Below are 54,388 nucleotides of genomic sequence, written 5' to 3'. Positions count from 1 at the left end.
AAGGGCGATTTCCGGCCACAACACAACACCCCTTACCCTGCGGTACATCGGCCACCTCATGGCCGGCAGGGACAGAAGGGCGCCAACATGACCTCAGAGACCAGCACACTGGTCACCATCGATGCCACAACTGCCTTGCTGGAGGCGGAACTTCCGCGCCTCGAACAGCATCAGCAGACCCTGGAGAAGGAGCTCGCGGCTGTCACCGGGCGTCTGGGTTCGGTACGGACCGCGCTGACCGCGCTGCGTGCGCTGGCGGGCTCGCCCGCTTCCGTCGCCGAGGCGACGTCCGAGGTGACGTCCGGGGCGGCGTCCGCGGCGAAGACGGAAGCCGGGGCCGACACGGCCGTAGCCACGGCCAGGATTCCGCGGCAGGCGCAGGAGTCCGTCGACACCACCGAGTCCGTCGCGTCCCCCGCGCAGACGCCGGACGCGCAGGAGCCCCAGGAGCCGGCCGCCGCACCCGCGGCGCGCCGCACCACCGCCCGTAAGGCCTCCGCCTCCAAGAGCCGCAAGCAGACCGCTGCCGCGCCGAAGGCCCAGCAGCGCGGCCGGAGCAAGGACGCCAAGGGGGCCGACGCGGCCAAGGACGGCAAGGACGCCGGGGCCACGGCCACGGCGGCCCGGACGTCGAAGACCACCGGAGCCACCAAGGCCGCCAAGCCCGCCAAGCCCGCGAAGGCCGCCGCCAAGGCCAAGGCGACGAAGCCCCGGGCGGCGAAGAAGGCGGAGGCCGCCGACGAGAGCGGCAGCCTCACCGAACTGACGCTGAAGGTGCTCGCGGCGGCCGGCGGCAAGCCCGTCCGCGCCCGCGACGTGACGGAGGCGCTCGGGCGCGAACTCACGCCCAACGGCATCAACACCGTACGCAGCACCCTCGACCGGCTCGTCGCCACCTCCCGGGCCCACCGCGCCGGCCGGGGCCTCTACCAGGCGCCCGCCAACTGACGTCACGACCATGACAGTTCGCCGGTACGGGATGCCCGGTTCCGCTCCTTGCGGAGCCGGGCGTCTTCGCGGGTGAGGCCCTGCGGGCGGCGAGGCACGCCGCGAAATCGTCCGATGCGGCGCGACGCCGGTCGGTAGGTTGCGGCCATGTCTTCATCACTGCGTCTGGAAGAGGTCACGGCGGACAACGTCGAGGCCGCCTGCGGGCTGCGCGTACGGCCCGACCAGGAAGGGCTCGTGAAGCCGGTCTCCTGGTCACTGGCCCAGGCCTACGCGACCCCCGGCACCGCCTGGCCCCGGCTGGTCTTCGACGGGGACCGGCTCGTCGGCTTCGTCATGGCCTTCTTCGACATCCGGTTCCGCCCGGACGACGCCGGTCCGCGCTCCGGGCTCTGGCGGCTGAACATCGCCGCCGACCAGCAGGGCCACGGATACGGGCGTTTCGCCGTGCGCGCGGTGTGCGAGGAGATCCGGCGCCGGGGCGGCACCCGGGCCACCGTGAGCTGGGTACCGGGTGAGCACGGGCCCGAAGGGTTCTACCTCGGGCTGGGGTTCCGGCTGACCGGGGAGACGAGCGGCGACCAGGTCGTCGGCGAGCTGGAGCTCGGCGGCGACGCCTGAGGGCTGTCCCGTACGCACGGGGCGCGGCACACCACCGCCCGCACCGCACGCGCCCACCCACTCGCGTGCGTGCGTGCGTGGGTGTGTCGTGCTGTGGCCAGAAATGGCGGTGGGACCTGGCGGCGGCAGGCGCGGCGACGTTCCGCGTGGGTCATCGCCGCACACCGTGCCCTCACCCACTCGGCCGTCGGCAGAACCGATTCAGCAGTTGCCGTCCGGGTGACGGTGCCCGGCACTTGGCGGACGGGCGCGCGGCGAGGGCACAGACTTGGGCCGTTTCTCCCCTCGTATCAGGAGTTCCCATGCGTCTTCGTACCGCTGTCGCCGCCGCCGTCGGCGCGCTCGCGCTCATCGTCACCGTGCCCGCCTCGGCGAGCGCGGCGACCGGAGACTTCACGTACGTCTACTCCGGCCTCGACGGTTCGCTGCGGCCCGGCTATCTGGTCGACCCGCCGAGCCGGATGTGCATCACGCTGCCCGAGGTGGCCGATCCCGCTTCGTCGCTGCCCGCGCACACCCCGCTGAACCTCACCGGCTCCACCGCGACGGTCTTCACCGGCCCCGACTGCGAGGGCGACCGCTTCTCCCTCCGGCCGCACGGCGGCAACGCCTCCAGCCGGCTGAAGCTCCGCTCGGTCGTCTTCAGCCGATCCGGCGTCGTCCGGGCGGGCGCCTCAGATCGCCACCCCGGTGCCGCCGACCTCGATGCCCGTGGCCGCCCCTTCGGGCACCCGCACCCTGATCGTGCTCGGGCGCCCCATGTCATACCCCTGGTACACCGTCAGCTTCGTGGGGGCGTCGACAAGGCCCTCGGTGCGCAGGTAGCCGCCGAGCGCCGCGGCCGCGGCCCCCGTGGCGGGGTCCTCGACGACCCCGCCGGGCGGGAACGGGTTGCGGGAGTGGAAGACCGAGGGCGACTCCCGCCAGACCAGGTTGACCGTGGTCCAGCCGTGGCGTGCCATGAGGGCGGACAGGGCCGGTCCGTCGTAGTCCAGACGGGCGAGCCTGGCGCGGTCCGCCGCGGCGATCACCGGATGCCAGGCCCCCGCGTACGCGGCCCGCACGGGCAGCGCGGGGTCCAGGTCGTCCGCCGACCAGCGCAGCGCGTCCAGCAGCTCCGCCGTCACGTCCGGCGGGACCGGCTCCGAGCGCGGGGCCACACTGACCAGGGTGGCCATGACCGCGGCGTCCGGGCCGATCTCCGTGGACACCCGGATCTCACCGGCTTTGGTGCGGAAGGTGAGCTCTCCCGCCCCGTGCCGTTGCGCGTGGGCGACGGCGGTGGCGATGGTCGCGTGGCCGCAGAACGGGACCTCGATGAGCGGGCTGAAGTACCGGACCTCGAAACAGGCGCCCTCACCCGCCTCCGCCTCCTGCGCCGGTCCGGCCTCCTGGCCGGGGAAGACGAACGCGGTCTCGGAGTATCCGAGGTCGGCCGCGATGCGGGCCATGGCCGCCTCGTCCAGCCCGGACGCGTCGAGAACCACTCCCGCCGGGTTACCGCCGGCCGGGTCCGCACTGAACGCCACGTATCTGAGGACTTCGTTCTTCATGCCTCCACGCTAACGGGACGGCGCCCCGCACCGGGGGACGGCCGGTCGGTCAGGAACCGTCGATCAAGGTCTGCAGCGCGGGCGCGTAGAGGTCAGCGAGGTGTTCGGGGGTGGCGTCCGCACCCGCCCCGGAGCGGTGGAGGCTGAGGGTGGCGCCGAGGCCGAGGAGGTGTCCGGCGATCAGCTCGGCGCGCAGGGCCCGTTCGCGGCCGGTGAGGCGGGCGGTGAGGGCGTCGGTGACCTGTTCCTGGAAGCGGTCGCGCAGCAGGGAGCGTTCGTCCCGGTTGCCGAGCGAGAAGACGACGCGCAGCAGCGGGTCGGACTGGCGGGCGCGGCGCTGGCGCACCAGCGTCACGACCATGTGGCGGCCCAGCGCGCCGAGCGGCGCGCCGAAGAGTTCCGCGGCGGCGGGGCCGAAGTCCGCGACCGTGTTGAAGAGCTCCTCCTTGCGGCCGAAGTGCTTGACCACCAGCGACGGGCTGACCCCGGCGTCGGCCGCGATGCCCCTGATGGTGACGTCGGCGTACGGGCGCTGTGTGAACGCCCGGCGGGCCGCGCGCAGGATCGCGTCGCGGCCCGTGCCCGGGTCGGCGGCGGACCGGACCGGGACCGGTACGGCGGCCTGGCCGCTGGTCATGTGCTCTCCTGGATCGGCGTCGTCCGCACACCGTCCTTCCGGTCGCCCGGGACGTCGCGGTTGCCTTCGACCGTACCTGCCGCGCGGGTGCGGCCGCCCGGCAGGAACAGGGTGACCAGCAGCGCGAGGAACGCCGCGCCGCCCGCGACCAGGAAGACCAGCTGGTACGCGTGGAGCGTCGGGGCGGTCCGGCCGCCCACCCGGAAGGTGAGGCCGGCGAGGACCGCGGCCACCGTCGCACTGCAGAACGCCTGCCCGATCGACCGCATGAGGGTGTTGAGGCCGTTGGCCGAGCCGGTCTCGCTCACCGGTACGCCGCGCATGACCAGTGCGGGCAGGGCCGAGTACGCGATGGCCGTGCCGGAGGCGACGACGGTCGCACCGGCGATGATCAGCCAGAGGTTGTGGCTGGTGAAGTAGCGGACCACGTATCCGGCGGCGATCACCCCGGCGGCCAGGGCCAGGCTGACCTTCGGGCCGTACTTCCCGGAGATCCGTGCCGAGACCGGGGAGAGCGCCACCATCATCACGCCGCCGGGCAGCAGACAGAGGCCACTGACGACGAGCGAGGCGCCGAGCCCGTAGCCGGTCTCCTTGGGTTCCTGGACCATCTGCGCGGTGACCAGCGAATTCGCGTAGAAGGCGAAGCCGATGAGCAGGGCGGCGACGTTGGTGAGCAGGACCGCCGGGCGGGCCGAGATCCGCAGGTCGACCATGGGTGAGGCCACCCGGAGCTCGTACCGGCCCCAGCACAGCGCCACGACGACGGCCGCCACCAGCAGTCCGAGCGTGCGGGCCGAGGTCCAGCCCCAGCCGGCGCCCTGGGTGACCGCGAGCAGCAGGCAGACCAGGGCCCCGGACAGGCCGAGCGCGCCGAGCACGTCGAACCGTCCGCGGGTGCGCAGCGGCGACTCCGGTACGCACCACAGCACGAGCACGATGTCGACGACGCCGATCACGCCGGAGACCCAGAACATCGTGTGCCAGTCGAAGTTCTCGACGACCAGGGCGGCGACCGGCAGGCCGACCGCGGCGCCGATGCCGAGCGTCGAGCTCATCAGCGCCACCGCGGACAGCACCCGCTCGGGCGGGAGTTCGTCGCGCAGGATGCTGATGCCCAGCGGCAGCACGGCGAGCGCCGCGCCCTGGAGGGCTCGCCCGGTGATCAGGACGCCGATGTGGGAGCTGACCGCGCACAGCACCGAGCCCGCCACCAGCACCCCGAGCGAGGCGACGAGCACCCGCCGCTTGCCGTACATGTCGCCGACCCGGCCCAGGACGGGGGTGAAGACGGCGCCGGTCAGGAGGGTGACCGTGACCAGCCAGCTCGCGGCGGCCGGACTCGCGCCGGTGAGGGCCGGGATGTGCGGGAGCAGCGGGACCACGATCGTCTGCATCACCGCGACGACGACGCCGCAGAACGCCAGCACGCCGACGGCGAATCGGGGGTGCGCGGGCTTCTTCGCGGCGGGGGTCGGGGCGGCGGGTATGTCCGCTGGCATGGCTCTCCGTACGGGGTGCGGGGCGGCTGTGGCTTCACCCGGCGCCCGGACTCCCGCCCGGGGCCCGGGTATTCACTCGTGGTTCGGGCTTCCGCCCGGCGCCCGGGTTTCCGCCCGGCGTCCGGGCTTCGCGCGGGAGCTGGGGTGCACACGCGTTCACCCCAGAGTAAACGCGTGTGCACCCCCTCGGCGACCGGTATCCCGCGGATCGCGTTAGCCTCGAAACCCCGGGCCCCGGCCCGGACTACCGAAACGAGAAGGCAAGGGTGGCGGCGATGGCGAAGGTTCCGGCAGCGGCGGTGGCGGCGAGCGGGCTGGTCGGCGGGTACGCCGTGGCGCGGTGGACCAGGAAGCGGCCGCTGGGCGGGGTCGCCCTCGCCGCCGCGGGCAGCGTGGCCGCCTACGAGTGGAACCGGCAGGCAGGCCCCCGTGCGGCGGCCGGGCTGACGACGGCGTACGTCGCCGCGTTCGCCGGATCACACCCGCTGGCCAAGAAGATCGGCGCCTGGCCCTCCGTCCTCACCGTGGCGGGCACCATGGCCGTCGCGTCGTGGGCGGTCACCCGCCGGGCCGCCTGACCCGCACGGCACACCCGTCCGCCGCCGGAAAAAGGGGCGGGGCCCCGGATTCCTCCGGAGCCCCGCCCCGCCCTCCGGCGGCAAACGGCGTCACGCGCCCAGCGCCCAGGACACCGTGTAGATCAGCAGGCCCGCCAGCGCGCCCACCACCGTGCCGTTGATCCGGATGAACTGGAGGTCGCGGCCGATGTGCGCCTCGATCTTCTTCGATGTCTGATCCGCGTCCCAGCTCGCGACGGTGTCGCTGATCAGCGAGGTGATCTCGGCGCGGTACGTCGTGACGACGTAGACCGCCGCGTCCTCCAGCCAGCCGTCCAGCTTCGCCTGGAGACGCTCGTCCATGGCGAGCCGGGCGCCCAGCGCCATCAGGGAGGCCCGCGCCCGCAGCCGCAGCTCGCTCTGCTCGTCCTCCGCCGCCGCGATGATCATCGTACGGACCGACGCCCAGGCCGAGGCGATGACGTCCTGGACCTCGCCGCGCCCCAGGATCTCCGACTTCAGCCGCTCGACCCGGGCCCGGGTCTCCGAGTCGGTCTGGAGGTCGGCCGCGAAGTCCGTCAGGAAGGTGTCGATCGAGGCGCGTGCCGGATGGCCCGGCATGTCCCGCATCTCCGTGACGAACCGCAGCAGTTCCTTGTAGACCCGCTCCCCGATCCGCTTGTCGACGAACCGCGGCGTCCAGCCCGGCGCCCCGCCCTGCACCGCGTCCATCACCGAATCGCCGTGCTGCACCAGCCAGTCGTGGGCCTTGACGCAGATCAGGTCCACCACCTTGCGGTGGCCCCCGTCGGCGACGATCTTCTCCAGCATCGTGCCGAGCCCGGGGCCGATCTCCACCGCGTTGGCCCGCCGGGTGATCGCCTCGCCCACCACCGCCTGCACATCGGAGTCCCGCAGCACCCGCAACGCCCCGCGCAGCGCGGTCGACAGCTCGGCGGTGACCCGGTCGGCGTGCTCCGGCTCGGCCAGCCAGGCGCCGAGCCGCCGCCCGCCCCCCAGGGCGTGGATACGGCCCCGTACGACGTCACCGGAGAGAAAATTCTCCCCGACGAAGGAACCCAGCGAGGCCCCGAGCTGGTCCTTCTTGGTGGGGATGATGGCGGTGTGCGGGATCGGCAGGCCGAGCGGGCGCTTGAACAGCGCCGTGACGGCGAACCAGTCGGCCAGCGCGCCCACCATGCCAGCCTCCGCGGCAGCGGCGACGAAGCCCGGCCAGCCACCCACCCCCGCGCTCTTCGCCCAGGTGGCGAGCACGTACACCAGCGCGACCAGCAGGAGGAGGCCCGTGGCGGTGGTCTTCATCCGGCGCACCCCGCGCCGCTTCTCCTCGTCGGCCTCCGTGTACGCGAACGAACCGAGGGAGACGGGCCGCTCCTCAGGCTCCTCGCCGGCCCGCTCACCCGACCGCTTCCCGGGCCGCTCCCCGGCCCGTTCCCCGGGCCCGGAACCGGCCGCCTCCGCCCGCCGTTCCCCGGCGCGCTCCAGCCGTCGCGCCTCCGGCTCCCCGGGGCCGGTCCGATCGTTCCGTTCCATCCGCTCCACCCGTCCGCGTACGCCTCGCCCCCGGCCGTCCGTACGCATTGTCCCTGCCTGACCTACTCCCGGGCCGCACGCCGAGTTCCCGACGCCCTGCCCCATCATGGAACCAGTCCGTTTGATCACGAGGAGAGACGCCGCCCATGCCCAGGCGCCAGGGGTACCCCCTGCTCATCGCCCCCGTGGCGGGCACCGCCGCACTCGCCGCCACCGTGGCGTTCGCCGGCTCCCTGCTGTTCTCCGGTCCAGGCGGCCTGCCGGGGCCGGCAGCCGTTCCCGGGCCGCGGTCCGGGGTCCGGACACCCGCCGCCCCCGCACACACCACCGGCCTCTGGGCCGCCACCTGGACGGCCTCCCCCGTCACCGGGATGGCCGACTCCACCGCCGGAGGCACCCTGCACCGCCGCACCATTCGTAACGTCGTCCATACGAGCATCGGCGGCGACGCGGCCCGGATCACCCTTTCGAACCTATTCGGCACCCACCCGCTGGCCGTGGACCGGGCCGGGGTGGGCGGCCGGCCCGCCACCTTCGGGGGCCTGCGCGGCGTGACCGTCCCGGCCGGCGGGCAGGTCGTCAGCGATCCCGTGCCCGGCCCGGTCGCCCCCGACGCCGATCTCGTGGTCACCCTGGGCATCCGCGGCCCCCAGGGCCCCGTCACCGTCCACGGGCACAGCCACCAGACCTCGTACCTGGACACCGCGTGGGGCACCCGGCGGACCGACGACTGGCGCTATCTGACCGCCGTCGACGTCCACACCCTGGCCGCCGCCGGGACGATCGCCGTGATCGGCGACTCGCTCACCGCGGGCACCGGCTCCAGCCCCGACACCAACAGCCGCTGGCCCGACATCCTCGCCGACCGGCTGCACGGCCGGTACGGGGTGGCCAACGCGGGCATCGCGGGCAACCGCGTCCTGCGCGACGGCAGCGGCGTACGGGCCGTCGACCGCTTCGAACGCGACGCGCTGGACATCGCCGGAGTACGTACCGTCGTCATCGCGCTCGGCGTCAACGACGTACAGCGGTCCCCGCAGGAGACCGACCCGCAACGCCTCGCGGACGCCCTGCGCCTCATGGCCGAGCGCGCCCACGCCCGCGGGCTGCGGGTCGTCGGGGCGACCCTGATGCCGTTCGAGGGCTTCCACACCTGGACCCCCGCCCTCGACGCCGTACGGCAACGGGTCAACGAACTGATCCGGGCGGGCGGGATCTACGACGACGTCATCGACTTCGACGCCGCGGCCCGCGACCCGCGCCACCCGACCCGGCTCCGGCCGGAGTACGACAGCGGCGACCATCTCCATCTGAACGACGGCGGCTACCGCCGCCTGGGCTCGCTGGTGGACCTGACGTCACTGGAGCGCGAGGAACCGGTGTCCGGCCAGCTCTGACGAGAACCCCGCGCCGACAAGAACAGGGAAGGAAGAAGAGGGGCACCGGGGTCAGGACGCGTCCGGACCCTTCTCCAGGCGCCCGCGCCCGCGCTCGTCGCCCAACGCCCCCGAACCCGGCCGCCCCAGCTCCGCGTCCCGCAGCCGCTGCCGCTCCGCCTTGCTCCGCTTGTGCTCCACACCGACCCCGCCCATCAGCGCGAACCCGGTGATCCGCACCCGCGGGGCATCCGGCGACGGAATGCCCTCGTCCTTCGCGCGCTCCCCGAAACCTCCCATGACACCGATGCCCCGGACCTCGACGTTCAGCTCCGGCGGGACCGTCACCTGTATGCCGCCCATGATCGTGATGCAGCGGATGACCACCTCGCGGTCCTCGAAGTTCGCCTCCCGCAGGTCGATCTCGCCGCCGCCCCACATCGCGAACGCGGTGAACTTCCGGCCCACCGTCCAGTTGCCCCGACGGCCGAATCCGCCCCAGAAGGCGAAGGCACCACTCGACGTGGCGGGCCTGCCGATCCGCTCCGTCCACCGCTTCTGCGACCCGGTCCGGGCCACAGGCGCACCCACCGGGGCCACCGCCGCGCCCGGCGCGGGCAGGTCCCGTACCAGCGGCTCCAACTCCCCGTGCGTACGCGCCGTATAGGTCGCCTCCAGCCGCTGCTCGAACTCCGCCATCTCCAGCCTGCCCTCGGCGACCGCCTCGCGCAGGGTTTCGGCGACACGCTCGCGCTCGGCATCGGAGGCCCGCATTTCCGGACTGTCACTTGTCATACCGCGAAGCCTATTGAACGCCCGCTTCCCGTCACAGCCGGCAGGGCTCAGGGAGCGCTCGACGCGTACATCTTCGCGATCACCGTCTCGATGTCCGGCTCCCGCACCGACAGGTCGACCAGCGGATAGTCCGCGGCGATCCGGGCGACCAGTGCCGCCGCCGACTCCGCGGCCGGGAAGGCCAGCCACTGCCGCGGCCCCTCCACCTTCACGGTGCGCACCGAGGGCGCCGACTCCAGGCGGATCGGGGGCAGTTCATGCTCCAGGTCCACCACCAGCATCCGCTCGCTCTCCCCCACCTCGTGCAGGCCGCCGAGAGCCCCGTCGTACATCAGCCGGCCGTGGTCGATCACCATCACCCGGGAGCAGAGCTGCTCGATGTCCGTCAGATCGTGGGTCGTCAGCAGGACGGTCGTGGCGCGCTCGGCGTTCAAGTCCCGCAGGAAACCACGGACCTTCGCCTTGGAGACGACGTCCAGGCCGATCGTCGGCTCGTCCAGGTACAGCACCTCCGGATCGTGCAGCAGCGCCGCGGCGATGTCCCCGCGCATCCGCTGCCCCAGCGACAACTGCCGTACCGGCACCTCCAACAAGTCGCCCAGATCGAGGAGTTCGACACACCGGGCCATGTTCTCCCGGAACCGGGCGTCGGGAATCCGGTACATCCGGTGCATGAGCCGGTACGAGTCGCGCAGCGGCAGGTCCCACCAGAGCGTGGTGCGCTGGCCGAACACCACACCGATCCGGTGCGCCAGCCGCGTACGCTCCCTGGACGGATCGATGCCCGCCACCCGCAGCCGCCCGCCGCTCGGGGTGAGGATGCCGGTCAGCATCTTGATCGTGGTCGACTTCCCGGCACCGTTCGGACCGATGTAGCCGACCATCTCGCCGCGCGCGACACGGAAGCTGATCGAGTCGACCGCCCGCACCTGACGGCGTTCACTGCGCAGGAATCCGGTTCTGCGGCGTACGTCGAAGACCTTCTCGACCCTGTCGAGCTCGATGAACCCGGGCTCGGCCGCGGCGCCCGGCTCCGTATCCGCGTCCGTATCCGCGCCCGTGCCCGTGCCCGTACTCGTGCCCGTACTCGTCACCGTGCTTGCGTCCCTGTCCATGACGGCTGCTCCGCCTCCCTCGCTAGAAGTTCGATGTTCCGGTCGCCCCGGTCGCCCCGGTCAGCTTCCGGTGCTGCGGTACGCGCGCAGGCCCGCGCGCCAGGCCAGGCCCGCCAGCAGACAGCACCCCGCCGCCACCACCGGGGACAGGAACGCCACCCAGTCCGCCAGCCCCAGCGGCAACGGGCGGCCCAGCACGTACAGCGCGGGCAGCCAGTTCACGAAGGCCAGCGGCACCACGAAGGTCACCCCGCGCACCAGCTCCCTCGCGAAGATCGACGGCGGGTACTGGAGCAGGGTGTTCCCGCCGTACGTGAACGAGTTCTGCACCTGGGACGCGTCGTTGGCGACGAACTGGAACGCCGCCCCCGCCACGAAGAGCGCACCGAAGATCCCCGCTCCGCCCAGCAGCATCAGCGGCACCACCGCCACCTTCAGCACCGTCCACTCGACATCCACCGTCGCCAGCCCGTACCCCAGCACCAGCGCCCCCTGCATCACCCGCCCCAGCCTGCGCAACGCGAACCGGTCCGCCGCCACCTGGGCGAGCACCGGCACCGGCCGCACCAGCAGCGTGTCCAGCGTGCCGTCGCGCACCCGCCGCCCCAGCCGGTCCATCGAGCCCATCAGCAGGTCGGCGAGGCCGAAGGCGGTGCCCGAGACCCCGTACAGCAGGGCGATCTCGGACAGGCCGTAGCCACCGAGCCGGTCCACGTGCGAGAACATCAGCAGGATCGTGACGAAGTCGAAGACGGTGGCCACGAAATTGCCGAACGTCGCCATCACGAACGACGCCCGGTAGGCCATCGTCGAGCGCAGCCACATCACCACGATCAGCCCGTACGCCCGCACCCCCTCGCCGAACCGCCGCGGCCAGCGCCGCCGCGCGAACGCCTCCCGCGGCCAGTCCGCGGACCGGTCCCCGGCCGCCTCCACCGCACCGCCCGTGTCAGCCACCCTGGACCACTACCCTCCGCGTCGCCACCGACTGCACCATCCGGCCCACCAGCAGCAGGGCCACCGCCCAGCCCGCCTGGAAGGCGTACGCCCGCGCCAGCTCCCACCCCGGGTACTTGCCGAGGAACACATCGGCGGGCACCTGGAGCATCGAGGACCACGGCAGCAGCCGCGCCACCTCCCCCAGCAGCCCGGGGAACAGCGTCAGCGGGAGCAGCATCCCGGAGAAGAACAACCCGAACAGCCAGGCGAACTGGGCCACCCCCGCCCCGTCCATCAGCCAGAACGCGGAGAGCGCCACCAGATAGCGGATCGCGAAGCTGACCACGACGCCGAGCGCCACCGACCCGACGAAGGCCAGCCAGGTCCAGCCCGAGGAGGGCAGCGCCAGTTCGAAGACGAGCGAGCCCACCAGCATCGGCACGATGCCGCGGCCCAGCAGATGGAACGCGGCACGGCCCAGGTCGCCCGCCAGCCACCAGCACTGGAGGTCGACCGGCCGGTAGAGGTCGACCACGACGTCACCCGTGCGGATGCGCTCGATCAGGTCCTCCTCGAAGCCGCCGCCCATCATGCAACAGGTCATCAGCAGGGCCTGTCCCAGCCAGACGTAGCTGAGCGCCTGCGACATGTCGTAGCCGCCGAGCTGCGGTCGCTCGTCCCACAACGCCACATAGGTGTACGTCAGGATGAAGCCGAAGACGGTGTTGGTGAACACCCCCGACGCCGTGGCGATCCGATAGGTGGCGTGGCGCCGGAATCCGCCCGCCGCCACCACCGCGTAGAGCCGCACCGCATACACCCCCGTGGTTCGGGTGCCGCACGGGCGCAGGCACCAAAGCGCACGACCCTAGTCCAGCGGGAACGGCCGAGGCGAGCGGTTTTCCGGGGGCGGGAGCGCGGTCGATCCGGTGGTTATTCAGTAAAAAGGGCAGTATGGGATAACTGACCGCAGTCGAGGAGTCTGCACGGACATGAGCGACGAGCCACAGCAGCCCGGTGAGGACGGCGACGGCCCCCAGGGCTGGGCGCCCAGGCAGCCGGACGCCCCCGGCAACGGCCACGACGGCGGCGACGACGGGACCGGGGCGGCCGGGAAGGCCGCCGCGGCGGCGGGAACGGCCGGGAAGGCCAGACGGCCCAAGCGCACCGGATGGCGCCGCGCCGTACCCACCTGGCGGATGACCCTCGGCGGGCTCCTGGTCATCGCCGTCCTGCTGATCGGCGGCTTCATCGCCGGATACCAGCTCGTCGGCATCCCGGCCGCCAACTCCAGCGCCACCGCGCAGGCCAACCTGTACCTCTACAAGGACGGCAGTGTGATCGCCCGTTCGGGTGAGATCAACCGGGAGAACGTCCACCTGTCCCAGGTGCCGCTCACCGTCCAGCGCGCCGTCCTGGCCGCGGAGGACCGCGACTTCTACTCCGAACGGGCGGTCGACCTCAAGGCGATGGTCCGCGCGGCCTGGAACACCGTGACCGGCAAGGGGACACAGGGCGGCTCGACCATCACCCAGCAGTACGTCAAGAACTACTACCTCGGCCAGGAACAGACCATCGTCCGCAAGATCAAGGAGTTCTTCATCGCGGTCAAGCTCAACCGCGAGCAGTCCAAGGACCAGATCCTCCAGGGCTACCTCAACACCAGCTACTTCGGCCGCAACGCGTACGGCATCCAGGCCGCCGCCCAGGCCTACTACTCCAAGGACATCGGCGAGATCACCACCGCCGAGGGCGCCTACCTCGCCTCCCTGCTCAACGCCCCCAGCGCCTACGACGTCGTCGTCCACCCCCAGAACAAGGACGCCGCCGTCGGCCGGTGGAACTACGTACTGGACGGCATGGTCAAGGAGAAGTGGCTCGGCGCGGACGAGCGCGCCGCGATGACGTTCCCCGTCCCCGGCAAGGTCCGGCCGCCCACCGGGCTCGCCGGGCAGCGCGGCTACCTCGTCCAGGCCGTCGACGACTACCTCGCCGCCCACGGCATCATCGACGAGACCACCCTCGCCACCGGCGGCTACCGGATCACCACCACACTGGAGAAGAAGAAGCAGAACGCCCTCGTGCGCGCGGTCGACGACAACGTCATGTCCCAGACCAGCCCGGACCGCGCGGCCGATCGCAACGTCCGCGTCGGCGGCGCCTCCATCGACCCCGGCACCGGCCGCGTCGTCGCCATGTACGGCGGCGTCGACTACACCAAGCAGTACGTGAACAACGCGACGCGGCGCGACTTCCAGGTCGGCTCCACCTTCAAGCCCTTCGTCTTCACCTCCGCCGTCGCCCACCACTCCACCACCCAGGACGGCCAGGCCATCACCCCCGACACCGTCTACGACGGCACCAACAAGCGGATGGTCCAGGGCCCGAACGGCCCCACCGGGTACGCCCCCGCCAACGAGGACGACCGCAGCTACGGACCCATCACCGTCTCCACCGCCACCGACAAGTCCGTCAACGCCGTCTACGCCCAGATGGCCGAGGACGTCGGCCCCGAGAAGGTCCGGCAGACCGCCATCGACCTCGGACTGCCCAAGAGCACCCCCGACCTCACCGCCACCCCGTCCATCGCCCTCGGCGTCGCCACCGCCAGCGTCCTCGACATGACCGAGGCGTACGCCACCCTCGCCAACCACGGCCGGCACGGCTCGTACGTCCTGGTCGACCGGGTCAGCAAGGGCGGCGAGGATCTCGACGTCCCCGACCGCGAAGCCCCCACGCAGGCGGTCGACCGCGAGGCCGCCGACACCACGACCGCAATCCTCCGCAGCGTCGTCGAGGGCGGCACCGGCACCGCCGCCCAGGCCGCCGGACGCCCCGCCGCGGGCAAGACCGGCACCGCCGAGGAGGACAGGGCCGCCTGGTTCGCCGGGTACACCCCCGACCTCAGCACCGTCATCGCCGTCATGGGCCAGGACCCCGGGACCGGCGCGCAGAAATCGCTGTACGGGGCCCTCGGCCTCGCCCGTATCAACGGCGGCGGCGCACCCGCGCAGACCTGGGCGCAGTACACCGAGGCCGCCCTGCGCGGAACCCCGGCCACCGGCTTCGACCTGGAAGTCGAGAGCGGCACCGGGAAAACCACCCCGTCCCCCGGACGGACCACCCCCCGCGGCAGCACGCAACCCTCCGGTCCCGCCTCCAGCACCAGACCGGGCACCCCCGAAAGCACCCCGCCCGAGGTTCCCTCACCCCCCGGCAGCGAGGAACCGCCCACCGGGAGCACCGACACCGGCGACCAGACCGGGGGCACGGCGGACAGCGGCGGGGCACAGAACGGGGGCGGCGACAACGGCGGCGCGGGCGGAGGCGGGAGCAGCAACAACAACGGCGGCGGGGGCGCGGGCGGCTACGGCTACGGGCGCGGCGCCCTCCCCGGCAGCCGGGGCACACCCGTCCCCGCCCCCGGCCCGGGTACCGGCCCCGGCCCGGGTACCGGCCCCGGTCAGTGACCCGAGGTCGCCTTCAGGCCCACGACCGCGACCAGCAGCAGACAGACGAAGAAGATCCGGGCTGCGGTCACCGGCTCGTTCAGCACCACCATGCCCAGCACCGCCGCACCGGCCGCACCGATCCCGACCCACACCCCGTAGGCCGTGCCGATCGGCAGCGTCTTGGCCGCGTGGGACAGCAGCACCATGCTCGCCACGATTCCGGCCCCCGTGAACACGCTGGGCCACAGCCGGGTGAACCCCTCGGTGTACTTCATCCCAATCGACCAGGCCACTTCGAGCAGACCGGCGACAACCAGCAGAACCCACGCCATGACGGCACCTCCGACGAGACAGAACACGCGAACAACCCAGGTGCGTCGTCTTTGCGGAACCCGGTACGGCGCGTCTCGTCGGGATGCCCCCACCTTAGCAAAGGGCATGCAAAGGACCTGGTGACACCGGTCACCAGGCCCAGGCCCTCATCGGGTCACCAGGTCCAGGCCATGATCGGGTCACCAGGTCCGGGCCCGCATCGGGCCGAAGAACTCCAGGCGTCGAAGAACTACAGGTACAGCCCGGTCGAATCCACCGAACCCTCGAAGCGGTCGGCCGCCACCGCGTGCAGATCGCGCTCCCGCATCAGCACGTACGCCACCCCGCGCACCTCGACCTCCGCACGGTCCTCGGGGTCGTACAGCACCCGGTCGCCCGGCTCCACCGTCCGCACGTTCTGACCCACCGCGACCACCACGGCCCAGGCCAGCCGACGGCCGACCGCGGCCGTCGCCGGAATCAGGATGCCGCCACCGGAACGCCGCTCGCCCTCGGGCGTATCGGTCCGGACCAGCACGCGGTCGTGCAGCATGCGGATGGGCAGCTTGTCGTCGGTGTTCTCGCTCACGCCCCGCAACCTACCTGCCCCGCGGCGCCCGGCGCCCCTCCGGGGTGCGCGGGCCGCGGCATCAGGCCTTCCGGCGCCGCTTCGACGCCACGATCAGCCCCACGACGCCCACCGCGAGCAGCGCCGCCGGGACCACCCGTTCCAGCCGCGGGGCCCCGTCCTCGTCCACGAACTGCGCCCGCACGTCCGACACCGCCCGGTTCACCGCGACGAAGGCCCGCCCGGCCGTCCGGTCCACGGCCTCGGCGGCCTTGGCCTTCATGTCTCCCATGATCGTATCGGGGTGCACCCGCACCCCGATCTCATCGAGCACCACCGCCAGCTGCTCGCGCCTGCTGATGATGTCCGCCTCGATCTGCGCAGGGGTTCTGGCATCCGACACTGCGCCGCCTCCGTGGTCCTCGTCCGGTACACATCCTTCATCGACAGTCTGTCAGCTCGACCGTCCGCACACCCGGCGGCACCCCTATTACTCTCGGTCCCGTACATCCCACGTGCCACCCGAGGAGAACCATGAGCGAGCGACTCCAGCCCGGCGACACCGCCCCCGCCTTCACCCTCCCCGACGCCGACGGCAACGAGATCTCGCTCGCCGACCACAAGGGCCGCAAGGTCATCGTCTACTTCTACCCGGCCGCCCTGACCCCCGGCTGCACCAAGCAGGCCTGCGACTTCACCGACAACCTGGACCTGCTCACCGGCGCCGGATACGACGTCATCGGCGTGTCCCCCGACAAGCCGGAGAAGCTCGCCAAGTTCCGCGAGAAGGAGAACCTCAAGGTCACCCTGGTCGGCGACCCGTCCAAGGAGACCCTGGAGGCGTACGGCGCCTTCGGGGAGAAGAAGCTCTACGGCAAAACGGTGACGGGGGTCATCCGCTCCACGGTCGTCGTCGACGAGGAGGGCAAGGTCGAGCGCGCCCTCTACAACGTCCGCGCCACCGGCCACGTAGCCAAGATCATCAAGGACCTCGGCATCTGACCCAGGCCCCGCATCCACCCGGAATGCTCCGCACCACTTCGGCTCCGACCGAAGCGGTGCGGGGCATTCCACATGTTGTCGGACATCGGACGTGACGCACCGGTATCCGAAGCGTTGATCCGTACGAGGCCACGAACACACGGCCGGATACGGAGGAGAGCATGGCAGCGAGTCCCTACACGCGGGAGCGTCTGGAGGACGCGGCCCGGAAAGCGCGGACGCTGACGGAGGCACTGACGCGTCTGGGTGTCGACCCGAAGAGTCCGACACGGCGGTATCTCGCCGCCCGGATGAGGAAGCTGGGGGTGAACACGGCCCACTTCGAACGGGAGACCAAGTGGAGCCGGGACATCCTTCAGGCGGCGGTCTCGGCATCGACGAACATGCGCGAGGTGCTTGCCCGCCTCGGACTGGACGTGGTCGGCGGCCACCACACCCACATCAGCCGCCGCATCAAGGCGTACGGCATCGACATCTCACACTTCGGGGCGCCGCACCGGAAAGGCAGGCCCTGGCGGCCCCGGACACCGGAGAGCCTGCTCGTCGAGCAGTCACCGGCTCGTGCCCGCCGCGTTCCGGGCGACCGGATCACATGGGCCATGGCGGCCTCGGGCATGCCGGAGCGCTGCGCGCTGTGCGGCGGTGAGCGCGTCTGGAGGGGGCGCCCACTCCCTTTGGAGGTCGATCACATCGACGGCAACTGGCGCGACAACCGCATCGAGAACCTTCGGTTCCTCTGCCCCAACTGCCATGCGACGACGGACCGTTACCGCGGGCGCGGCAAGCGCCGCGCCCGCTCGTGAGCGACAGCGTGCAGTACACCCGCGTACGTCTGGCGGAAGCCGCCGCGTGCTGTTCCGGCCTCGACGAGGTCATCGCCTTCTTCGGCACCCGGCCCTACAGCCGTCTGCGCAGGCACCTCGCGGGACGGTTCGCCCACTACGGCATCGACATCTCACATTTCCGTCCTCCTGACAGGGTGCCCCGTCCCCTCTCCGAAGAGCTGCGTACGGCAGTCGCCGAATCGATCTCGGTCGCCGGTGTGCTTCGCCGGCTCCAGCGTCCGGACAACACCAGCCAGCGCGCCGCCCTGCGCCGGTGGATCGCTGAGGAGAACATCACGACCACGCACTTCCTGGGGCAGGCCCATCAACGCGGCAAGCCGGGCACGACCCCTCGCAGGCACCACTCGGACATCCTGGTCAAGCACGACGGCAAGCGGCGCACCAGGACCGCGCTGCTGCGCCGGGCGCTCCGTGAAGCCGGCGTGCCGGAGAAGTGTGCGGAGTGCGGCACCGGTCCCAGGTGGCTCGGGAAGCCGATGACACTCGAAATCGACCACGTCGATGGGGACTGGAGTGACGACCGGCCCGCGAACCTGCGGCTGTTGTGCCCGAACTGCCACGCCACCACCAGCACCTGGTGCCGGGGAGGAAGCTCCCGAAGCGTTCCCTGACGCTCTCTGACTGGATTTTCCCCCTCGCGGCCCGCGCGGAACGGTAAGCTGACTTCTGGTTTGCGCCCGTACGCCAACTGGTGAGCGGCGATCTTTAGGTGGTCGTGTTTGTGTCGGTTCGAATCCGACCGGGCGCACCGGAAACGACGGATGCCTGGCCCCCGGGGGCCGGGCATCCGTCGTTTCACCCCACCAGCTCCCGCACCACCGGTGCCAGCGCCCGGAAGGCCTTGCCGCGGTGGCTGATGGCGTTCTTCTCGGCGGGGGTCAGTTCCGCGCAGGTACGGGTCTCGCCCTCGGGCTGGAGGATCGGGTCGTAGCCGAAGCCGTGGGTGCCCGCGGGGACGTGGCGCAGGGTGCCGGTCAGGCGGCCCTCGACGACGCGTTCCGTGCCGTCGGGCAGGGCGAGGGCGGCGGCGCAGGCGAAGTGGGCGCCGCGGTGGGGGGCGTCGATGTCGGAGAGCTGGGCCAGGAGCAGGTCCAGGTTGGCCTGGTCGTCGCCGTGGCGGCCTGCCCAGCGGGCGGAGAAGATGCCGGGGGCGCCGCCCAGTACGTGCACGCAGAGGCCGGAGTCGTCGGCGATCGCGGGGTGCCCGGTGGCCTTGGCGAGGGCGTGGGCCTTGAGCAGGGCGTTCTCCGCGAAGGTGACGCCGGTCTCCTTGACGTCCGGGATGTGCGGGTACGCGTCCGCGCCGACGAGCTCGTGGGTGAGGCCTGCGTCGGCGAGGATCGCGTGGAGTTCGGTGATCTTCCCGGCGTTGCGGGTGGCGAGGATGAGGCGGGTCATGCCCCCCAGTATCGGGGGTGGTCAGGAGGTGCAGACCTTGGCGATCTCCGCGGCGGCGTCGGTGACCGAGCTGATGTCGGGGGTGGCGTCGCCCTTGTCGATGGCCCCGCGCGCTTCGGCGACGCCGTTCTGGAGGTCGGCGATGGCCTTGCCGAGGTCGGCGTCGCCGGTCGTGCGGCCGAGTTCGCCGATTTCCTTGTCGATCTCGTCGAGGGCCTCGGACGCCTGGGTGGGGTCGCTGCTTGCGCGGGAGACGGCCTGCTGGAGGTTGTCCACGCTGGTGGCGATGGCGTCGGCGGTGCGGACGCAGTCCAGTGCCTTGTCGACGGCGCCGCAGCCGGTCGCTGCGGTGAGGGTGAGTGCGGTCAGGGTCAGCGCGGCGGCGATGCGCTGGCGGGCGGCCTTGGCCATGGTGTGCGGTTCCTCCCCTGGTGCGGATGCACGGACGGGCGCACGGTTCGATCCGTGCGCCCGTGTTCGTAACGACGCGGTGCGGTGCGTACGCGGTTGCTTCGCCGGACGGCCTCTACGCGCCGAGGGTGCGGGCGAGGGCCTCGTTCTGGAAGACGGTGAGGTCCGCGCAGCCCGCGGTGGCGAGGTCGAGGAGGGCGCCGAGTTCCGCGCGGTCGAAGGGGGTGGCCTCGGCGGTTCCCTGGACCTCGACGAAGCGTCCGTCGCCGGTGCAGACGACGTTCATGTCGGTCTCGGCGCGGACGTCCTCCTCGTAGCAGAGGTCGAGGAGGGGGGTGCCGTCGACGATGCCGACGCTGACGGCGGAGACGGTGTCGGTCAGCGGCTTGCGGCCGTGCTTGACGATCTTCTTCTGCTGGGCCCAGGCGACGGCGTCCGCGAGGGCGACGTAGGCGCCGGTGATGGCGGCGGTGCGGGTGCCGCCGTCGGCCTGGAGGACGTCGCAGTCCAGGACGATGGTGTTCTCGCCGAGGGCCTTGCAGTCGATGACGGCGCGCAGCGAGCGGCCGATGAGGCGGCTGATCTCGTGGGTGCGTCCGCCGATCTTGCCGCGTACGGCCTCGCGGTCTCCGCGGGTGTTGGTGGAGCGGGGCAGCATGGAGTACTCGGCGGTGACCCAGCCTTCGCCGCTGCCCTTGCGCCAGCGGGGGACGCCTTCGGTGACGGAGGCGGTGCAGAAGACCTTGGTGTCGCCGAAGGAGATGAGTACGGAGCCTTCGGCGTGCTTGCTCCATCCGCGTTCGATGGTGACGGGGCGGAGCTGTTCGGGGGTGCGGCCGTCGATACGAGACATGGCGTCGACCCTATCGGGTGTGCGGTGGCGGCCGTTCGGGTGCGGGGCGGGCCCGTTGTCCCGCGTACGGCGCAGGCCCCGGCCGGGGCGGGCGGGGCCTGTGCGGGGGCCGAGCGGGTGGCTCAGCGGGGGCTTCGGGGGCCGGTCACATCATGTCTTCGATGTCGGCGGCGATGGGGTCGGCGTCGGTGCCGATGACGACCTGGATCGCGGTGCCCATCTTGACCACGCCGTGGGCGCCGGCGGCCTTGAGCGCGGCTTCGTCGACCTTGCTGGGGTCGTGGACCTCGGTGCGGAGGCGGGTGATGCAGCCTTCGATCTCGTCGATGTTCTCGATACCGCCGAGCCCGGCGACGATCTTCTCAGCCTTGCTGGCCATGGCCTTCTCCCTGGTTCTTCACATGCGTGCGACGGCCCACCCTGGGTCCGTTTCGTCACCGTAACGCACGTTTGGCCCAACTTCGCGAGCGGGTGACTGGCTCGTCACGAATGATGGCGATCATCGGTGCCCGGTCTTCCACGCGGGTTACGCACCGTACCCCAACTGGTCTACACCATTTTGCAACGACCGCCGACCCCACCTCGCTCCGGGAGGATGCCGATGAGCGCGAGCAGCGCCGCAGTGCCGCGGAAGACATGGTGGAACGGTTTCTTCCAGGGGCTCCAGAAGATGGGCCGGAGCCTTCAGCTGCCGATCGCCGTCCTCCCGGCGGCGGGCATCCTGAACCGGCTGGGCCAGCCGGACGTATTCGGTGACGAGGGTCTGGGCTGGACCAGCATCGCGAAGGTGTTCGCGGCGGCGGGCGGTGCGCTGCTGGACTCGGGGCTGGGCCTTCCGCTGCTGTTCTGCGTCGGCGTGGCGATCGGCATGGCGAAGAAGTCCGACGGTTCGACCGCGCTCGCGGCGGTGACCGGGTTCCTCGTCTACTACGCGGTGCTGCACGCCTTCCCGGTGGACTGCGGGCCGAGCTCGACGTTCACCCCGGGCGGCGTCTGGTTCGGTACGTGCGTGACCACGGACGCCAAGGTCACGGCGGCGGCGTACCAGAACCCCGGGGTGTTCGGCGGCATCGTGATGGGGCTGCTGTCGGCCTGGTTCTGGCAGCGGTACCACCGGGTGAAGCTGGTGGACTGGCTGGGCTTCTTCAACGGCCGCAGGCTCGTACCGATCATCATGGCGTTCGTCGGCCTGCTCTTCGCGGCCCTGTGCGCGTGGCTGTGGCAGCCGGTCGGTGACGGGCTGACGAGCTTCTCGAAGTGGCTGGTGGATCTGGACTGGGTGGGTTCCGGCATCTTCGGTCTGGCGAACCGGGCACTGCTGGTGATCGGGCTGCACCAGTTCCTGAACACCTTCGTGTGGTTCCAGTTCGGTGACTTCACCAAGCCGGACGGGACGGTGGTGCACGGTGACATCAACCGGTTCCTGGCGGGCGACCCGACAGCCGGGCAGTTCACTTCGGGGTTCTTCCCGATCATGATGTTCGCGCTGCCCGCGGCGGCGCTGGCGATCTGCCACTGCGCGAAGCCGCACCGGCGCAAGGCGGTCGGCGGCATGATGCTGTCGGTCGGGCTGACGTCGTTCGTGACGGGCATCACCGAGCCGATCGAGTACTCGTTCCTCTTCGTCGCGCCGCTGCTGTACGGGATCCACGCGGTGCTCACGGGTGTCTCGATGGCGGTGACCTGGGCGCTGGGGGTGAAGGACGGCTTCAGCTTCTCGGCGGGGCTGATCGACTACGTCATCAACTGGAGCCTGGCGACCAAACCCTGGCTGATCATCGTGATCGGCCTGGGCTTCGCCGTCGTTTACTACGTGATCTTCCGGATCGCGATCACTCGGTTCAATCTCCAGACGCCGGGCCGGGAACCCGACGAACTGGAGGAGGAGATCGAGAGAAACCTCACGAAATAGCACGTCAGGCGGGTGGCGACAGCTTTCAGGAAGACCCTCGGGCCCAGGCGGCCCGGGGGTCTTCCACATGTCACCGAAAGTCAGTGATTGCTGATGCGAAGTATTCGGATCTCGAAGGTTCCTTATCCAGCCCTCACCGTGTTACAACTGGTCTACACCACTGAGTGGTCCAGACCATGTGGCGCTCTGCCGCGTTCTCCGAGTCGCCGCCTCCCCCCGCATCACCATCCTGGGCGGCGCCTTGCCCCCATGGAGGAAGTTGATGTCCACGGCAGACGCCGCGCCCGCGGCTCCCAGGAAGAAGGGCGCCGGCGTGATGTCGGTCATGCAGCGCATCGGCCGCAGCCTCATGCTGCCGGTCGCCGTGCTGCCCGCCGCCGCACTGCTGGTGCGCCTCGGCCATGACGACATGCTCGGCAGGGACTCCTTCCCCGCCTTCCTCACCAGGATCGCGTCCTTCATGGCCGCGGGCGGCAACGCGATCCTCGACAACATGGCGCTGCTGTTCGCCGTCGGCATCGCGATCGGCTTCGCCAAGAAGTCGGACGGTTCGACCGCGCTCGCGGCCGTCACCGGCTACCTGGTCTTCCAGAAGGTGCTGGCCACCTTCACCGACAGCAGCCTGCCGCAGGTCGCGACGGTCGTCGACGGCAAGATCGTGATGACGGACGCCCCCGTGGACGCCAAGGTCCTCGGCGGTGTGGTGATGGGCATCGTCGTCGCGCTGCTCTACCAGCGGTTCCACCGTACGAAGCTGCCCGCCTGGGCGGGCTTCTTCGGCGGGCGTCGTCTGGTCCCGATCCTCTCCGCCTTCGCGGGTCTGGTCATCGGCATCGCCTTCGGTTACATCTGGCCGGTGCTCGGTACCGGACTGCACAACTTCGGCGAGTGGCTGGTGGGTTCCGGCGCGGTCGGCGCGGGCATCTTCGGTGTCGCCAACCGTGCGCTGATCCCGGTCGGCATGCACCACCTGCTGAACTCGTTCCCGTGGTTCCAGGCCGGTGAGTTCCAGGGCAAGAGCGGCGACATCAACCGCTTCCTGGCCGGTGACCCGACGGCCGGACAGTTCATGACCGGCTTCTTCCCGATCATGATGTTCGCCCTCCCGGCCGCCTGCCTCGCCATCGTGCACTGCGCCCGCCCCGAGCGCCGCAAGGTCGTCGGCGGCATGATGTTCTCGCTCGCGCTCACCGCGTTCGTGACCGGTGTGACCGAGCCGATCGAGTTCACGTTCATGTTCATCGCCCCGGTCCTGTACGCGATCCACGCGGTGCTCACCGGTGTGTCGATGGCCCTGACCTGGGGACTCGGCATGAAGGACGGCTTCGGCTTCTCCGCGGGCGCCGTCGACTTCTTCCTGAACCTGGGCATCGCGAGCAAGCCGTGGATGCTGGTGCTGGTCGGCCTCTGCTTCGCGGCGGTCTACTACGCGGTCTTCCGCTTCGCGATCACCAGGTTCAACCTGCCCACCCCGGGCCGCGAGTCCGACGAGGAACTCGCCGAACTGCTCAAGGCCGAGGCGAAGTAACCCCGGCCCGGCCCACCCGCGCGGCGAAGCCCGCACCTTCCCGGACCGGAGGAGGTGCGGGCTTCGCCGCGTCCTCAGTCAGACCTCGTACACCGCGCCCGCCACCGCCACCTCCGCCGGCCCGTGGAAGACCGTGCGGGCGTCGGCCAGGTTGCGTTCCGCGTCGGTCCACGGGGGGATGTGGGTCAGGACGAGCCGCCCCACCCCGGCGCGGGCGGCGGTCTCCCCCGCCTCGCGGCCGTTGAGGTGGAGGTCTGGAATGTCCTCCTTGCCGTGCACGAACGACGCCTCGCACAGGAACAGGTCGACCCCCTTCGCGAGTTCCTCCAGGGCCTCGCAGATCCCCGTGTCACTGGAGTACGCCAGCGACCGGCCGCCGTGCTCGATCCGGATCGCGAAGGTGTCGACGGGGTGGCAGACCTTCTCCGTACGGACCGAGAAGGGGCCGATGTCGAACGATCCCGGCTTCAGCGTGTGGAAGTCGAAGACCTCGCTCATCGCGTGCTCGGACGGGGTGTCGGCGTGGGCGGTGGTCAGCCGCTGCTCGGTGCCGTCCGGACCGTAGACGGGGAGGGGGGTGGGGCGTCCGCCGTCGTGCCGGTAGTAGCGGACGACGAAGTACGCGCACATGTCGATGCAGTGATCGGCATGGAGATGGCTGAGGAAGATGGCGTCGAGGTCGTAGAGACCTACATGGCGCTGCAGCTCGCCGAGGGCGCCGTTGCCCATGTCGAGGAGCAGCCGGAAGCCGTCGGCCTCTACGAGGTAGCTCGAACACGCCGATCCCGGGGACGGGAACGAGCCGGAGCAGCCGACGACGGTGAGCTTCATGGAGCGTGAACCTCCGTGACATGGGAACGGGGAGGGTTCGTGCGGTCGGTTGAGCGGTTTGTCGAGCGTAAGGCGCGAATCAGCCGGTCGCTCCTCCACGGCCGCCCGTTGTGGGGGAACTCACCTGCGCTGTCACCGGTTCGATGGAAGCGGCGGGGACACCGGTACGGTCGGGGGCATGGACATGTCCTGGTGGTGGATCGCGCTGGCTCTGGTCGTGCTGCTCGCACTCGTCGCGGCGGTCACCGACGGCCGGGGCCGGAGCGGGCGCGGACCGCGTGGCCGGACCCGTCCCCCGGCGGGGCCGGGGCGCGGCGCGGGGCGTGGTTCCGGGCCGGAGCGGGCCGTGGGGCACGGGCCCCGGCCGGGCGAGATCTGGTGGGCCGCGGTGCCGTACGAGGACGGGCCCGGGGACAAGGACCGGCCGTGCCTGGTGCTGTCGGTGCGGGGCGGTTCGGCGCGTGTCGTGAAGATCACCAGCAAGCACCACGCGGAGCGGCCCGGGGTGATCCCGCTGCCCGCGGGGGCGGTGGGCGACGCGCGGGGCCGGGCGAGCTTCCTGGAGACGGACGAGCTCCGGGACGTGGCGGTCCGGGCGTTCCGGCGGCGGGTCGGCGTGGTGGACGCGGCGGTGTGGAAGCGGGTGCGGGGGCTGGGCTGAGGGGGTCTCCGGCGGGCCGGGCCCGGGGGCCCGGCCCGCCGGAGGACGGCCTACGCCCAGAGCTGGCCGTGCAGGGTTTTGATGGCGGCTTCGGTGGACGGGGCGGTGTAGACGCCCGTCGACAGGTACTTCCAGCCGCCGTCGGCGACGATGAAGACGATGTCGGCGCTCTCCCCCGCCTTCACGGCCTTCTTCCCGACGCCGAGCGCGGCGTGCAGCGCGGCGCCGGTGGAGACGCCCGCGAAGATGCCCTCCTGCTGGAGGAGTTCGCGGGTGCGGGTGACCGCGTCCGCCGAGCCGACGGAGAAGCGGGTGGTGAGGACGGAGGCGTCGTACAGCTCGGGGACGAAGCCCTCGTCGAGGTTGCGCAGTCCGTAGACCAGGTCGTCGTAGCGCGGCTCCGCGGCGACGATCCTGACGTCCGGCTTGTGTTCGCGCAGGTAGCGGCCGACGCCCATGAGGGTGCCGGTGGTGCCGAGGCCCGCCACGAAGTGGGTGATGGAGGGGAGGTCGGCGAGGATCTCCGGGCCGGTGGTGGCGTAGTGGGCGCCCGCGTTGTCCGGGTTCCCGTACTGGTAGAGCATGACCCAGTCCGGGTGCTCGGCTGCCAGGTCCTTGGCAACGCGTACGGCCGTGTTGGAGCCGCCCGCCGCCGGGGAGGGGACGATCTCGGCGCCCCACATGGTGAGCAGGTCGCGCCGTTCCTGGGAGGTGTTCTCCGGCATGACGCACACGATGCGGTAGCCCTTGAGCTTGGCCGCCATGGCGAGCGAGATACCGGTGTTGCCGCTGGTGGGCTCCAGGATGGTGCATCCGGGGGTGAGCCGGCCGCTCTTCTCCGCCTGTTCGACCATGTGGAGCGCCGGGCGGTCCTTGACCGAGCCGGTGGGGTTGCGGTCCTCCAGCTTGGCCCAGACGCGGACGTCGCTGGAGGGTGACAGCCGCGGCAGGCGGACGAGCGGGGTGTTGCCCACCGCGGCGAGCGGGCTGTCGTACCGCATCAGCGCATGCCGCCGGCGACGGCCGGGAGGATCGTGACGTTGTCGCCGTCGGTCAGTTCGGTGGCGATGCCGTCGAGGAAGCGGACGTCCTCGTCGTTGAGGTAGACGTTCACGAAGCGGCGGAGCTCGCCGCCGTCGACGATGCGCTCGCGGATGCCGGTGTGGCGGCTCTCCAGGTCCGTGAGGAGGTCGGCAAGGGTCTTGCCGTTGCCCTCGACGGCCTTGGCGCCGTCGGTGTAGGTGCGGAGGATGGTCGGGATGCGGACCTCGATGGCCATGACGGGCTCCTGTCGGATGCGGAAGGTGCGGGAAGGACGCTGGATACGGAACGGGCGCTGGGTGCGGGAAGGCCCTGGGTGCGCGAGTGGCGTGCGGCGTGCGCGGCCGGTTCCCCCGCGCGGGGGGTGGTGCGGTGGCTGTGCTGCTCGGGCCGCGGCCCTGCTCAGGACCCGGTCAGGCCCTGCGTCCGGCAGGCGGGCAGCATGGACAGATCGCGCTGGCGAGCCTGCACAGGTCGACGTGCAGGCGCGCGACGAGCAGCGTGCCCGGCGTCTTGTCGCTCACGTCAGGGGGAACCATGCGCTCATCGTATCGATTCCCGGTCCGCGATCCGGAGTGTGATCTCAACTACTGGACGCTGGCCGTTCGGCAGGCGGACGGGGTAGTGCCGGCTCCGGCCTCCCGTCCGCCCGCGGGCGGCTTTTCCGGCCGGGTCAGGCAGGCTCGTACGCCTCGACGACCCGGACCTCCTCCTCGGTGATCGCCCCGTCCACGATGCGGTACGAGCGGAACTGGAAGGGGCCCGCGTCGTCGGTGTCGGCCGTGGAGACGAGCACGTAGTGGGCGCCGGGCTCGTTGGCGTAGGTGACGTCGGTACGGGAGGGGTAGGCCTCGGTCGCGGTGTGCGAGTGGTAGATGATCACCGGCTCCTCGTCGCGGTCGTCCATCTCGCGGTAGAGCTTGAGGAGGTCGGCGGAGTCGAACTCGTAGAAGGTGGGCGAGCGGGCGGCGTTGAGCATCGGGATGAACCGCTCGGCGCGGCCGGTCCCGGCCGGTCCGGCGACCACGCCGCACGCCTCGTCGGGGTGGTCGGCGCGGGCATGCGCGACGATCTGGTCGTGGAGCGCCTGGGTGAGGGTCAGCATGGCGCCAGGATAGGCCGACGGCCACCGCGTACCGGAGTGTGGTACGCAGCGGACCACATGGTGGAACACGGGGCGGCCCCGCGCGGCTCAGCCCTTGGCGAAGGCCCGGTTCGCGGGGTCACGGGCCCTGAGGACCCGGTACGAGACGCCGAGGAGCGCGGCCCAGACAGGGGCGCAGTACAGCGCGATCCTGGTCTCCGCGTCGAGGCCCATCATCACGACGACCACGGCGAGGAAGGCCAGCGCGAAGAGGCTGGTGTACGGGGCCCCGGGGGCCCGGAAGGACGAGCGCGGGAGCAGCGCGCGGTCGGCGAGGCGCCGGTAGCGGAGCTGGCAGACCAGGATCATGATCCAGGCCCACATGCCGGAGACGGTGGCGAAGGAGACGACGTAGGTGAAGGCGTCGCCGGGCCAGCGGTAGTTGATCCAGACACCGACGAGCATCAGGGCGGCGGAGAAGGTGGTGCCAGCGAGCGGGGTGCCGCCGCGGGTGAGCCGGATGAAGCCCCTCGGCCCCTGTCCGTTGCGGGCGAGGTCGCGCAGCATGCGGCCGGTGGAGTACATCCCGGAGTTGCAGGAGGAGAGCGCGGCGGTGAGCACGACGAAGTTGACGATTCCGGCGCCGAGGCCGAGCCCCATGGTGCGGAAGGCCTCGACGAACGGGGAGACCCCGGGGCTGAACGTGGTCCACGGGACCACGGAGAGGATCATGACCAGGGCGCCGACGTAGAAGACGGCGATGCGCCACGGCACGGTGTTGATGGCCCGGGGCAGAACGGTCGCGGGGTCCTTGGACTCGCCCGCGGTGACGCCGACGAGCTCGACGGCGAGGAAGGCGAACATCACGATCTGCAGGGTCGTCAGGGTGCCCGCGACGCCGTGCGGGAAGAATCCTCCGTCGGCCCAGAGACGGGTGACGGACGCGGTGTCCCCGGCGTCGGAGAAGCCGAGGGTGAGAATTCCGGCGCAGATGAGGATCATGCCGACGATGGCGGTGACCTTCACCATGGAGAACCAGAATTCCATTTCCGCGAAGAGTTTCACGGAGATGAGGTTCGCGCCGTACAGGACGACCGTGAAGACCAGCGCCGAAAGCCACTGCGGGGCGGCGAACCAGTACGTCATGTACTGGGCGGCGGCGGTGACTTCGGTGATTCCGGTGACGACCCAGAAGAGCCAGTACGTCCAGCCGGTGGCGAACCCGGCGAAGGGGCCGACGAATTCACGGGCGTACGCGGAGAAGGAGCCCGACACCGGGCGGTACATGAGGAGCTCGCCCAGGGCCCGCATGATGAAGAAGATGACCAGCCCGGCGACCGCGTACGCCAGGACGAGGCTGGGTCCGGCCTGGGCGATCGCCCTTCCCGCGCCGAGGAAGAGGCCGGTGCCGATGGCCCCGCCGATGGCGATCATCTGGATCTGCCGGGCACCGAGGGTGCGCCGGTATCCCTCCCCCGCCGCGCCGGTGTCCGCGAATTCCGGGGCCTTTCGCTCTTCCTGCCCCTCGCCGAGCTGTGCCGATGTCATGCGCCGCGCCTTTCGCCGTGCCTGCCCACCGGGAATTATGAGGCGGTCAGCACAAGGAAAAGCAGATAAACGCATCCCGTCGCCGTAATAACGACCGTTCAGGTGAGGTGTTCGTCATGGTGTTCCATGACCGGGCAGGACGGGTGGACGGACGGGGTGGACGGACGCGACGGTCGGACCCGTGCGGGGTCGCGCCGGACGCTAGGGCATCAGTGTTTCCACCAGCGTCTCCTGGAGCGCGCCGAGCCAGAGGAAGGCCATGACCATCGGCTTGCGCGGGTCGCTGTCGGGGAGCCGGTAGAGCGAGCCGGGATCGCCGCCGTCCTCCTCGGACACCTCCAGGCGGGTGCCGATGGTGAGCCGGAGGTCGTTGAGGGTGCCGAGCCAGCTGCGCGATCCGTCGGCGTCGAGTTCGAGCACGGCCTCGCCGTCCCCGTCGGCCTTGAGGGCGTCCAGCGTACGGACGACGGCGAGGGCGTCGACACGCTTGCGGGCCCGCAGGTCGTTCTCGGTGAAGCGGCGGAACTCGGCGGACGCGGCCCGCAGTTCGCTGTCGTCGGTGCCGTACGCGTCGGGGAAGAGGCGGGCCAGGGCGGGATCCGCGGGTGGCTCGCTGGGCCCCTCCGCGAAGAGGGCGGCGAGCGGGTCGGCGCCCTCGGCGGGTTCGTCGCCGGGACCGATCAGCTCCAGCAGCTGGACGGCGAGGGAGCGCAGGATCGCGATCTCCACCTCGTCGAGCACGACGGACGCGCCGCCGCCGGGGGTGGCCTCGAAATGGCCGGCCATGGGTCTTCTCCGATGATGGGTCGGTCGGTGCGGGGGGCTGGAAGGAAGAACCCTCTAGTTGCGGTCCTGGGTGAGCGTGGCCCACAGCCCGTAGCCGTGCATGGCCTGGACGTCACGCTCCATCTCCTCGCGGCTGCCGCTGGAGACCACCGCACGCCCCTTGTGATGGACGTCCATCATCAGCTTGCGCGCCTTGTCCTTCGAGTACCCGAAGTAGGCCTGGAAGACATAGGTCACGTAGCTCATGAGGTTGACCGGGTCGTTGTGGACCAGCGTCACCCAGGGGACGTCGGGCTCGGGGACGACGAGGCTTTCCTCGGCCGATTCGGGACGCGTGATCTCTGCGGGGGCGACGCTCACCCACCCCATGCTGCCACCCGGGAGGGCGCATCGCACAAACGACCCGACATCTCGTCACTCTGACGAAATAGGGGTAGCATCCAGAACATGAACTCTGCGGACCTTGGTCGACGGGTCGGCGTGCCCTCGACCGCGCTCTTCACCGACCAGTACGAGCTCACGATGGTGCAGGCGGCGCTGAAGGCCGGCACGGCCGACCGGCGCTCGGTCTTCGAGGCCTTCACCCGCCGACTGCCCGAGGGGCGGCGCTACGGCGTCATCGCGGGCGTCGGGCGGGTCCTGGACGCGGTGGAGAACTTCCACTTCGACGACGAGATGCTCACCTTCCTGCGCGAACGCTCGATCGTCGACGGGCCCACCCTCGACTGGCTGGCCGACTACCGCTTCCGCGGCGACATCTGGGGCTACCCCGAGGGCGAGGTGTACTTCCCCGGCTCGCCGGTCCTGCGGGTCGAGGGCTCCTTCGCCGAGTGCGTGCTGCTGGAGACGGTGATCCTCTCGATCCTCAACCACGACTCGGCGATCGCCGCCGCGGCCTCCCGGATGTCCGCCGCGGCCGGCGGGCGCGGGCTGATCGAGATGGGTGCACGCCGCACCCATGAACTGTCCGCGGTGGCGTCCGCCCGCGCCGCGTACGTCGGCGGCTTCGACACCACGTCCGACCTGGCGGCGGGCTTCCGCTACAACATCCCCACCGTCGGGACCAGCGCCCACGCCTTCACCCTGCTCCACGACACCGAGCGCGACGCCTTCCGTGCCCAGGTCGACTCGCTGGGCCGGGGCACGACGCTGCTGGTCGACACGTACGACGTCGCCGAGGCGGTCCGGACGGCGGTCGAGACCGCCGGGACGGAGCTGGGCGCGGTACGGATCGACTCCGGCGACCTGCTGCTGGTCGCGCACCGGGTGCGCCAGCAGCTCGACGAGCTGGGCGCCACCTCGACGAAGATCGTGGTGACCTCCGACCTCGACGAGTACGCCATCGCCTCGCTGGCCGCGGCGCCGGTCGACGCGTACGGGGTGGGCACACAGCTGGTGACCGGCAGCGGGCACCCCACCTGCTCGATGGTCTACAAGCTCGTCGCCCGCGCCGACTGCGGCGACCCCTCGGCGCCGCTGCGCCCGGTGGCCAAGAAGTCGCTCGGCCCGAAGTCGTCGATGGGCGGCCGCAAGTGGGCCGCGCGCCGCCTGGACGAGAACGGGGTGGCCGAGGCCGAGGTGGTCGGTGCGGGCCCCGTGCCCGCCGAGCTGGCCGACCGGCAGCTGCTGGTCGAGCTGGTCCGGGGCGGCGAGGCGGTCGCCCGGGAGCCGCTGGACGCGGCGCGCGAGCGGCACATCGCCGCCCGGTCCGGGCTGCCGATGTCGGCGGTGCAGCTGTCGCGGGGCGAGCCGGTGATCCCCACGGAGTACATCTGAGCGCCGGACGTCCCCGGCGCCGCAGGCCCGCCGTCCACCTGAGCGCCGTACGTCCCGGCCCCGACGGCACACGACCCGGGCCCCGCCCCCTCCCGGGCCGGGGCCCTTAGGGCCTCTCGTTTGGATCATGCCGGGCTCGCGGGGGCCGGCACGCACATCTGCCGCGTTGTCGTCAGTCACCGACGCTCCGCGTCGGCTCCTTCCTCCGCCTTGCAGCTGCACGCACCAGCCCCCGCTCCCTGATCCAGCCTGATCCAAACGAAAGACCCTAGGCTCGGAACCGAGCCCCCTCACGACCACCGCCACCCGCCCCCACCCGCTAAGGACACCCGTCATGCACCGCGCCTTGATCGTCGTGGACGTTCAGAACGACTTCTGCGAGGGCGGCAGCCTCGCCGTCGCGGGCGGCGCCGACGTCGCCGCCGCCGTCACCGACCTGATCGGTGACGCCCAGGCCGGGTACCGCCATGTCGTCGCGACCCGGGACCACCACATCGACCCGGGCGACCACTTCTCGGACCGGCCCGACTTCGAGGACTCCTGGCCCGCGCACTGCGTGGCCGGAACGGAGGGGGTGGGCTTCCACCCGAACTTCGCCCCCGCGGTCGCCTCGGGGGCGATCGACGCGGTGTTCGACAAGGGCGCCTACGCGGCGGCGTACAGCGGCTTCGAAGGAATCGACGAGAACGGGGCGGGCCTGGCCGACTGGCTGCGCGAGCACCACATCACCGAGGTCGACGTCGTGGGCATCGCCACCGACCACTGCGTACGGGCGACGGCACTGGACGCGGTCCGGGCGGGCTTCACCACGCACGTCCTGCTCGACCTGACCGCGGGCGTCGCCGAGGGAACCACCGAGCGGGCCCTGGAGGAGCTCCGCAGGGCAGGCGTGAAGCTCTCCGGCAAGCCGGTGGTGTGAGACAGGCCCGCCCAGCACCCCTCCCGTACGCCTCGGGCCCGTGCCTCAGGCCGTACCGCGGACCGGGACGGCCGGGCGGAGAAGGGCACGGATCGGGTGCCAGAGCTCCTGGGCCCGTTCCGGGCGCGCCCGCCACAGCAGCCCGTCGGGGTGGTGGAGCACGGCGGTGATCTCGTCGGGAGAGGGCGGTTCGGCGTTGCCCCGGAGGTAGACCGCGCTCAGGCCCGCGTTGCGCAGCCGGGTCAGGGCGCGGGACCGGTTGGCCGCGTGCACCAGGAACCGGACCGGGGTGCCCGGCGCCGCCCCGCCCTTCGGACTGGGCAGGGTGATCGCCACCACCACGCTGCCGTTCGGCAATGTGCAGAATCCGCCGCCTGCCATGCTCCGTGCTCCCCCGTGAGACACCGCGTCAATAAGTATCTGAACAAGACGCACCTAAACACGATCGGCCGCCGCCCGCTAGAGGGCGACGGCCGATCATGCTGTGACCTGCGGTGATACGAGATTACTTCTTGGACGGACCGACCTGGACGGTGATCGTCTTGCCACTGGCGGGCTGGTTGACGATCGAGATCCGGGTGTTCGTGTCAGGGACCTGAACGCTTCCGGTCGGGTTCTCGTCGTACCAGTACGTGCCCTTGTGGTCGTCGAAGGCCGAAACGCCGGCCTGCGACTTGATCCGGACCGGAACGTCCGCGTTGTGCAGCGTGAACGCGTCGGTGCGGAAGCGGCTGAAGGGGGCGTCGAACGGCTGGATCTTGTTACGGATGACCGTGCCGTCGGCCCACTTCAGGGGCTTGGCGTGGGCGTCGACCGGAAGGATCAGGCCCTTGCCCGGGTGGGTCGAGACGTTGTTGTTCTTCTGCGACTTGTCCCACAGCCAGACCATCAGACCGGTCTGGTAGGGGTAGTGCTCGACCCAGTCGGGACGGGTCTGGGAGAAGCCGAAGTTGTACGGGCCGACCTCGAGGGTCTTGTCGTAGCTGACGTACTGGCGGTTCTCCGCGATGTAGTACTGCGGGTAGTTCTTGGAGAACGAGTCACCGACGCGGGAGAAGCCCTTGGCGGTCCAGCCGTTGTCGTCGCCCTCGGCGTTGTCCGAGAAGATCACGGCGCCGTCGGCGGTGACCGAGATGGTGTCGGCCGCGAAGCCGATGCCGCCCGTGCCGCCGTCGGTGGTGTAGCGGAAGCGGACGTCGATCTTCTTGCCCGCGTAGGCGTCCAGCGAGTACGAGAGGTTCTGGTACGCGCCGGAGACGTCGGTCAGGGCCGGCTTGTCACTGGCGTCACGGGGGATCGCCTTGCCGTTGGCCGTGCCGTCGATCGCGGTCCAGCTCGCGCCGCCGTTGTCCGACACCTCGGTGTAGAGGAAGTCGTAGTCCTTCTCGATGTCCCACCAGCCAGCGAGGTCCAGGGAGGCCTTGGACTTGCCGGTGAGGTCGACCGAGCGGCTCAGGGTGTTGCCCAGGTTGTCACCCATGTCGCTCCACCACTGCTTGGAGCCCTCCGCCGGCTTGGTGACGGCGGTGGTGACGGGCTTCTCGGGCAGCGTGACGACGAGCGCCTGCTTGTTCTTGGTGTTGTACTCGGAGACGCCCAGCTTGTGGGTCGACTTCGTCGCGGCCTTGGCCTCGGCGTAGTCGAGCCAGCCCAGCTGGAGCTTGTCCCAGGCGGTCATGTCGCCGGGCAGGTCACCGATCTCGTTCCTGCCGGTGCCGAGCCAGGAGCCCGCCGACATCAGGGACCAGAAACCGACCGAGTTCTCGGCGGTGTTGGTGGTGTCGTACAGGTCCGGCAGACCGAGGTCGTGGGCGTACTCGTGGGCGAAGACGCCCAGGCCGCCGTTCTCGGGCTGGGCGGTGTAGTCGCCCACCCACATGCCGGTGTCGCCGATCTGGGCGCCACCGGCCTTGTTCTCGCCAGGACCGGTCGCACCGGCGTCGGTGCCGTAGGCGTACCAGCGGTGGGCCCAGATGGCGTTCTTGCCCTCGGCGCCGCCACCCGCGGACTCGTCCTCACCGGCGTGGACGATCTGGAAGTGGTCGATGTAGCCGTCGGGCTCGTTGAAGTTGCCGTCGTTGTCGAAGTCGTACCGGTCCCACTGGTCGTACTGCGCGAGGTCGGCCTTGATCTGCTCCAGCGTGCGGCCCTTGGCCTTCTGGTCGGCGACCCAGGCGTTGACGCCGTCGCGGATCATGTCCCAGGCGTTGGCGCAGTTGCTCGAACCGCAGTAGTTGGAGCCGTAACGGGCCTCGTTGTACGGCACCTTGACCCAGTCGGAGACCTCGCCCTCGACCGAGTATCGCCCGGAGGACGTCTTCTCGTAGTACGTCTTCAGCGAGTTCTTGCCCGCGCCCTCGCCGAAGTACAGCTCCTGGAAGTGGGCCTGGTTGTAATCGGCCTTCCAGGCGGTGCTGTTGTCCTTCTTCGGGTCCGGCTTGGCGATCGTGTTGTGCAGCGGGCCGGGCGTGCCGCCGTACTTCGGGACGGCCGGCGCCGGGCCGTCGCCGTCCGGGTCGAACATGGTGGTGTTGTCGACCTTGTCGCCGAACTCCACCAGGATCGTGAAGATCTTGTCGGTCTTCTCACGGCCGAGCTCGACGTACTTCTTGTCGCCGAGCTTGACGACCTGGGAGCCGCCCCGCTTCGTGATCTTCTTGTCGCCCGATATGACCTTCTCCAGGGCGGCCTGACGCTGTGCGTCCTGCTGCTTGGTGAACGGCCCCTTGAGGTTGTGCTCGTTGCCCTTGGCCGAACCCGGGTCGCGGCGTTCGATCGTGGTGCTCTTGGCACCCGACGCCTGGTCGTCCGCCTGGGCCGTGGCGAAGGCCGACGCCGTGGCGGCGGTCGCGGCCATGGCCACGACAACCGCGGCAGCGCGAAGCGCCCGTCTGTTTGTGGTCACTTGATGCAGTCCTCCCCGGCACTCGCCGCTGCGGCCAGGGGTGGTGTGTGGGCCGCGCGCGCGAATACGCGTCACAAGTGACGACATTCGACCGGAGTTACGCGAGAAAAGACAGATCTTGACTTGCACAGGCCAAGTGCACTATGCAGGAGCAGTCTTCCGCTATCCGGACGTCCCTCGCACAGAAGACCGGCGCGCCAAGGGCCGAAACCGGGGCAGGACATGACTCCGTGCGCCCCTCATGCACCGGAACCATGGGTGGGGCCGGGCTTACCCGCGGACTCTCCCGGGCATCCACGTCGTAGCGTCGCGCGGCCGGGCGACCGTGTCGGGCGGCCGACCTCCGCTGCCCCGAGGACGGAATTCGCCATGCCGCGTCCCACAGTCGCCCAGCTCGCCTACGGTTCGCTGACCGTCGTCCTCACGACCCTCGCGATGCTGTTGCTCTCCCGTACGGATTCGGCGGCCGGGATCGCCGTCGCCGGTACGGCCGCCTTATTACTCGGTCTGCTGGTGGCCATGACCGTGCCCCGGCCCGCCCACGCGACGCCCGTGCGACGCGCGACGCCCCGGCCCGCGGTGCGGGTGCAGCCCGATCCGGTCTCCGCGGCCGTCGAGGCCGAGGGCCTCGCGCGCGACGCGGAGCGGGGCCCGGCCGCCGCGCCCCACGAGACCGCGCCGGGGCCCGCCGCCCCCTGCGAGGGGCCCGCGGCGGACCGTCCGTCCCTGCGGCGCTGAGCACGCCGGGCGGACCCGGGGCCGTGGTTCACGGTCCCGGGTCCGTGCCGCGCGGACCGCGGCGCGCGGCTCAGTTGGTCTGGACGACCACCGTCTTCGCCGCCTTGTCGTGCAGACCCTGCCGGTAGGGCTTGTCGGTGAACATGAGCACGATGTTGATCAGCCACCACAGGCACGGACAGCACAGCAGCGCGGGCAGCCACAGCACCACGGCCCGCAGGAACGACGTGCCGCTGTCCGGAACCCGCCCGTCGTTCAGCATGGCGACCCGCATCTTCAGCATCCGCTTGCCGAGGGTCCGGCCGTCCTTGTGCGTGAAGTACGTGTCGTACGCGACGTAGACGACCAGGCCGATCAGCGACCAGATCAGCTGATGGCCGCTGTAGGTCTGGCTGAAGACGTCACCGACGCCCTCGCCGTCGCCGTTGTCGTTGGTCACCTCGACCACACCGCCCCACGGCAGGGAGATCAGGTAGAGCGGGATCGAGATGATCAGGAAGTCGATCAGCCGGGCCAGGATGCGCTTGCCCGGCTCCGCCAGCGGCGGCATCCCGGCCAGCGGATCCGCCCCGTACGGCCCGCCGCCGTAGGGGCCGGGATCGTACGGCGGCGGCGGAGGCGGAGGCGGCGGCGGGCCGCTGCCGTACGGCGATCCGGACGACGGCGGCTGCTCATGCGGCTTCTTGAGGAACGGGTCGTCCTCGGGCGGCTGACCGGACGTCGGCTGATCGTTGCTCATGAGGGCAGTGCATCCCGGTCCCGGGGCGCCCGCAACGGCTCAGGTGCGTTCGAGGGACCGGCCCGCCGGGGTCGGCCTCTCGCCACGGCCGGACCGGGCCGCCACCGCTCAGCCCGCCACGAAGGTGCGGGCCGCCTTGTCGTGCCAGCACTGACGCCACGGCCGGTCGACGAGGCACCACAGCACGTCGGCCACCCCGATCACCAGCAGGCCCAGCACGCCGTGGACCAGCCAGCGGCGCAGCGCGGCCCCGAAGGACGGGGTGTCGTGGGACTCGATGTCCCGCACTTCGAGCCCGCAGAGCTTCTTGCCGAGCGTGCGGCCCCACTTGGCCACGGGCAGCGCCTCCAGCAGGACGCCGAGCACCAGGAACGCGGCGAGCACACCACCGAACAGAACCGCCGTGGTGGAGTCCACCAGCCAGACGGTGACCGTCTCGCCGGACAGCTTCGCCGCCTCGATCTTCCCGTCGAGGTGGTCCAGCGCCCGGGTGACGAGCGGGAAGCCGGTCGCGCCGACGAGCGCCATCAGGACGACGGTGTCGATCAGCCGGGCCGCGAACCGCTTGCCGAGCCCGGCGGGCCGGACCGCCGCCTGGGCCTGTACGAGCTGCTGGAAGGGGTCGTCGACCGGCGGCTTCCACGGTACGACCGGCTGGTCCGGCAGGGGCCCCTGCGCACCGAACTGCGGCTGGACCGGCCGTGGGGGCTGCTGGTGCTGGAGGTGGGGGTGCTGCTGCTGGGCCGGGAGCTGCGGACGGGACGGCTGGGCGGGCGGGGCGGTGTACGGGGCGGGCGGACCGGCCTGCTGGGCCCAGGGCGCGGGGGCCTGCCCCTGGGCCGGAACCTGTCCCTGGGCGGACGGCCGGTTCTGGGCCGGGGCCTGGTTCTGCTGCGCGGGAGCCTGTCCCTGGGCCGGAACCTGTCCCTGAGCCGGAACCTGTCCCTGGGCGGGCGGCTGGTTCTGCGCGGGGGCCTGGTCCGGCACAGGGGTGGGGGCGGCGGGCTGCGGGTTCGCTCCCGGGGTGATCGCGCGGATCGCCATCGTCCCCTCCCCGGGGGCCGGTTCGGGCTCCCGGCGGGCGGGCCGGGCCATCCGGATCGCCACCGTGTGCTCGGGGACCTGGGGCGGGACCGGGGCCTGGGTCCGGGCCGGTTCCGGTTCCGTGGCCGGGGAGGGCACGACGGGCGCGGCGGGAGCGGCCTCGGGCGCGGGTGCCGGAACAGCGGCGGGCTGCCGGGGGTCAGCCGGTGCCGCGGAGCCGCCGGGGATGCCGGAGTCACCCGTACCGCCCCAGGAGACCCGGCGGTCGTGTTCCCCGCCGAAGCCGCTCTGCCGGGAGGCGTCGGCCTGCCAAGCGGTGGCCGGTTCCGGGCGGTTGCCCTCGGACGGGCCCTCGTCGAGGAAGACCGGGCCGGTCTCCTCCATCGGCGCCGGGGCCGGGCCGGAGGCTCGTGGACCGGCCTCCGCGGAGGGCTCCGGAGCGGCGGGCACCGGTTCGAAAGGCACCGGTTCGGAGGGGTCTGATCCGGAGGATGTATCAGGCATCGATTCGCCCTGCTGGGGGGCGGGGCGGCTCGTGCCGGGCACCCACGAAGCACCGTTCCAGTACCGGACATATCCGGGGATGGACGGATCGGGGTAGTACCCCTCTCGGGGGCGTTCTTCACCGGGTGCCGGGGTTGGGGCGCTCATCACCGTGGTCCCGTATCTCTTCGAGGCCTGATTGCAACGGGTCCACATCTACCAGACACCCGCGTACCGCTGGGCCACTCCGGGGCTTTGGCCGCTCTCCGGTCGCCCGGAAATTTTTTCCGGAAGTCGCGTAATGGATGGCGAGGAGGGCGCTCTCTTCCTGTGCGGGGCGGTCATGGGACCGGCCCACAGGCACTGGAAGGACGCCCTCATGCACACCGTCGTGGAACGCGAACTGGAACTCAAGCTGGTCCTGTCGCCCGAGCACAGCATCCCCGTGCCCGCCCGGCTGATGTACCGCACGGCGGACCCGTACGCCGTGCACATCACCTTCCACATCGGCTCCGAGTACCCGGTCCACTGGACGTTCGCCCGCGATCTGCTGGTCGAGGGGGTGTTCCGGCCGTGCGGTCAGGGGGACGTACGGATCTGGCCGACCAAGGTCGACCGGCGCAACGTCATCTTCGTCGCGCTGACCTCGCCCGACGGCGACGCCCTGCTGGAGGTGCCGTCGGCCCAGGTGGCCGCCTGGGTGGAGCGGACGCTGCGGGTGGTCCCGCCCGGCACGGAGGCCGAGCTGCTCGGCCTGGACCAGGTCCTCGCCGAGCTGCTCGCCCCGCTGCCCGCCGACGACCTGTGGATGCGCGACCCGTGGCCCTCGGACGACGCGCACGACGGCGAGGCATGAGGGGGGCGGCGGGCGCGGGACCGTACCGGGGGACGGCGTGCGGCGGGCCGTCAGAACACCTTGCCCGGGTTGAGGAGGCCCAGCGGGTCGAAGGCCTGCTTGATGCCCCGGTGCAGTTCCACGCCCACCTCGCCGAGTTCGCGCGCGAGCCACTCCTTCTTCAGGACGCCGACGCCGTGCTCCCCGGTGATCGTTCCGCCGAGTTCCAGGCCGAGCGCCATGATCTCGTCGAAGGACTCGCGCGCCCGCCGGGACTCGTCGGCGTCGGTGTGGTCGAAGCAGACGACGGGGTGGGTGTTGCCGTCGCCCGCGTGGGCGCAGACGCCGATGGTGAGGCCGTACTTCCCGGCGATGGCCGCCGTGCCCTCCAGCATGGCGGCGAGCCGCGAGCGGGGTACGCAGACGTCGTCGATCATCGTGGCCGAGCTGACGGTCTCCAGCGCGGTGAGCGCCATCCGCCGGGCCTGGAGCAGCAGGCCGGACTCGGCGGCGTCCTGCGCGGGGACCACCTCGGTCGCGCCCGCCGCGGTGCACAGGCCGGCGACGGCGGCGAGATCGGCCGAGGGGTCGGGCGTGTCGAAGGCGGCGAGCAGCAGGGCCTCGGTGGTCTCGGGGAGGCCCATGCCCGCCATCCGGTTGACGGCCTGGACGGTTGTGCGGTCCATCAGTTCGAGGAGTGACGGAGTGTGACCACGTTCCATGATCCGGCACACCGCGTCACAGGCGGTGGCCGCGCTCGGGAACTCCGCGGCCAGGACCAGCTGGCGCGGCGGCCGGGGCTTCAGCGCGAGCACGGCCCGTACGACGATGCCGAGGCTGCCCTCGGAGCCGACGAAGAGCCGGGTGAGGTCGTATCCGGCGACGCCCTTGGCCGTGCGGCGGCCGGTGGTGAGCAGGCGTCCGTCGGCGAGCACGACCTCCAGGCCGAGCACGTACTCGGCGGTGACCCCGTACTTCACGCAGCACAGTCCGCCGGACGCGGTGCCGATGTTCCCGCCGATGGTGCACGTCTCCCAGCTGGAGGGATCGGGCGGGTAGTACAGGCCGTGTTCGTCGACCGCCCGGGAGAGCACCGCGTTGACGACGCCGGGTTCGACGACGGCGATCCGGTCGACCGGGCTGATCTCCAGGATGCGGTCCATCTTCACCAGGGACAGCACGATGCAGCCGTCGGTGGCGTTGGCCGCGCCCGACAGGCCGGTCCGGGCCCCTTGCGGTACGACCGGGACGCGCAGCGCGGTGGCGGTGCGCATGACGTGCTGGACCTGCTCGACCGTGCGCGGGAGCACGACGACCGCCGGGGCGCCCGCCTCGCAGAAGCTCGCCATGTCGTGGGCGTAGGAGGCGGTGACGTCGGGATCGGTGATCAGGGATTCGGCGGGCAGCCCCGCACGCAGTGCTTCGAGGAGTCCGTTCATGATCCAAGCGTGGCATCCGGGCCCATTGGTGTGAACCCGTCTGCCGCGGCCTTCGTCCACCTCGGTGGGCTCGTATGACTGACGCAGAGTGATCGTCATGGACGTCATGCCGCAGCAGCCTCCGCAGCCCTCCGATCCCGACCGTCCGCCGCTCGACGCCTCCGCGTTCTCCGGCGCCACCGCGCTCTCCGCGCTCTCCGGCCCGCCGTCGGCCGAGTCCCCGCCGCTCACGCTGCGTACGGCGCTGCGCAGGACGGCGCTGGGCGTGGTGGCGGGGGCGGTACTGCTGACGGGGGCGGTGGTGGCCGTCCCCGAGGGCGGGGGCACGGCCGGGACGCCGCCCGTTCCCGGGCCGGTGTCGCGGGCGATGGCGGCGGCGGCCGCGGGTGCGCCCGCCTCGCTCTCCGATCTGACGGCGCTGCTCGGGGACCGGCAGCGGTGGGTGGACGCGCACCCCGCCGACGCCGGGTCCTGGGCGGTGCTCGGTACGGCGTACGTGGAATGGGGGCGCCGCTCCGCGGACGCCTCGTACTACGGGCGGGCCGAGCGGGCGCTGAGGCGTTCGCTGGAGGTCCGGCCGGGCGGGACGGGGAACACCGGGGCCTGGGTGGGGCTCGCGGCCCTCGCCGACGCCCGGGGTGATTTCGTCGCGGCGCGCAAGTGGGGCGAGGCGGCGCGGGCGCGGGAGCCGCGACGGTGGACGGTGTACCCGGCGCTGATCGAGGCGTACGACGGTCTCGGGGACCGGCGGTCGCAGGACGAGGCGGTGGCGAGGTTCGCGGTGCTGCGCGCCGGGGCGCCCGCGCTGGTCCGGACGGCGCGCAGGGACCGGGACCGGGGCCGGGCCGAGGAGGCCCTGGCCGGGGCGCGGGCCGCGGCGGACCGGGCGGTCACGCCCGCGCAGAAGGCGGAGTGCCTGTCCCTGCTGGGTGAGCTGGCCCGTGACCGGGGCGAGCCGCGGGAGGCGCTGGCCCGGTACGACGCGGCGCTGCGGGCCGACCGGGACCACGATCCGGCGCTCGCGGGCCGGGCCGGGGCACTGGTGGCGCTCGGCCGCACCGAGGAGGCGGGGCGCGCCTACCGGGCGGTGCTGGCCCGGCTGCCGCGCCCGGCGTACATGCTGGAGCTGGGTGAACTGTACGAGTCGCTGGGGCGGGTCCGGGAGGCCGACGCGCAGTACGCGCGGCTGCGCGAGGCACTCGACCGCGATGAGGAGCAGGGTGTGAACAACGCGCTGCTGCGGGGCCGTTTCGAGGCCGATCACGGCGATCCGGACGCGGCGGTCGGGCTGTTGAACGCGGAGTGGGCGCGCGGACACCGCAGCGCCGCGGTGGCGGACGCGCTGGGCTGGGCCCGGTATCGCGCGGGCGATCCGTCCGGAGCCCTGGAGTACGCCGGGCGGGCGGCCGACGCGGGCGGGCGGAACGCCTCGTACGCGTACCACCTGGGGGTGGTCCGGGCGGAGCTCGGGCAGTACGGTCCGGCGCGCCGGAGCCTGGAGGAGGCGCTGCGCGCGGGGCCGGGGTTCTCACCGCTGGAGGGTCCGGCCGCCCGCGAGGCGCTGGACGGTCTGGACGCCGCCCCGGCGGGCGGCCCGCAGGACGCGTAGGCCGCCCCGCCCCGTCCGGCCGCCTTCGCGGGGAGGCTCGGGCCGTTCACCGGACGGGGCGGACAGGGCGGACGGGCCGGGCAGACGGCCAGGTGGCCAGGTGGCCGGCCGGCCGTATGCCCGCCGCGCCGTCAGAGGTTGCCGCGCTTCTCCTGCTCGCGCTCGATCGCCTCGAACAGGGCCTTGAAGTTGCCCTTGCCGAAGCCCATCGAGCCGTGGCGCTCGATCATCTCGAAGAAGACGGTCGGACGGTCCTGGACCGGCTTGGTGAAGATCTGGAGCAGGTAGCCGTCCTCGTCGCGGTCGACCAGGATCTTCAGCTCGCGCAGGGTCTCCACCGGCACCCGGGTCTCGCCCGCCCACTCGCCGAGGGTGTCGTAGTACGAGTCGGGGGTGTCCAGGAACTGCACGCCCGCCGCCCGCATCGCCCGGACCGAGGCGACGATGTCGTTCGTGGCGAGCGCGATGTGCTGGACCCCGGCGCCGCCGTAGAACTCCAGGTACTCGTCGATCTGGGACTTCTTCTTGGCGATCGCCGGCTCGTTGATCGGGAACTTCACCTTGAGGGTGCCGTCGGCGACGACCTTCGACATGAGCGCGGAGTACTCGGTGGCGATGTCGTCGCCCACGAACTCCTTCATGTTGGTGAAGCCCATGACGTTGTTGTAGAAGGCGACCCACTCGTTCATCCGGCCGAGTTCCACGTTGCCGACGCAGTGGTCGATGGCCTGGAAGAAGCGCTTGGCGGGCGGCTCGACCATCGGGGCGACGGCGGTGAACCCGGGCAGGTAGGGGCCGTCGTAGCCGGAGCGCTCGACCAGGGTGTGGCGGGTCTTGCCGTACGTGGCGATCGCGGCGAGCACGACGGTGCCGTGCTCGTCCTTGACCTCGTGGGGCTCGTCAAGGCCGCGGGCACCGTGCTCGACGGCGTAGGCGTAGGCCGCGCGGGCGTCCGGGACCTCGATGGCCAGGTCGACGACGCCGTCGCCGTGCTCCGCGACGTGGTCGGCGAGGAAGCGGCCGTGGTCAGTGGCCGCCTTGATGACGGAGGTGAGGACAAAACGGGCCGAACCATTGGTCAGTACGTAACTCGCCGTCTCGCGGCTGCCGTTCTCCGGTCCGGAGTAGGCGACCAGCTTCATTCCGAAGGCCGTCGAGTAGTAGTGCGCGGCCTGCTTGGCGTTGCCGACGGCGAAGACGACCGCGTCCATTCCCTTGACCGGGAAGGGGTCGGCCTGCCGGGCTGTCTCGGGGGTGGTGTGCAGAGTCTCAGTCATGTCGGAAGGCTCTCCCTGCTTCGCAAGGTGCGCAATAGTTTGCGTTTTCCCTGGTCAATCTGTACAGCGAATAAGGATGATGGCCGGGCTATCTGTACATGATGACCATCACGTCGACCTTCCGGAGATGACTCATGGCGATCGATCCGCTGGACGGGCGGCTTATCGTGCTACTGGCCCGTGAACCCCGTATCGGCGTGCTGGAGGCATCGCGCAGACTCGGGGTGGCCCGGGGGACGGTGCAGGCCCGGCTCGACCGGCTTCAGTCGAACGGAGTCATCCGCGGCTTCGGTCCGGCCGTCGATCCGGCGGCGCTCGGCTATCCGGTCACCGCCTTCGCGACACTGGAGATCAAACAGGGTCAAGGCGCCGACGTACGGGCCCACTTGGCCAGTGTGCCGGAGGTGCTGGAGCTGCACACCACGACCGGGCACGGCGACATGCTGTGCCGTCTCGTGGCACGTTCCAACGCTGATCTCCAGCGGGTGATCGACCGGGTTGTCGGTTTTGATGGCATCGTCCGGGCCTCCACGGCCATCGTCATGGAGAACCCGGTGCCGCTGCGGATCATCCCGCTCGTCGAGCAGGCCGCGGAGGACCACGACTGAGCCGAGGAGTGACGCGTGAGCTTCTGGGAGTACCTGGGCAACCGGCACCAACAGCTGCTCGTCGACGCGTACCAGCACGTCAGCGCGGTGTTCCAGTGCATGGTGATCGCCACGGTGCTGGGCATCTTGATCGGGGTCGTCACCTACCGCAGCGGCTGGGCTGGCTCGCTGGCCATCACTTCGACGGCGGCGGTGCTCACCATCCCGTCCCTGGCCGCGATCGGTCTGCTCATCCCGCTGGTCGGCCTCGGGGTCGCCCCCACCGTGATCACTTTGACCCTGTACGGGCTGCTGCCCATCGTCCGTAACTCCATCGTGGGGCTGCGCGGCGTCGATCCCGCGCTGGTCGACGCGGCGAAGGGCATCGGGATGTCGCGGCTGGCCCGGCTGTGCCGGGTGGAACTGCCGCTCGCCTGGCCGCCGATCCTCACCGGCATCCGGGTCTCCACCCAGATGCTGATGGGCATCGCCGCCATCGCCGCGTACGCCTCGGGCCCCGGCCTCGGCAATGAGATCTTCCGCGGCATCGCCTCACTGGGCAGCGCCAACGCACTCAACCAGGTGCTCGCCGGCACGCTCGGCATCGTCGTCCTCGCCCTGCTCTTCGACGCCGCGTACGTCCTGCTGGGGCGGCTCACCATTCCGAGGGGGATCCGTGTCTGAGACCGCCAGCGCGAGCACGTCCGGCGGGGGCACCGCCGGTTCCGGTTCCGGTTCCGGCTCCGGGAAGACCACGTCCGGCGCCACCATCCAGCTGGAGGACCTGACCAAGCAGTACCAGGGCAACCCGAACCCCGCGGTGGACAGCGTCTCGATGGACATCAGGGCAGGGGAGACGGTGATCCTGGTCGGCCCGTCCGGCTGCGGGAAGTCCACCACGCTGAAGATGATCAACCGGCTGATCGAGCCGTCGTCCGGGCGCATCAGGATCGGCGACGAGGACGTCACCGACATGGACCCGGTGAAGCTCCGCCGCAAGATCGGGTACGCGATCCAGTCGTCCGGGCTCTTCCCGCACATGACGGTGGCGGAGAACATCGCGCTCGTACCGAAGATGGTCGGCTGGTCGAAGTCGCGGGTGAAGGACCGGGTGGAGGAGATGCTCGATCTGGTGGGCCTCGATCCGCGCGAGTTCCACGGCCGCTACCCCCGGGCGCTCTCCGGCGGCCAGCAGCAACGGGTGGGCGTGGCACGGGCGCTGGCCGCCGATCCGCCGGTGCTGCTGATGGACGAGCCGTTCGGCGCGGTCGACCCGATCACCCGCGACCACCTCCAGGACGAGCTGATCCGGCTCCAGCACGAGCTGCACAAGACGATCGTCTTCGTCACCCACGACTTCGACGAGGCGATCAAGCTGGGTGACCGGATCGCGGTGCTGCGGGAGCGTTCGCACATCGCCCAGTTCGACACCCCGGAGGCGATCCTCACCAATCCGACGGACGACTTCGTCTCGGGCTTCGTCGGGGCCGGGGCGGCGCTGAAGCGGCTCAACCTCACCCGGGTCCGGGACGTGGAGATGGCCGAGTTCCCGACGGTGACGGTGGACGACCCGCTCCAGTCGATCTTCAACAAGCTGCGCAGCGGTCCGCACAACGAGCTGCTGATGCTGGACCGCAGGAACCGCCCGTACAAGTGGCTGCGGCGTGGCGACCTGATGCGGGCCCGGGGTTCGCTGGCCCGCGCCGGGCAGCTGGTGCACGACACGGTGACGCGTGACGCGACGCTGCACGACGCGCTGGAGGCGGTGCTGACCGACAGCGGCGGGCGGGTCGCGGTGACCGGGCGGCGCGGCGAGTTCATCGGGGTCGTCGACATGCAGACGCTGATGAACTCCGTTCACGAACTGCTGGAGGCGGACCGGCTCACCGCCATCGAGCACCAGCACGACCTGGAGGAGCTGCGCAGTCACCAGACGGCGTCGGAGCTGGAAGGCGGTGCGGGCACATGACCCCCGGCGCACCGCCGAATTCCGGCCCGCCCCGGCGGGCCCGCTCGGCCCCGCCGGGGCCGTCCTCCGACAAGGACCGTCCGCCCGGTGAGCACGACGTCAAGGGCCACGCCTTCCGGGACGAGGAGGAGGAGCCCGCGCCGCCGCAGGCCGGGCCGCCGCGGCGGTTCACCTGGCGCAAGCTGCTGGTGACGCCCCTGGTGCTGGCGGTCGTGCTGCTCGTCACGTACCTGTGGATCACCCATGTCCCCCTCGACTCGATCGCGCGGAACTCGCTGACCGGCGGGAATGTGCAGCTGCGCTGGTGGCAGCATGTGCGGCTGACCGCGATCTCGACGTTCTGGGTGCTGATCATCGCCATCCCGCTGGGCATCGCGCTGACCCGGCGCGGGCTGAGCAAGGGCGCCCCGGTGGTCACGGCGATCGCCAACATCGGACAGGCGACCCCGGCGATCGGCCTGCTGGCGCTGCTGGTGATCTGGCTGGGCATCGGGCCGACCACGGCGATCATCGGCATGGTGATCTACGCGGTGCTGCCGGTCTTCTCCAACACGGTGGCCGGGCTCAAGGCGATCGAACCCCAGCTGGTGGAGGCCTCGCGCGGCATCGGGATGTCGGCGGCGGGCACCCTCACCAAGGTCGAACTGCCCCTGGCCGTCCCGCTGATCCTGGCCGGGGTGCGGACCGCGCTGGTGCTGAACGTGGGCACCGCGACCCTCGCCACCTTCGTCGGCGGCGGCGGGCTGGGCGACCTGATCACCTCGGGCATCCAGACGCAGCGGATGCCGGTGCTGGTGCTCGGATCCGTGCTGACGGTGGTGCTGGCGCTGCTGGTGGACTGGCTGGCCTCGCTGGCCGAGGTGGCGCTGACGCCGCGCGGACTGGAGGTGGGGTGATGGCCGCGGGCAGGCGGAAGACGGTGCGCACGGGGCTGGCGGGAGCACTGGCCCTGGCGCTGGCGCTCTCCGGATGCGGGCTGAAGAGCGGCTCGCCGATGGTCGACGACGTGGTGCCGGGCTCGGTGGGGCGGGGGGAGCCGCTGCGCGGCGCCTCGCTGACCGTCACCTCGAAGAACTTCAGCGAGAACATCATCCTGGGCCAGATGATCGGCCTGGTCTTCAAGGCCGCCGGCGCCGAGGTCCTGGACCGGACGAACCTGCCCGGCTCGATCAGCGCCCGCGAGGCGATCGTCAAGGGCGACGCCGACGCGATGTACGAGTACACCGGCACCGGCTGGATCACCTATCTGGGCCACGCGAAACCCATCCCCGACCCGTACGCGCAGTGGAAGGCGGTCCGGGACGCGGACCGGAAGAACGGGGTGACCTGGCTCGCCCCGTCCACCCTCAACAACACCTACGCGCTCGCCATCAGCCGCAAGAACAACGCCGAGTACCACCTGCGGACGCTCTCCGACGTCGCGGCGCTGTCGAAGAAGGACCCGTCGGCGGTGACGCTCTGCGTGGAGAACGAGTTCGCCTCCCGCGACGACGGACTGCCGGGCATGGAGAAGGCGTACGGGATGTCCCTGCCGGCCTCCAGCATCAAGAAGATGGACGCCGGGATCATCTACACCCAGGTCTCCCAGTCCCACTCCTGCCTGCTGGGCGAGGTGTTCACCACGGACGGCCGGATCAAGGCGATGGACCTGGAGGTGCTGGTGGACAACAAGCACTTCTTCCCCAACTACAACGCGGCACCGGTCATCCACACCAAGACCTTCGACACGTACCCGCAGATCGCCGCGCTCCTCGACCCGGTCAGCAGGAAACTGACCACCGAGGTCGCCCAGACCCTCAACGCCAAGGTGGACGTGGACGGCCAGGACCCGCACGAGGTGGCGAAGGACTGGCTGATCCAGGAGGGGTTCATCAAGCAGCGCTGAACCGACGCAAAGAATCATTTGCAACGAACCTCTTGCAAAGGAAGCTTTGCAAGCTTACGGTCCTGGCATGCCCGAAACACCGGACGGCGCCGAGTTCCCCGCCGACTCCCCCGACCTCCACAAGGTCGACGCCCGCAGCCTGCGGGGACTGGCCCACCCCCTGCGGCTGCGACTGCTGGGCGCGCTGCGGGAGTTCGGTCCCGCCACCGCCTCCGCTCTCGCCGCCCGGCTCGGCGAGTCCAGCGGCTCCACCAGCTACCACCTGCGGCAACTGGCCACGTACGGATTCGTCGAGGACGATCCGGAACGCGGCAAGGGCCGCGAGCGGTGGTGGCGGGCCGCACACCGGGGCACCGTCTTCGACAGCGGCCGCTTCCTGGACCACCCGGACCCCGAGGTGCGCGGCGCCGTCGGCGTCGTACTCCACGAGACCGCCGCCGCCCACACCCAGGAGCTGGGCACCTGGATCGGCACCATGCGCGAATGGCCCGAGACGTGGCGCCACGCCTGGGACATCAGCGACTTCCAGATGCGCCTCACCCCGGATCTCACCGAGGAACTGATCCAGAAGATCCACGCGCTTGTCGAGAGCTACCGGGACCTGGTCCCGGAGGGCACCGAGGGCGCGGCCACCGTCCGCAGCCACGTGCACCTCTTCCCCCGCCCGGCCGAGTAGGGGCCGACGCCACCCGACCGTAAGGACGCCGCCATGCACTCCGACACGCATCTGCTGCTGCACCGCCTGCGCATCGCCGAACCTCCGCCGTCCGCGGCGGGGTTCGCTCTCCCGGCGGCCGTCCCGCGCGCCGGGCTGCGCACCCGGCTGGGCTGGGCCCTCGTCGAACTGGGCCTGCGCGTCCTGCCCCGTCCTCCCGTCCGGCCGCTCACCACGAGCGGCGCGGCGTGAGCGCCGCGGTACACCGCGGCCGTGTCCCGCTCATCGCCGTACTGACCGCCAACTCCATATCCACGGCGGGCACGTCGCTCACCGCGATCGGGGTGCCCTGGTTCGTCCTGGAGACCACCGGAAGCGCCGGCCGGGCCGGGGTCGTCGCCTTCTGCGCGACCCTGCCGATCGTGGTCTCCGCGCTGATCGGCGGGCCGGTCATCGACCGGATCGGGCGGCGCCGGGTCTCCGTCGGCTCCGACCTGGTGTGCGGCCTCGCCGTCGCCGCCGTGCCGCTGCTGCACCGCGCGGACGCCCTGGCCTTCTGGATGCTGTGCGCGCTGATGGCGCTCGGCGGTCTGCTGCACACGCCCGGCGGCACCGCGCGCTACGTACTGGTACCGGATCTCGCCGCGCACGCCGGAACCACCCTCGCCCGCGCCGCCAGCCTCTTCGACGCCGTCTCACGCGGCGCCCGGATGGCCGGGGCGGCGCTGGCGGGCGTGCTGATCGCACTGGTCGGCGCGGAGACCGTACTGCTGCTGGACGCGGCGACGTTCCTGGCTTCCGCGCTGCTCATCGGGGCGGGCCTGCGGGGGGTGGCGGCGGCCGAGCCGCGCAGGGCCGCGGCGCCCGTCTCGCTGCGCGCCTACCGCGGTGAACTCCGGGAGGGGTTCCGCTACCTGACGGGACATCGCCTCCTGCTCACGATCGTGGTGACGGTCCTGTTCATCAACGGCACCGACCAGGGCTGGAACGCCGTCCTGCTGCCGCTGCACGCCTCCACCGAACTCGGCGGCCCCGCCGACCTCGGGCTGCTCGCCGCGCTGTTCGGCGCGGGCGGACTGACCGGCGCGCTGCTGTACGGGGCGGTCGGGCACCGCTTCTCCCGGCGGGCCGTGTTCACGGTGTGCCTGCTGCTGTGCGGCGCGCCCCGGTACGTCGTCGCGGCACTGACCGGGACGACCCTGCCGCTCGCCGTGACCATGGTGCTGAGCGGCATCGCGGGCGGGATGCTGAACCCGATCCTGACGACGGTGATCTACACGGCCGTGCCCGACGAGCTGCGCAGCCGGGTCTCCGGGGTCCTCACCGCGGGCGGCGAGCTGGCGATGCCGGTGGGCGGTCTCGCGGCCGGGCTGCTGGCCGAGGGCGCGGGCGCCGACGGCGCGCTGCTGGCGATGGGCGGGGTCTACCTGCTGGCGGCGCTGGGCCCCCTGGTGTTCCCGGCCTGGCGCGGACTGGACGACGCCGGGGACCGGAAGGACGACGGAGCCGGGAACGGGGACAGCACCGGGGACGGCGGCGCACCGGCCTCGGGGAAGGTCAGCAGGCCGGGGGCCTGCCGTTCCGGTCGAGCGTACGGAGCGAGCCCACGGCGTCCTTGAGGGTGGTGACCGGGATCAGGCGCAGGCCCTCGGGGAGTTCGGCCTTCGCCTCCCGGCACTCGGCCTTCGGGACGAGGAAGACGGTCGCCCCGTCGCGGCGCGCGGCCTGGGTCTTCAGTGAGACGCCGCCGACCGCGCCGACCTTGCCGTCCGGCTGGATCGTGCCGGTACCCGCCACGGCACGGCCGCCGGTGAGGTCGCCGCCGTGGCCGTCGCCGTCGAGCTTGTCGATGATGCCGAGCGCGAAGAACAGTCCGGCGCTGGGGCCGCCCACGTCGGCGAGGTGGAGCGTGACGTCGACCGAACCGGGCTTCTTGCCCAGGTAGTTGAGGGCGGCCTCGACCGCGTCGTCCTGCGACTTCGTCATGTCGTCGAGGTTGTGCTTCTCGATCTCCTTCACGGAACCGCCGGTCGGGTAGACGGAGTCACGGGGCAGGACCGCCCGGTCCGTACGGAACCAGCTGTCGACCACGTCCCCGAGGGAGACGTCGGCCGTGGGACCGGTCGCGACGATCGTCGTCATCCGCAGCTCGCCCTCGGTGGGGCGGGTCGGCGCGCCCTTGATGCTGATCACGGGCTTGCCGTGGTCGGTCCCGAGCACGTTCGCCGTCGTGCCGGGCTGCGCCAGGGTGAAGGGCAGCGGCGCGAAGGCGGCCACCCCGAACAGGGCGAGGACGGGCACGGCGCACAGGGCGAGGGCACGGGGGCGCGAGAGACGAGTGAGCACCCGCCCAATCTAACCGGCCCCCGCCACGGCCCGGGCATCGTGCCGGTGCCGCCGGGCCGTACGGCCGGGCACGCGGCGTTACGGCCGGGCGGCGGGCGGCGGCGGGCGGGCGGCGGGCCGTACGCTCACCTCGCCCGCGGGGCCCGGGGCCGCACGCTCACCGCGCCCCGCGGACTACCGGAGCGCCTCGGCGACCTCGCGGGCGGCGTCCACCACGCGGGGGCCGACGCGCTCGGGCACCGAGTCGGCGAGCATCACCACGCCCACGCTGCCCTCGACCCCGGTCACACCCATCAGCGCGGCGGCGGCCCCGCTCGCCCCGGTCTCCAGCTCGCCGTGGGTCAGGGTGAAGGCGGTCTCCCCGACCGGCTTCCGGCGGGCGGCGAGGATCGCCCGCCCCGCGGCGCCCCGGTCCAGCGGATGGCGGAAACCCGCCCGGTAGGCCACGTGGTAGTCCGTCCAGGTCGGCTCGACGACCGCCACGGCCAGCGCGTCGCTGCCGTCGACCAGGGTGAGGTGGGCGGTGGCCCCGATGTCCTCGGCCAGTGAGCGCAGTGCGGGCAGCGCGGCCTCCCGGACCAGCGGATGCACCTGGCGGCCCAGCCGCAGCACCCCCAGCCCGACCCTGGCCCGGCCGCCCAGGTCACGGCGTACCAGGGCGTGTTGTTCCAGCGTGGCGAGCAGACGGTAGACCACGGTCCGGTTGACGCCGAGTCTGTTGGACAGCTCGGTGACGGTCAGGCCATGGTCGGTGTCGGCAAGCAGTTTCAGGACCCTGAGGCCCCGGTCGAGCGTCTGGGAGGTCTCCGCGGTCACGACGCCCTCTCCTCTTTGGGTGAGCGGCGGCGGCTGATTCCCCACGGAATGTGCGCCGCCGGTCCCAGCGGCGACGCACGGAGAGGCCGCCCGCCTGGCCAGGCACCGGCTGCGCCCCGGAGCGGCTCTGCCACGGGACGGTTATCCCGGGGACAGTAGCGAGGGAGTCCGCTCAGCGGAAGGCCTCGTCCAGAATCCGGGCGTTGTCCGGAACAAGGTTGGCTTGAAGCCGCATAAGCGCCGGTCAGCGGGGCGTCGGCCGTCCTCTGGCGATCTACGCGCGTCCAGGTCGGCCGACGCCTTCGCGGCGGTTCCCGTGCCCCGCGTGAACGGTGCTCAGGTCACGGTGAAGGTCTGCTGCACGATTTTCCCGTTGACGAGCACCTCGCAGGCCCGGATCGACCGGGTCGCCGGGTCGCGGACGGTGAAGTCGAGGGCGAAGGTGCCGTCGAGTCCGATGACCCGGGTGACGTATCCGTCGCTGGTCTGCTTCCCGTCCGCGGTGCGGCCGGTCACCGAGACGGTGGCGACCGGGGCGAAGCCGCGGCCGGTCACCTGGACCGCCGTACCGACCGGCCCCTCGGGCGGGGAGAGGGCGAAGGCCGGTCCGGTGGGCACGGTCCCGTCCTGGACGGTGAACGCCGCCGTCTCGGTGCGCGGGTTGACGAGCACCTCACGGACCCGGAGGGCGACGGTGTCGGCGGCGTTGACCTTGAAGGTCTGCGAGAAGGCGCCGTCCAGCCCGACCACCTTGGTCCGCACCGGGTCGGAGGTCTGCGATCCGTCGGCCCGCAGCCCGGCGATGGACACGGTCGCCACCTTCGCGAACCCCTGTCCGATCACGGTGACGGAGGTGCCCCGGGGTCCGGCCGAGGGGGTCAGCACGATGAAGGACGGGGCGACGGTCAGCGGGGTGAGGGCCTGCGCCGACCCGGCGGTGACCTGGAGCGCGTAGTCGTTGCGCGGGGTGGAGCCCGCGACGGTGACCGTGCCGGAGAGCGTGCCGTCGGCGCCGATCCGGAGCGTGGAGCCGGTGATCCTGGCGCTGTCGCAGGCGCCGCCGTCGGCGCCGCAGAGCGCGGCGGTGGGGGTGGTGCCGCTCGGCCAGTCGCCGCCGGAGACGGCGATCGTCCCGCCCGGCTTGACCTTGGCCGAACCGGCAAGGAGCGTCGCGGAGGCGTCGGTCACGGTGAACGGCGTGGTCAGTACGGTGGCCGGATCATTGCCCTCGTCGACCTGGATCGCGGCGATGGCCGGGTCCGAGACGGTGAACTCGGCACTGAACGTGCCGTCGGCGGTGCTCTTGGCGTAGACGGCGGTGTCGTCGAGCGTGGCCCCGTTCGCGTCCAGGCCCACGGTGTTGATCCACCGGTCCTGGAAGTAGTTGCCGCCGGTGACCTTGATGACGCTGCCGAGCGGCGCGGCGGCGCGGGAGAGCGCGATGGACCGGGGACCGGTGGGGACGAAGGCCCTGACGGTCAGGGGCGCGGTCGCCTCCTTCGTACCGTCGCCGACCTTGACCAGGTACGAGCCGTCGGGGACGGCCCCCGCGGCGGCCAGCACCGCGCTGCCGCTCAGCTCCCCCGAGGCGCTGATGGCGAGCGTGCTGGAGGCGAACTTGGCAGGATCGCAGCCACCGCCGTCCGCCGCGCAGAGCGCCGGTACGGGAGTGGCGCCCGCGGTCCACAGGCTGCCGGTCAGGGCCACGGCGGTGGACGGCCGGACGGCGGTGGCGGGCGCGTTCAGGGTGGCCGGGTGGCCCGCGGTGCCCTCGGCGGTGACCGTGCCGACGGAGCCGCCGCCGCTCACCACGTCGCAGGGGGTCTCGTAGGTGGAGCCGAGCACCTTCGTACGGGTCAGGTTGCGCACCGGGGTGAAGGTGATCGGGCCGCTCGCGTTGGCGGGGATCAGGAAGTCGCCCTCGTACGGCGGGATCTCGATGGGTTTGCCGGACGGGATGTCCAGGTTGACCTGGGGGCCGGTGACGGTGACCGTGCCGGTGGCACCGCCGGACATGGCGAGGTCGATGCTGGGGGTGGTGGGCACGTCGTTCAGGCTGAGGCCGCTGGTGGCGGGGGACGGCCCGAGGGTGACCTTGGCGTGCACCTTGCCGCCCGGGTCGACGATCGAGGGCGAGAGGTCGACGCTCATCTGCTGCGGCCCGGTCGCCTCGCCCTGACCGGCGGGCAGCGAGCAGTGGACGGTCGGGGTGACGGTGCCGGCCGCGGCGGCGGGCGCGAGGGCGACGGTGCCGCCGGTCCAGACGAGTACGGCCCCGGCGGTGAGGGCCACGGCACGGCGCAGCGCTGCGCCCGCTCCCGGCTTTCTTTCCGGCGGTCGGGCGGACGATCGGACGGACATACGAATCCTCCAGGGATGTCGGCCGTGGACATGCGTGACTGCGGGAATTTCCCGGATTCCGGACGGAGGCGCCCGCCCGCTCCGGTGCGCCTCGGGGCGGGGGGGGGCCGCCGGGGCGTTGCGTTATTTGCCGTAACCATTACCGCGGGTAGCGGTTAGCGGAGTGCCCGGGCGAA

General features: G+C 71.4%; 56 protein-coding genes, 1 tRNA gene and 1 riboswitch. Of the genes, 25 read left to right on the top strand and 32 right to left on the bottom strand.

Going from position 1 to position 54,388, the window contains the following annotated elements; genetic code table 11:
* Positions 1-87 precede the first annotated feature (87 nt).
* Both ACFVWY_RS18970 and ACFVWY_RS18965 read left to right on the top strand, forming a co-directional pair.
* Positions 88-948, top strand: coding sequence for a hypothetical protein (locus ACFVWY_RS18970; protein ID WP_389873522.1), 861 nt, complete (start codon positions 88-90; stop codon positions 946-948).
* Between the two features lie 147 nt (positions 949-1,095).
* Positions 1,096-1,569 (top strand): GNAT family N-acetyltransferase, encoded by a 474-nt coding sequence (locus tag ACFVWY_RS18965; protein WP_389873520.1) that lies wholly within the window; start codon positions 1,096-1,098, stop codon positions 1,567-1,569.
* Positions 1,570-2,243: 674 nt separating this feature from the next.
* Here ACFVWY_RS18965 and ACFVWY_RS18960 read toward each other — a convergent pair.
* From ACFVWY_RS18960 to ACFVWY_RS18950, 3 genes are read right to left on the bottom strand one after another with little or no spacing between them, the layout of a single operon-like run.
* Complete coding sequence (locus ACFVWY_RS18960) at positions 2,244-3,122, bottom strand: PhzF family phenazine biosynthesis protein (RefSeq protein ID WP_389873517.1); 879 nt, start codon at positions 3,120-3,122, stop codon at positions 2,244-2,246.
* 49 nt (positions 3,123-3,171) lie between these two features.
* The gene (locus ACFVWY_RS18955; protein WP_389873514.1) at positions 3,172-3,759 is read right to left on the bottom strand and encodes a TetR family transcriptional regulator; all 588 of its coding nucleotides are present in this window, start codon (positions 3,757-3,759) and stop codon (positions 3,172-3,174) included.
* On the bottom strand, positions 3,756-5,261 hold the full coding sequence (locus ACFVWY_RS18950; RefSeq protein WP_389873511.1) for an MFS transporter: 1,506 nt from the start codon (positions 5,259-5,261) through the stop codon (positions 3,756-3,758). The genes ACFVWY_RS18955 and ACFVWY_RS18950 overlap by 4 nt, the downstream gene beginning before the upstream one ends.
* A 275-nt stretch (positions 5,262-5,536) precedes the next feature.
* On the opposite strand from ACFVWY_RS18950, the gene ACFVWY_RS18945 reads away from it, so the two are divergent.
* Positions 5,537-5,839 carry a hypothetical protein gene (locus tag ACFVWY_RS18945; protein ID WP_389873508.1) on the top strand — a complete coding sequence of 101 codons (303 nt, stop codon included), beginning with the start codon at positions 5,537-5,539 and terminating at the stop codon, positions 5,837-5,839.
* Between the two features lie 90 nt (positions 5,840-5,929).
* Here the strand turns inward: ACFVWY_RS18945 and ACFVWY_RS18940 are convergent, their stop codons facing one another.
* Positions 5,930-7,372, bottom strand: coding sequence for a DUF445 domain-containing protein (locus ACFVWY_RS18940; protein WP_389873506.1), 1,443 nt, complete (start codon positions 7,370-7,372; stop codon positions 5,930-5,932).
* 146 nt (positions 7,373-7,518) lie between these two features.
* Here ACFVWY_RS18940 and ACFVWY_RS18935 point away from each other — a divergent pair, with 146 nt between their 5' ends.
* Positions 7,519-8,769 (top strand): SGNH/GDSL hydrolase family protein, encoded by a 1,251-nt coding sequence (locus tag ACFVWY_RS18935; protein WP_389873505.1) that lies wholly within the window; start codon positions 7,519-7,521, stop codon positions 8,767-8,769.
* Between the two features lie 51 nt (positions 8,770-8,820).
* On the opposite strand, the gene ACFVWY_RS18930 is transcribed toward ACFVWY_RS18935, so the two are convergent.
* The 4 genes from ACFVWY_RS18930 to ACFVWY_RS18915 form a co-directional block, all read right to left on the bottom strand.
* Positions 8,821-9,522: a DUF1707 domain-containing protein gene (locus ACFVWY_RS18930; protein ID WP_389873810.1), complete on the bottom strand. Its 702-nt coding sequence runs from the start codon at positions 9,520-9,522 to the stop codon at positions 8,821-8,823.
* 68 nt (positions 9,523-9,590) lie between these two features.
* Positions 9,591-10,658 (bottom strand): ATP-binding cassette domain-containing protein, encoded by a 1,068-nt coding sequence (locus ACFVWY_RS18925; protein WP_389873502.1) that lies wholly within the window; start codon positions 10,656-10,658, stop codon positions 9,591-9,593.
* Positions 10,659-10,718: 60 nt separating this feature from the next.
* Positions 10,719-11,615, bottom strand: coding sequence for an ABC transporter permease (locus tag ACFVWY_RS18920; RefSeq protein ID WP_389873500.1), 897 nt, complete (start codon positions 11,613-11,615; stop codon positions 10,719-10,721).
* Positions 11,608-12,408 (bottom strand): ABC transporter permease, encoded by an 801-nt coding sequence (locus ACFVWY_RS18915; RefSeq protein ID WP_389873497.1) that lies wholly within the window; start codon positions 12,406-12,408, stop codon positions 11,608-11,610. The genes ACFVWY_RS18920 and ACFVWY_RS18915 overlap by 8 nt, the downstream gene beginning before the upstream one ends.
* Before the next feature lie 181 nt (positions 12,409-12,589).
* On the opposite strand from ACFVWY_RS18915, the gene ACFVWY_RS18910 reads away from it, so the two are divergent.
* Entirely contained in the window at positions 12,590-15,067 is a 2,478-nt protein-coding gene (locus tag ACFVWY_RS18910; protein ID WP_389873494.1) for a transglycosylase domain-containing protein, read from the top strand.
* On the opposite strand, the gene ACFVWY_RS18905 is transcribed toward ACFVWY_RS18910, so the two are convergent.
* The 3 genes from ACFVWY_RS18905 to ACFVWY_RS18895 all read right to left on the bottom strand — a co-directional run bounded on the left by ACFVWY_RS18905 (position 15,061) and on the right by ACFVWY_RS18895 (position 16,332).
* Positions 15,061-15,381, bottom strand: a complete 321-nt coding sequence (locus ACFVWY_RS18905) for a multidrug efflux SMR transporter (protein WP_031087846.1) — start codon at positions 15,379-15,381, stop codon at positions 15,061-15,063. The two genes, ACFVWY_RS18910 and ACFVWY_RS18905, sit on opposite strands and share 7 nt — an antisense overlap.
* A gap of 39 nt (positions 15,382-15,420) precedes the next feature.
* A riboswitch (guanidine-III (ykkC-III) riboswitch) is annotated at positions 15,421-15,492 on the bottom strand.
* A 119-nt stretch (positions 15,493-15,611) separates the two neighbouring features.
* A complete protein-coding gene (locus ACFVWY_RS18900; RefSeq protein ID WP_352273741.1) occupies positions 15,612-15,950 on the bottom strand; it encodes a co-chaperone GroES in 339 nt (112 codons plus the stop codon).
* 61 nt (positions 15,951-16,011) lie between these two features.
* Positions 16,012-16,332, bottom strand: a complete 321-nt coding sequence (locus ACFVWY_RS18895) for a DUF3618 domain-containing protein (RefSeq protein ID WP_389873491.1) — start codon at positions 16,330-16,332, stop codon at positions 16,012-16,014.
* A gap of 131 nt (positions 16,333-16,463) precedes the next feature.
* Between ACFVWY_RS18895 and bcp the strand changes: the two genes are divergently transcribed.
* From bcp to ACFVWY_RS18875, 4 genes are all read left to right on the top strand, one after another.
* Positions 16,464-16,931 carry a thioredoxin-dependent thiol peroxidase gene (gene bcp, locus ACFVWY_RS18890; RefSeq protein ID WP_389873489.1) on the top strand — a complete coding sequence of 156 codons (468 nt, stop codon included), beginning with the start codon at positions 16,464-16,466 and terminating at the stop codon, positions 16,929-16,931.
* A 161-nt stretch (positions 16,932-17,092) separates the two neighbouring features.
* On the top strand, positions 17,093-17,734 hold the full coding sequence (locus ACFVWY_RS18885) for an HNH endonuclease signature motif containing protein (RefSeq protein WP_389873486.1): 642 nt from the start codon (positions 17,093-17,095) through the stop codon (positions 17,732-17,734).
* An 8-nt stretch (positions 17,735-17,742) separates the two neighbouring features.
* Positions 17,743-18,387: an HNH endonuclease gene (locus tag ACFVWY_RS18880; RefSeq protein ID WP_389873484.1), complete on the top strand. Its 645-nt coding sequence runs from the start codon at positions 17,743-17,745 to the stop codon at positions 18,385-18,387.
* Between the two features lie 62 nt (positions 18,388-18,449).
* Positions 18,450-18,524: transfer RNA gene (locus ACFVWY_RS18875), tRNA-Leu, on the top strand.
* 47 nt (positions 18,525-18,571) lie between these two features.
* Here ACFVWY_RS18875 and rdgB read toward each other — a convergent pair.
* The 4 genes from rdgB to ACFVWY_RS18855 all read right to left on the bottom strand — a co-directional run bounded on the left by rdgB (position 18,572) and on the right by ACFVWY_RS18855 (position 20,817).
* Positions 18,572-19,174, bottom strand: coding sequence for an RdgB/HAM1 family non-canonical purine NTP pyrophosphatase (rdgB, locus tag ACFVWY_RS18870; RefSeq protein ID WP_389873481.1), 603 nt, complete (start codon positions 19,172-19,174; stop codon positions 18,572-18,574).
* Between the two features lie 21 nt (positions 19,175-19,195).
* Positions 19,196-19,585 (bottom strand): hypothetical protein, encoded by a 390-nt coding sequence (locus ACFVWY_RS18865; RefSeq protein WP_389873478.1) that lies wholly within the window; start codon positions 19,583-19,585, stop codon positions 19,196-19,198.
* A 115-nt stretch (positions 19,586-19,700) separates the two neighbouring features.
* Complete coding sequence (gene rph / locus ACFVWY_RS18860; RefSeq protein WP_389873476.1) at positions 19,701-20,438, bottom strand: ribonuclease PH; 738 nt, start codon at positions 20,436-20,438, stop codon at positions 19,701-19,703.
* Between the two features lie 145 nt (positions 20,439-20,583).
* The gene (locus ACFVWY_RS18855) at positions 20,584-20,817 is read right to left on the bottom strand and encodes a glucose PTS transporter subunit EIIB (RefSeq protein WP_014156020.1); all 234 of its coding nucleotides are present in this window, start codon (positions 20,815-20,817) and stop codon (positions 20,584-20,586) included.
* 222 nt (positions 20,818-21,039) lie between these two features.
* Here ACFVWY_RS18855 and ACFVWY_RS18850 point away from each other — a divergent pair, with 222 nt between their 5' ends.
* Both ACFVWY_RS18850 and ACFVWY_RS18845 read left to right on the top strand, forming a co-directional pair.
* Positions 21,040-22,350, top strand: a complete 1,311-nt coding sequence (locus tag ACFVWY_RS18850) for a PTS transporter subunit EIIC (RefSeq protein ID WP_389873473.1) — start codon at positions 21,040-21,042, stop codon at positions 22,348-22,350.
* A 262-nt stretch (positions 22,351-22,612) separates the two neighbouring features.
* Positions 22,613-23,878: a PTS transporter subunit EIIC gene (locus tag ACFVWY_RS18845; protein ID WP_389873471.1), complete on the top strand. Its 1,266-nt coding sequence runs from the start codon at positions 22,613-22,615 to the stop codon at positions 23,876-23,878.
* Positions 23,879-23,956: 78 nt separating this feature from the next.
* Here the strand turns inward: ACFVWY_RS18845 and ACFVWY_RS18840 are convergent, their stop codons facing one another.
* Positions 23,957-24,709 (bottom strand): MBL fold metallo-hydrolase, encoded by a 753-nt coding sequence (locus ACFVWY_RS18840; protein ID WP_389873468.1) that lies wholly within the window; start codon positions 24,707-24,709, stop codon positions 23,957-23,959.
* A gap of 178 nt (positions 24,710-24,887) precedes the next feature.
* Here ACFVWY_RS18840 and ACFVWY_RS18835 point away from each other — a divergent pair, with 178 nt between their 5' ends.
* Positions 24,888-25,370, top strand: a complete 483-nt coding sequence (locus tag ACFVWY_RS18835; protein ID WP_389873465.1) for a type II toxin-antitoxin system PemK/MazF family toxin — start codon at positions 24,888-24,890, stop codon at positions 25,368-25,370.
* A 50-nt stretch (positions 25,371-25,420) separates the two neighbouring features.
* Here ACFVWY_RS18835 and ACFVWY_RS18830 read toward each other — a convergent pair whose 3' ends face one another.
* The 7 genes from ACFVWY_RS18830 to clpS form a co-directional block, all read right to left on the bottom strand.
* The gene (locus ACFVWY_RS18830) at positions 25,421-26,371 is read right to left on the bottom strand and encodes a PLP-dependent cysteine synthase family protein (protein WP_389873462.1); all 951 of its coding nucleotides are present in this window, start codon (positions 26,369-26,371) and stop codon (positions 25,421-25,423) included.
* Positions 26,371-26,649 carry a MoaD family protein gene (locus ACFVWY_RS18825; protein WP_389873459.1) on the bottom strand — a complete coding sequence of 93 codons (279 nt, stop codon included), beginning with the start codon at positions 26,647-26,649 and terminating at the stop codon, positions 26,371-26,373. Before ACFVWY_RS18825 ends, ACFVWY_RS18830 begins: the two co-directional genes overlap by 1 nt.
* 175 nt (positions 26,650-26,824) lie before the next feature.
* On the bottom strand, positions 26,825-26,950 hold the full coding sequence (locus ACFVWY_RS18820; RefSeq protein WP_389873456.1) for a putative leader peptide: 126 nt from the start codon (positions 26,948-26,950) through the stop codon (positions 26,825-26,827).
* A 134-nt stretch (positions 26,951-27,084) separates the two neighbouring features.
* Positions 27,085-27,516, bottom strand: a complete 432-nt coding sequence (locus tag ACFVWY_RS18815; protein ID WP_389873453.1) for a Mov34/MPN/PAD-1 family protein — start codon at positions 27,514-27,516, stop codon at positions 27,085-27,087.
* Between the two features lie 87 nt (positions 27,517-27,603).
* Positions 27,604-29,043 carry an amino acid permease gene (locus tag ACFVWY_RS18810; RefSeq protein WP_389873452.1) on the bottom strand — a complete coding sequence of 480 codons (1,440 nt, stop codon included), beginning with the start codon at positions 29,041-29,043 and terminating at the stop codon, positions 27,604-27,606.
* A gap of 201 nt (positions 29,044-29,244) precedes the next feature.
* Positions 29,245-29,829, bottom strand: a complete 585-nt coding sequence (locus ACFVWY_RS18805; RefSeq protein ID WP_389873449.1) for a DUF2017 domain-containing protein — start codon at positions 29,827-29,829, stop codon at positions 29,245-29,247.
* Positions 29,830-29,883: 54 nt separating this feature from the next.
* Positions 29,884-30,198 (bottom strand): ATP-dependent Clp protease adapter ClpS, encoded by a 315-nt coding sequence (gene clpS / locus ACFVWY_RS18800; protein ID WP_389873448.1) that lies wholly within the window; start codon positions 30,196-30,198, stop codon positions 29,884-29,886.
* Positions 30,199-30,276: 78 nt separating this feature from the next.
* Here clpS and ACFVWY_RS18795 point away from each other — a divergent pair, with 78 nt between their 5' ends.
* Together ACFVWY_RS18795 and ACFVWY_RS18790 are read left to right on the top strand one after the other, a co-directional pair.
* Positions 30,277-31,605, top strand: coding sequence for a nicotinate phosphoribosyltransferase (locus ACFVWY_RS18795; RefSeq protein ID WP_389873446.1), 1,329 nt, complete (start codon positions 30,277-30,279; stop codon positions 31,603-31,605).
* A gap of 334 nt (positions 31,606-31,939) precedes the next feature.
* Positions 31,940-32,524, top strand: coding sequence for an isochorismatase family protein (locus ACFVWY_RS18790; protein WP_389873443.1), 585 nt, complete (start codon positions 31,940-31,942; stop codon positions 32,522-32,524).
* A gap of 45 nt (positions 32,525-32,569) precedes the next feature.
* On the opposite strand, the gene ACFVWY_RS18785 is transcribed toward ACFVWY_RS18790, so the two are convergent.
* Positions 32,570-32,905, bottom strand: coding sequence for a hypothetical protein (locus ACFVWY_RS18785; RefSeq protein WP_389873441.1), 336 nt, complete (start codon positions 32,903-32,905; stop codon positions 32,570-32,572).
* Positions 32,906-33,029: 124 nt separating this feature from the next.
* Complete coding sequence (locus ACFVWY_RS18780; protein ID WP_389873439.1) at positions 33,030-35,429, bottom strand: immune inhibitor A domain-containing protein; 2,400 nt, start codon at positions 35,427-35,429, stop codon at positions 33,030-33,032.
* Positions 35,430-35,798: 369 nt separating this feature from the next.
* On the opposite strand from ACFVWY_RS18780, the gene ACFVWY_RS18775 reads away from it, so the two are divergent.
* Entirely contained in the window at positions 35,799-36,167 is a 369-nt protein-coding gene (locus tag ACFVWY_RS18775; protein ID WP_389873437.1) for a hypothetical protein, read from the top strand.
* Positions 36,168-36,237: 70 nt separating this feature from the next.
* On the opposite strand, the gene ACFVWY_RS18770 is transcribed toward ACFVWY_RS18775, so the two are convergent.
* Both ACFVWY_RS18770 and ACFVWY_RS18765 read right to left on the bottom strand, forming a co-directional pair.
* Positions 36,238-36,906, bottom strand: a complete 669-nt coding sequence (locus ACFVWY_RS18770) for an RDD family protein (RefSeq protein WP_389873434.1) — start codon at positions 36,904-36,906, stop codon at positions 36,238-36,240.
* Between the two features lie 108 nt (positions 36,907-37,014).
* Complete coding sequence (locus ACFVWY_RS18765; RefSeq protein WP_389873431.1) at positions 37,015-38,601, bottom strand: RDD family protein; 1,587 nt, start codon at positions 38,599-38,601, stop codon at positions 37,015-37,017.
* Between the two features lie 211 nt (positions 38,602-38,812).
* Here ACFVWY_RS18765 and ACFVWY_RS18760 point away from each other — a divergent pair, with 211 nt between their 5' ends.
* Positions 38,813-39,289, top strand: a complete 477-nt coding sequence (locus ACFVWY_RS18760; protein WP_389873429.1) for an SsgA family sporulation/cell division regulator — start codon at positions 38,813-38,815, stop codon at positions 39,287-39,289.
* Positions 39,290-39,339: 50 nt separating this feature from the next.
* Here ACFVWY_RS18760 and ACFVWY_RS18755 read toward each other — a convergent pair whose 3' ends face one another.
* Positions 39,340-40,707, bottom strand: coding sequence for an FAD-binding oxidoreductase (locus ACFVWY_RS18755; protein WP_389873426.1), 1,368 nt, complete (start codon positions 40,705-40,707; stop codon positions 39,340-39,342).
* A gap of 97 nt (positions 40,708-40,804) precedes the next feature.
* Here ACFVWY_RS18755 and ACFVWY_RS18750 point away from each other — a divergent pair, with 97 nt between their 5' ends.
* Positions 40,805-42,316, top strand: coding sequence for a tetratricopeptide repeat protein (locus tag ACFVWY_RS18750; protein WP_389873423.1), 1,512 nt, complete (start codon positions 40,805-40,807; stop codon positions 42,314-42,316).
* 131 nt (positions 42,317-42,447) lie between these two features.
* Here the strand turns inward: ACFVWY_RS18750 and hppD are convergent, their stop codons facing one another.
* The gene (gene hppD, locus ACFVWY_RS18745; protein WP_389873420.1) at positions 42,448-43,593 is read right to left on the bottom strand and encodes a 4-hydroxyphenylpyruvate dioxygenase; all 1,146 of its coding nucleotides are present in this window, start codon (positions 43,591-43,593) and stop codon (positions 42,448-42,450) included.
* Positions 43,594-43,727: 134 nt separating this feature from the next.
* Between hppD and ACFVWY_RS18740 the strand changes: the two genes are divergently transcribed.
* The 8 genes from ACFVWY_RS18740 (at position 43,728) to ACFVWY_RS18705 (ending at position 50,308) form a co-directional block, all read left to right on the top strand.
* The gene (locus ACFVWY_RS18740; RefSeq protein ID WP_389873418.1) at positions 43,728-44,201 is read left to right on the top strand and encodes an Lrp/AsnC family transcriptional regulator; all 474 of its coding nucleotides are present in this window, start codon (positions 43,728-43,730) and stop codon (positions 44,199-44,201) included.
* Between the two features lie 15 nt (positions 44,202-44,216).
* Entirely contained in the window at positions 44,217-44,864 is a 648-nt protein-coding gene (locus tag ACFVWY_RS18735; protein WP_389873416.1) for an ABC transporter permease, read from the top strand.
* A gap of 85 nt (positions 44,865-44,949) precedes the next feature.
* On the top strand, positions 44,950-46,149 hold the full coding sequence (locus ACFVWY_RS18730) for an ABC transporter ATP-binding protein (RefSeq protein ID WP_389873807.1): 1,200 nt from the start codon (positions 44,950-44,952) through the stop codon (positions 46,147-46,149).
* Positions 46,146-47,045 (top strand): ABC transporter permease, encoded by a 900-nt coding sequence (locus ACFVWY_RS18725; protein ID WP_389873414.1) that lies wholly within the window; start codon positions 46,146-46,148, stop codon positions 47,043-47,045. Before ACFVWY_RS18730 ends, ACFVWY_RS18725 begins: the two co-directional genes overlap by 4 nt.
* Positions 47,045-48,034, top strand: a complete 990-nt coding sequence (locus tag ACFVWY_RS18720) for a glycine betaine ABC transporter substrate-binding protein (RefSeq protein ID WP_389873411.1) — start codon at positions 47,045-47,047, stop codon at positions 48,032-48,034. The genes ACFVWY_RS18725 and ACFVWY_RS18720 overlap by 1 nt, the downstream gene beginning before the upstream one ends.
* 67 nt (positions 48,035-48,101) lie before the next feature.
* Entirely contained in the window at positions 48,102-48,710 is a 609-nt protein-coding gene (locus ACFVWY_RS18715) for a winged helix-turn-helix domain-containing protein (RefSeq protein ID WP_389873409.1), read from the top strand.
* A gap of 33 nt (positions 48,711-48,743) precedes the next feature.
* Positions 48,744-48,941, top strand: coding sequence for a hypothetical protein (locus tag ACFVWY_RS18710; RefSeq protein ID WP_389873406.1), 198 nt, complete (start codon positions 48,744-48,746; stop codon positions 48,939-48,941).
* Entirely contained in the window at positions 48,938-50,308 is a 1,371-nt protein-coding gene (locus tag ACFVWY_RS18705; RefSeq protein WP_389873404.1) for an MFS transporter, read from the top strand. Before ACFVWY_RS18710 ends, ACFVWY_RS18705 begins: the two co-directional genes overlap by 4 nt.
* Here the strand turns inward: ACFVWY_RS18705 and ACFVWY_RS18700 are convergent.
* From ACFVWY_RS18700 to ACFVWY_RS18690, 3 genes are all read right to left on the bottom strand, one after another.
* A complete protein-coding gene (locus tag ACFVWY_RS18700; RefSeq protein WP_389873401.1) occupies positions 50,247-51,035 on the bottom strand; it encodes a S16 family serine protease in 789 nt (262 codons plus the stop codon). The two genes, ACFVWY_RS18705 and ACFVWY_RS18700, sit on opposite strands and share 62 nt — an antisense overlap.
* Positions 51,036-51,209: 174 nt before the next feature.
* Positions 51,210-51,851, bottom strand: a complete 642-nt coding sequence (locus ACFVWY_RS18695; RefSeq protein ID WP_389873398.1) for an IclR family transcriptional regulator — start codon at positions 51,849-51,851, stop codon at positions 51,210-51,212.
* 336 nt (positions 51,852-52,187) lie between these two features.
* Complete coding sequence (locus ACFVWY_RS18690; RefSeq protein ID WP_389873396.1) at positions 52,188-54,212, bottom strand: hypothetical protein; 2,025 nt, start codon at positions 54,210-54,212, stop codon at positions 52,188-52,190.
* Between the last annotated feature and the right edge of the window lie 176 nt (positions 54,213-54,388).

The sequence above is a fragment of the Streptomyces sp. NPDC058195 genome (assembly GCF_042883525.1).
Classification (GTDB): Bacteria; Actinomycetota; Actinomycetes; order Streptomycetales; family Streptomycetaceae; genus Streptomyces.
The sequence above is the reverse complement of the archived record's forward strand: the minus strand, read 5'-3'. Positions and strand labels throughout refer to the sequence as shown.

What these genes read in the sequence shown, in the direction of transcription:
- ACFVWY_RS18865 (WP_389873478.1), bottom strand. Translation starts at nt 19,585, where the DNA reads ATGGCCAAGGCCGCCCGCCAGCGCATCGCCGCCGCGCTGACCCTGACC.
- ACFVWY_RS18810 (WP_389873452.1), bottom strand. Translation starts at nt 29,043, where the DNA reads ATGACATCGGCACAGCTCGGCGAGGGGCAGGAAGAGCGAAAGGCCCCG.
- ACFVWY_RS18760 (WP_389873429.1), top strand. Translation starts at nt 38,813, where the DNA reads ATGCACACCGTCGTGGAACGCGAACTGGAACTCAAGCTGGTCCTGTCG.
- ACFVWY_RS18925 (WP_389873502.1), bottom strand. Translation starts at nt 10,658, where the DNA reads ATGGACAGGGACGCAAGCACGGTGACGAGTACGGGCACGAGTACGGGC.
- ACFVWY_RS18835 (WP_389873465.1), top strand. Translation starts at nt 24,888, where the DNA reads ATGGACATGTCCTGGTGGTGGATCGCGCTGGCTCTGGTCGTGCTGCTC.
- rdgB (WP_389873481.1), bottom strand. Translation starts at nt 19,174, where the DNA reads ATGACCCGCCTCATCCTCGCCACCCGCAACGCCGGGAAGATCACCGAA.
- hppD (WP_389873420.1), bottom strand. Translation starts at nt 43,593, where the DNA reads ATGACTGAGACTCTGCACACCACCCCCGAGACAGCCCGGCAGGCCGAC.
- ACFVWY_RS18805 (WP_389873449.1), bottom strand. Translation starts at nt 29,829, where the DNA reads ATGGCCGGCCATTTCGAGGCCACCCCCGGCGGCGGCGCGTCCGTCGTG.
- ACFVWY_RS18740 (WP_389873418.1), top strand. Translation starts at nt 43,728, where the DNA reads ATGGCGATCGATCCGCTGGACGGGCGGCTTATCGTGCTACTGGCCCGT.
- ACFVWY_RS18960 (WP_389873517.1), bottom strand. Translation starts at nt 3,122, where the DNA reads ATGAAGAACGAAGTCCTCAGATACGTGGCGTTCAGTGCGGACCCGGCC.
- ACFVWY_RS18970 (WP_389873522.1), top strand. Translation starts at nt 88, where the DNA reads ATGACCTCAGAGACCAGCACACTGGTCACCATCGATGCCACAACTGCC.
- ACFVWY_RS18790 (WP_389873443.1), top strand. Translation starts at nt 31,940, where the DNA reads ATGCACCGCGCCTTGATCGTCGTGGACGTTCAGAACGACTTCTGCGAG.
- ACFVWY_RS18955 (WP_389873514.1), bottom strand. Translation starts at nt 3,759, where the DNA reads ATGACCAGCGGCCAGGCCGCCGTACCGGTCCCGGTCCGGTCCGCCGCC.
- ACFVWY_RS18710 (WP_389873406.1), top strand. Translation starts at nt 48,744, where the DNA reads ATGCACTCCGACACGCATCTGCTGCTGCACCGCCTGCGCATCGCCGAA.
- ACFVWY_RS18830 (WP_389873462.1), bottom strand. Translation starts at nt 26,371, where the DNA reads ATGCGGTACGACAGCCCGCTCGCCGCGGTGGGCAACACCCCGCTCGTC.
- ACFVWY_RS18750 (WP_389873423.1), top strand. Translation starts at nt 40,805, where the DNA reads ATGGACGTCATGCCGCAGCAGCCTCCGCAGCCCTCCGATCCCGACCGT.
- ACFVWY_RS18950 (WP_389873511.1), bottom strand. Translation starts at nt 5,261, where the DNA reads ATGCCAGCGGACATACCCGCCGCCCCGACCCCCGCCGCGAAGAAGCCC.
- ACFVWY_RS18765 (WP_389873431.1), bottom strand. Translation starts at nt 38,601, where the DNA reads ATGAGCGCCCCAACCCCGGCACCCGGTGAAGAACGCCCCCGAGAGGGG.
- ACFVWY_RS18715 (WP_389873409.1), top strand. Translation starts at nt 48,102, where the DNA reads ATGCCCGAAACACCGGACGGCGCCGAGTTCCCCGCCGACTCCCCCGAC.
- ACFVWY_RS18770 (WP_389873434.1), bottom strand. Translation starts at nt 36,906, where the DNA reads ATGAGCAACGATCAGCCGACGTCCGGTCAGCCGCCCGAGGACGACCCG.
- rph (WP_389873476.1), bottom strand. Translation starts at nt 20,438, where the DNA reads ATGTCTCGTATCGACGGCCGCACCCCCGAACAGCTCCGCCCCGTCACC.
- ACFVWY_RS18845 (WP_389873471.1), top strand. Translation starts at nt 22,613, where the DNA reads ATGTCCACGGCAGACGCCGCGCCCGCGGCTCCCAGGAAGAAGGGCGCC.
- bcp (WP_389873489.1), top strand. Translation starts at nt 16,464, where the DNA reads ATGAGCGAGCGACTCCAGCCCGGCGACACCGCCCCCGCCTTCACCCTC.
- clpS (WP_389873448.1), bottom strand. Translation starts at nt 30,198, where the DNA reads ATGGGGTGGGTGAGCGTCGCCCCCGCAGAGATCACGCGTCCCGAATCG.
- ACFVWY_RS18785 (WP_389873441.1), bottom strand. Translation starts at nt 32,905, where the DNA reads ATGGCAGGCGGCGGATTCTGCACATTGCCGAACGGCAGCGTGGTGGTG.
- ACFVWY_RS18775 (WP_389873437.1), top strand. Translation starts at nt 35,799, where the DNA reads ATGCCGCGTCCCACAGTCGCCCAGCTCGCCTACGGTTCGCTGACCGTC.
- ACFVWY_RS18965 (WP_389873520.1), top strand. Translation starts at nt 1,096, where the DNA reads ATGTCTTCATCACTGCGTCTGGAAGAGGTCACGGCGGACAACGTCGAG.
- ACFVWY_RS18905 (WP_031087846.1), bottom strand. Translation starts at nt 15,381, where the DNA reads ATGGCGTGGGTTCTGCTGGTTGTCGCCGGTCTGCTCGAAGTGGCCTGG.
- ACFVWY_RS18930 (WP_389873810.1), bottom strand. Translation starts at nt 9,522, where the DNA reads ATGCGGGCCTCCGATGCCGAGCGCGAGCGTGTCGCCGAAACCCTGCGC.
- ACFVWY_RS18825 (WP_389873459.1), bottom strand. Translation starts at nt 26,649, where the DNA reads ATGGCCATCGAGGTCCGCATCCCGACCATCCTCCGCACCTACACCGAC.
- ACFVWY_RS18840 (WP_389873468.1), bottom strand. Translation starts at nt 24,709, where the DNA reads ATGAAGCTCACCGTCGTCGGCTGCTCCGGCTCGTTCCCGTCCCCGGGA.
- ACFVWY_RS18720 (WP_389873411.1), top strand. Translation starts at nt 47,045, where the DNA reads ATGGCCGCGGGCAGGCGGAAGACGGTGCGCACGGGGCTGGCGGGAGCA.
- ACFVWY_RS18690 (WP_389873396.1), bottom strand. Translation starts at nt 54,212, where the DNA reads ATGTCCGTCCGATCGTCCGCCCGACCGCCGGAAAGAAAGCCGGGAGCG.
- ACFVWY_RS18940 (WP_389873506.1), bottom strand. Translation starts at nt 7,372, where the DNA reads ATGGAACGGAACGATCGGACCGGCCCCGGGGAGCCGGAGGCGCGACGG.
- ACFVWY_RS18855 (WP_014156020.1), bottom strand. Translation starts at nt 20,817, where the DNA reads ATGGCCAGCAAGGCTGAGAAGATCGTCGCCGGGCTCGGCGGTATCGAG.
- ACFVWY_RS18795 (WP_389873446.1), top strand. Translation starts at nt 30,277, where the DNA reads ATGAACTCTGCGGACCTTGGTCGACGGGTCGGCGTGCCCTCGACCGCG.
- ACFVWY_RS18885 (WP_389873486.1), top strand. Translation starts at nt 17,093, where the DNA reads ATGGCAGCGAGTCCCTACACGCGGGAGCGTCTGGAGGACGCGGCCCGG.
- ACFVWY_RS18755 (WP_389873426.1), bottom strand. Translation starts at nt 40,707, where the DNA reads ATGAACGGACTCCTCGAAGCACTGCGTGCGGGGCTGCCCGCCGAATCC.
- ACFVWY_RS18935 (WP_389873505.1), top strand. Translation starts at nt 7,519, where the DNA reads ATGCCCAGGCGCCAGGGGTACCCCCTGCTCATCGCCCCCGTGGCGGGC.
- ACFVWY_RS18850 (WP_389873473.1), top strand. Translation starts at nt 21,040, where the DNA reads ATGAGCGCGAGCAGCGCCGCAGTGCCGCGGAAGACATGGTGGAACGGT.
- ACFVWY_RS18815 (WP_389873453.1), bottom strand. Translation starts at nt 27,516, where the DNA reads ATGCTGACCCTCACCCAGGCGCTCCACGACCAGATCGTCGCGCATGCC.
- ACFVWY_RS18910 (WP_389873494.1), top strand. Translation starts at nt 12,590, where the DNA reads ATGAGCGACGAGCCACAGCAGCCCGGTGAGGACGGCGACGGCCCCCAG.
- ACFVWY_RS18820 (WP_389873456.1), bottom strand. Translation starts at nt 26,950, where the DNA reads ATGGTTCCCCCTGACGTGAGCGACAAGACGCCGGGCACGCTGCTCGTC.
- ACFVWY_RS18945 (WP_389873508.1), top strand. Translation starts at nt 5,537, where the DNA reads ATGGCGAAGGTTCCGGCAGCGGCGGTGGCGGCGAGCGGGCTGGTCGGC.
- ACFVWY_RS18725 (WP_389873414.1), top strand. Translation starts at nt 46,146, where the DNA reads ATGACCCCCGGCGCACCGCCGAATTCCGGCCCGCCCCGGCGGGCCCGC.